The sequence below is a fragment of the Streptomyces mesophilus genome, assembly GCF_040300965.1.
Lineage (GTDB): Bacteria > Actinomycetota > Actinomycetes > Streptomycetales > Streptomycetaceae > Streptomyces > Streptomyces mesophilus_A.
Genome location: NZ_JBEPEW010000044.1, coordinates 1 through 55,831, shown reverse-complemented (window position 1 = coordinate 55,831; position 55,831 = coordinate 1). Strand labels below are relative to the sequence as shown.

Genomic DNA, 55,831 nt, shown 5'->3' with positions numbered 1-55,831 from the left:
ACGTCGCCCCCCGCCCCCGACCGCTCCCGCTCCGCCCGAGCCTCCCGCTCCGCCCGCGCCGCCCGAAGTGCCTCGCGTGCCCGGTCCGCCGGGCTGCCCTTGGGTGACCCGCTCACGACGACCTCCGCAGCGACACCAGGTCGGCCAGGTCGCGGTCCGTGAGCTCGGTCAGGGCGGACTCACCCGAACCCAGGATCGCCTCGGCCAACTCCCGCTTCGCGGCGAGCATCTCCGCGATACGGTCCTCCACCGTGCCCTCGGTGATCAGCCGGTGGACCTGGACCGGCTGGGTCTGGCCGATGCGGTACGCGCGGTCGGTGGCCTGCTCCTCCACCGCCGGATTCCACCAGCGGTCGAAGTGCACGACATGGCCGGCCCTGGTCAGGTTCAGACCCGTGCCCGCGGCCTTCAACGACAGCACGAGCACCGGAGTCGCACCGGCCTGGAAGCGGTCGACGAGCCTCTCGCGCTCCGCGATCGGCGTCCCCCCGTGCAGCACCTCGACCGGCACCGCCCGGGTGGCCAGATGGGCGGCGATGAGGCGGGCCATCCCCACGTACTGCGTGAAGACGAGCACCGAGCCGTCCTCCGACAGGATCGTGTTCACCAGCTCGTCGAGCAGGGCGAGTTTGCCGGAGCGCCCTTCAAGGCGCACCCCGCCGAGCTCCGGGCCGTTCCCCGCCGTGCCGCCCTCCTTGAGGTACTGCGCCGGATGGTTGCAGATCTGCTTCAGCGCGCCGAGCAGCTTGAGGACCAGGCCGCGGCGGGCGATCCCCTCGGCCGCCTCGATCACCGCCATCGACTCTCGGACCACCGCCTCGTACAGCGCGGCCTGTTCACGGGTCAGCGGCACCGGATGGTCCGTCTCGGTCTTCGGCGGCAGCTCGGGCACGATGCCCGGGTCGGACTTCTTGCGGCGCAGCAGGAACGGTCTGACCAGACGCGCCAACCGCTCGGCCCCATCCGGGTGTTCACCGCCCTCGACCGCGCGTGCGTGCCGGGACCTGAAGGCCTTGAGCGGGCCGAGCAGCCCAGGGGTCGTCCAGTCCAGGAGGGCCCACAGTTCGGAGAGGTTGTTCTCCACGGGGGTGCCGGTGAGGGCCACGCGCGCGGGCGCAGGAATGGTGCGCAGCGCCTTGGCGGTCGCGGACCTCGGGTTCTTGACGCGCTGCGCCTCGTCGGCGACGACCATGCCCCAGGACTGCTGAGCGAGCCGCGGCGCCGCGGAGCGCATCGTGCCGTACGTGGTCAGGACGAAGCCGCCGTCGAGGTCGTCGAGCGTGCGCTCCGTGCCGTGGAAGCGGCGGACCGGGACGCCGGGGGCGAACTTCTCGATCTCGCGCTGCCAGTTGCCGAGCAGGGACGCCGGGCAGACGACCAGGGTCGGCTCGCTGCGGGCGCGCTTGAGGTGCAGCGCGATGAGGGTGACTGTCTTGCCGAGGCCCATGTCGTCGGCCAGGCAGCCGCCGAGGCCGAGCGAGGTCATCTGGTCGAGCCAGGCGAGACCGCGGAGTTGGTAGTCGCGCAGGGTCGCCCGCAGTCCCGGCGGCGGTGCGGCCGGAACCAGCGCGCCGGTCAGCCGTTCCCGCAGGGCCGCCAGCGCGCCGACGGGCACCGCCTCGACCGGCTCGCCGTCGACCTCCGCCTCTCCCGTGAGCGCCACCGACAGGGCGTCCACAGGGTCGAGCAGCCCCAACTCACGCTTGCGCGCCTTGCGTACGAGCGCGGGATCGACAAGGACCCACTGGTCGCGCAGCCGGACGACCGGCCGGTGCGATTCGGCGAGGACATCCATCTCGGCCTCGCTGAGCGCATCGCCGCCGAGCGCCAACTGCCAGCGGAATTCCAGGAGTTGCTCGGCCTCGAAGAACCCGGTGCCGTCCGTGGCCGACCCCGGGGCCGGGCGGACGACCGCCGCGGCGGACAGGTCCTGGGCGAGGTCGCGCGGCCAGTGCACACCCACCCCGGCGGCGGTCAGCCGGGCGGCCGCGACGCCGAGCAGGTCGTACAACTCCTCCTCCGTCAGGGACAGTACGTCAGGGGTGTCCCGTTCGGTGAGCCGCTCGAGGGGCGGCCAGACGCGGGCGGCACGCCGCAGCGCGAGTGCCGCGTCGACGCGCGCCCGCGGCCCGAACACCGCGTCGCCCTCCCCCGCCCACAGGGCCGCCGCGTCGATCACCAGGGTGGGGTCGGCGAGGCTGTGCACCTGGACGATCGCGGCGGCACCCGGGCTGCGCTCGTCCTCGGCACGGTCGAACAGGTGGTATCCGCTGAGGTCGAGCCGGAGCGAGATCCGCACTCCGGTGTCCATCCCGGCGGCGGCCTCCGCGGCCCAGTCCCGTGCCTGCGGCAGCCGCTGCGGAGCACGCGCGGCGAACGGCGCCCCGACCGCGTGCGCGGCGGCAGGGGTACGGGGCAGGGTGTCGGCGACCGCGTCCAGGAAGGAGCGGATCAAGGCTTCGGGGGCCGGGAGTTGGAGCGGTTTGCTGTCGGGCAGCGGGCTCGCGTGGCCTTCGTACGGCAACGCCTCGGCTACCGCGCGCAGATAGCGGATGTCATCCGCTTCGAGCGGTCCCGCACGCCAGGCGTCGAGATCCTCACCGGTGAGTCCGGGGAGCAGCCGGCCGCGCGCGACGAGGTGCAGGGCGAAGTGCGCGGCGGCGCCCCAGCAGGCGGCCGCCGGATGGGCTCGGGGCGCGCCGCGGGCGTGCAGCAGCGCCGGCAGAGCCTGCTCGATCTCGAGCGTGACCGCCGGCACCGCGACGGTGCGGACCACGGCACCTCGTCTGCGGACGACGTCGAGCTCCGTGATCCGTCCGATGCCGGCGGGCAGGGGTGTGTCGTCCGGGGACCAGAACGCGAGGCGGCCGTCACGGGGCAGGGGTGCGGAAAGGAAGACGGGCGCGAGGCGGGCGAGCTCGGCATGGCTCATGGCGGGTCGCACCTCCTGTCCTGTCCTGTCCCTTGCGGTCGCGCCGACGTGGTCCGGTCGGCTGCGGTCGCGCCGACCGCGGTCCGGTCAGCTGCCGACGACTTTACGGAGCGGGACTGACAATCGGGCATCTGCGCAGGTCGGAGGCGTTTCAAGCGGCCCGCCGGCCGGTCGGCGGCGGCGATTTCAACCGGCCCGTCGGCCGGTCGCCCGCCCAACGGAGCAGCGGTCCTACGGGTTCGCCCTCGCCAGCCGGCCGCCCGCCGGAGCAGCGACCCTACGGAGTCACCCTCGACGGCCGCCCGCCCAACGGAGCAGCGACCCTACGGAGTCGCCCGCGACACCACGTACACCATCGGCCGCTTCGGATCGGCGGTGTTCACCGTGACGTCCTGGGTCGGCCGGGGATTGCTCTGCTTGTGGGTCAGTCCCGACCACGGTCCCGCGCCGGTGAACTCCCAGCCCACGACGCGCTGGTCCCGGGCATTGATGGTGATCTTGCCCGGTTCGAGGTCGTCGGTGGACTCGCCGATGCCCTTCAGGAAGCCCGCCAGCCCGGCCTCGGTCGTCTGGAACTGGACGTAGAGCCGGCTGGTGCGCCAGTTGTTGGTCTCGTAGTACGCGACCTTCCCGGACTTCGGCGGGATCGGAACCTCGTAGATCCGCCGCTGCACCCGCGAGGGCCAGCCCGCCGTCAGTCCGGTCGCGGAGTACTTCGCCTCCTTGTCACGACCGCTGTCCCGGCTCTGGCCCGCGGAGATCGCGAGATACACGGCCGGCACACCGATCAGGAGCACGATGATGATCGCGGTGATCCAGCGGCGCCGGATCATATGCCGGCGGTCCTCCTCGGGCCGGCGCGGCGGCTCGTCCGGCGGCGGGGACTGGCGGGGCACGGACGGCATCTACGGGTTTCCTTGCGTGGTGCTGGAGCCGCCGGGGCTGGAGTCGCCGGCGCCGGCGGTTCCGGGCCCGGCGACCTGGGTGTCCGCCGAGCCCCCCGCCTTGGTGTCGAGTTTGGTGTCGAGCGGCGGGATACGTCCGTTGCGGATCGCCTGGGCGTACCGCTCGTAGCGTTCGTGGCGCTCGACGCGGCGGCGCTTGGCGCGGCGGAAGCGACGGGCGACCAGACGGGCCAGATCGGCCGCGCCGACCATGCCGGCCTCGGGTCCGAGCTGCGCTTTGGCGATACGGGCCTCCGGACGGTAGCCGCGGCCGGTGAGCTGGCGGCGGAACGCGTCGCGGGCGGGCACGATCAGGAGGTCGTCGGCCGCGCTGACGCCGCCGCCGATGACGAAGCAGGAGGGATCGAGGGCGGCGGCGAGGTTGGCGATGCCGACACCGAGCCACTGGCCGATGTCCTGGAGGAGCTCCACGCACATCGCGTCGCCCTCGCGGGCGAGCTGGGTGATCAGGGGCCCGGTGATGTCGGAGACCTGACCCTGCACGCGTTCGATGATGTTGTACGCGACGGGGGAATCGGCCGCGGCCAGCTCGCGGGCCTCGCGGACCAGCGCGTTGCCCGAGCTGTACTGCTCCCAGCAGCCGCGGTTGCCGCAGGGGCAGCGGTGACCGCCGGGGACGACCTGCATATGGCCGAACTCGCCGGCGACGCCGAACTTGCCGCGCTTGACCTGCCCGCCCTCCAGCATGGCGCCGCCGATGCCGGTGCCGAGCGTGATCATGACGAGGTTGTCCTCGCCCTGGCCCGCGCCGAAGCGCCACTCGGCCCAGGCGGCGGTGTTGGCGTCGTTGTCGACGAGGACCGGGACGGCGAGCCGGGATTCGAGGGCTTCGCGCAGGGGCTCGTTGCGCCAGGCGAGGTGCGGGGCGAACAGGACGCGATTGCGGTCCGCGTCGACCCAGCCGGCGGCGCCGATGCCGACGGCGTGCACGTCGTGCCGGTCGGAGAGATCGAGCACCAGCTCGCAGATGGTGTCCTCGACGACCTTGGGGCTCTTGGACTTGTCCGGGGTCTCCGTGCGGAGCTTCTCCAGGATGACTCCGTCCGCGTCCACGACGCCGGCCATCACCTTCGTACCGCCGATGTCGATGCCGACGGTCGGCACACGGGGTGCGGTCAGATGTGAGCGGCGTTCGCGCGTGCCGACGGTGCGGAGGGTTGCTCGCGCGGAGCCTCGGTGCGTCAAGTCGCGGTAGGTGCTCATCGCTGGCGATTCTATGGGGCTCGACGTCGGCGGGACGGTTCGGCCCGTGCGATGGAGTGCTGCGCGGGCCTTGCCATGGGCCGGGTGTCGCCCCAGGGGTGGCTAAGCCACTTGAGCTGGGGCTTGGCCGATCCGGTGGTGTCGCGGACGGTGCCGGCGCCGGGCCGAGGAGCGCACGAGCCCGCCGACGACCGGGCCGTGGGCTGCCGTCGATCTGACGACGAGGTATTGCATACAGTATTCAGTCTGGCTAGCTTCTGCGTATGCCAGCAGACGCGACAGTCCCCCTGTACGGCGATGACGCCACCATCGAGCGGATCCTCACCGGCGCCGGAGACACATGGGCCGTGGTGGGCCTGTCCGACAACCCCGAACGGGCCGCCTACCGCGTGGCCGCGAAGCTGCGGCGCCTCGGCAAGAGGGTGGTGCCCGTGCACCCCAAGGCGGAGACGGTGGACGGCGAGCAGGGCTACGCCTCCCTCGCGGAGATCCCCTTCCCCGTCGATGTCGTCGACGTGTTCGTCAACTCCGCGCTCGCCGGCGACATCGCGGACCAGGCGGTGGCGATCGGCGCGAAGGCGGTCTGGTTCCAGCTCGACGTCATCGACGAGGCCGCCTACGACAGGACTCGTGAAGCCGGCCTCCTGATGGTGATGGACCGCTCCCCCGGGCGCGAGATCCCCCGACTGGGGTTGGGCTGACGGGCCGCAGGCTCCCGGCCTCGGCCCGACCTACGCCGCTGCGCGGCAAGGTTCAGCCGAGGCCGGGGCCTGCCCTCACGACGCCTTGTCCGTCGGCTCCCCGCCCAGATGCAGCGGCTCCGGTGCCCGCTCCAGCTCGTGACTGAGCTCCTCCAGCTCCGAGCCGCCCGCCATCTGGCGCGTCAGCTCGTCGAGCTCGATGTCCGCCTTCAGGAAGCTGCCCGCCATCGTGCCGCGCTTGAGCAGTACGAACCGGTCGCCGACCAGGTACGCGTGGTGCGGGTTGTGCGTGATGAGGACCACGCCGAGGCCCGCGTCACGTGCGGCCGCCACGTACTTGAGGACGACGCCGGACTGCTTGACGCCGAGCGCCGCCGTCGGCTCGTCGAGGACCAGGACCTTGGCGCCGAAGTACACGGCGCGCGCGATGGCCACGCACTGGCGCTCACCGCCGGAGAGCGTGCCGATGGGCTGGTCGACGTCGCGCAGGTCGATGCCCATGCGCAGCAGTTCCTCGCGGGTCGTACGGCGCATGAGTTCGACGTCCATGCGCTTGAACGGACCCGCCCCCTTGGTCGGCTCCGAGCCGAGGAAGAAGTTCCGCCAGACCGGCATCAGCGGGACGACCGCCAGGTCCTGGTAGACCGTGGCGATCCCGCGGTCCAGGGCCTCGCGGGGCTTGGTGAGGCGGACTTCCTCGCCCTCGATGCGGAAGGTGCCCGCGTCGTGCTGGTGCAGACCCGCGATGATCTTGATCAGCGTGGACTTGCCTGCACCGTTGTCACCGAGCACACAGGTGACCTCACCGGCGTGCGCCTCCAGCGAGACGCCTTCGAGCGCGCGGATGTTGCCGTAGTACTTGCTGACGTCCTCGAGCGAGACCAGCGCCTCGCCCGGCACAGGAGCCTTTGCGGACGTCGGGGAAGCGTCGGTCATTTCGTGGCCTCCGCACGCTTGCGTACCCAGTGGTTGAGCAGGGTGGCGAGCAGGAGCATCGCGCCGAGGAAGAACTTGTACCAGTCGGCGTTCCACTCGGCGAACACGATGCCCTTGCTGACCATGCCGAAGATCAGCGCGCCGAACGCCGACCCGATCGCGGACCCGTATCCGCCGGTGATCAGACAGCCGCCGATGACGGCCGCGACGATGTAGATCAGCTCGTTGCCGACGCCTTCGCCGGACTGCACCCGGGAGAAGGAGAAGAGCAGATGCTGTCCGGAGATCCAGGCGCCGAACGCGACGGCCATATAGAGGCCGATACGGGTCTTGGTGACCGGGACGCCGACGGCGCGGGCCGCATCCCCGTTGCCGCCGACCGCGAAGATCCAGTTGCCCCAGCGGGTGCGCAGCAGGATCCACGTGGCGAGCGCGACCAGCGCGAGCCACCACAGGATTGTGATCTTGAAGTTCACGCCGCCGAGGGAGATCTCGGAGGCGAAGACCTTGCGCGCGGAGGAGAAGCCCTCCATGTCGGCGATCGACTTGGTCTGCACGGTGCCGCTGATGGCCTTGGTCAGGCCGAGGTTCAGGCCCGTGAGCATCAGGAACGTGCCGAGCGTGACGATGAAGCTCGGCAGTTTCGTGCGGGTCAGCATGAAGCCGTTGAAGATGCCGATGGCGAGCGTGACCAGGAGCGAGACGAAGACGCCGACCCAGACGTTGGCCGTCAGCTGGTAGCTGATCATCGAGGACGCCAGCGCCGACGAGGTGACGAGGACGCCGGCGGAGAGGTCGAACTCGCCGCCGATCATCAGCAGCGCCACCGGCACCGCCATGATGCCGAGCGTGGAGGCCGCGTACAGCACGGTGCTCAGCGAGGACATCCGCAGGAAGCTGTCCGCCGCGAACGAGAAGAAGATGAAGACGGCGACGGCGCCCATGACCGCGCCCAGCTCGGGCCGGGCGAGCAGTTTGCGCCACAGGGAGGTCCGCAGGAGCCGTTCGTCCACGGTCGCTGTGGTCATCGGGTCCCCCGCTCCACGTGACCGGAAGTCATCCGGTCCACCCGCTCCACGTAACCGATGCTCATCGAGTCCCCCGCTCCGTGTATTCGAGCAGCGCGCCCGCGTCCTTGTCGGTGATGATCTGCGGCCCGGTCAGGACGGGCCGGCCACCGCCGAGGACGTTGAGGTTGTAGCGGTAGAGCCAGAGCAGATCGACGGCCTCGTAGCCCTGCAGATACGGCTGCTGGTCGACCGCGAAGCCGTACGTCTTCTCCTGCAGGCCGCGGGCGACGTCCTCGTTGAGGTCGAAGGTGTCCACCTCGGCGTCGCTGCCGGCGTCCGCCTTGGCCTTGACGGCGGCGTCGGCGAAGGGCGCGCCCAGTGTGACGACGGTGTCGATGTCCGTGTCGGCCTGGAGCTTGGCGCCGATGCCGGACTGGACGTCGGGCATGTTGGTGCCGTCGACGTAGAGGTTCTCGAGCTTGCCCTTGAAGGTCTTCTTGACGCCGGCGCAGCGCTGCTCGTGGCCCACGTTGCCCTGCTCGTGCAGCACGCACAGGGCCTGCTTCCTGCCGCGCGCGTTGAGCTCCTCGCCGACGGCCTCGCCGGCGATCTCCTCGTCCTGGCCGATGTGGCTCAGCGCGCCGAACTCCTTGGACTCGGCGGAGCCGGAGTTGACCGTGATCACGGGGATGCCGGCCTTCTTCGCGTTGGCCATGACGCCCTTCATGGCGTCCGGCTTGGCGAGCGTGACGATCAGCCCGTCGACCTTCTTGTCGATATACGACTGGACGAGCTGGGCCTGGTCCTGTGCCTGGTCGTTGTGGGCGTACAGGAAGTTGATGTTGTCCTTGACGGCGGCCTGCCGGGCGCCGCTCTGCACGATGTCCCAGAAGCTGTCGCCGTCGCCCGAGTGGGTGACCATGGCGAAGGTCCACTTGGGCGTGTTCACGGCGGCCTTGCCCTGTGCCTCGGCCGAGGCCTTGCGGGCGTCCTCGGCGCGCTTGCCGCCCGTGCTGCTGCACCCGGTGATCGTTGCTCCGAGCACCGCCGCCATCGCGATGCCCACCCAGGTCCGAACGCTTGCCACGAAGCCGTGCCCTTCTTGCTGCCTTGCCAGGTACGCCGCAGCCGCGTATGCGACCGCGAACGCCCCAGTATTACTGACCGGTGATCTAGGTCGCCGGTCAGGTACCGGGCAGCCGCTCGGCCATACGGTCGAGCGGCTGCCCGGACCGGACGCCGAGCGGCTGGGCACGGCGGGTACGGACCATGCGTCCGCAGCGGTCATCGCGTGCCGTTCTTGGCCAGCTTCTCAAGCTGCGGGACATCCTTCTCGGTGACGATGGCCGGACCGGTGAGCACCTGCTGTCCGCCGCCGATCACGTTGAGGTTGTTCCGGTAGAGCCACAGCCCGTCCACCGCGAGGTATCCCTGCAGGTAGGGCTGCTGGTCGACGGCGAAGGTGATCTCCTTGGCCTTCATCTGCTGGGTGACGGCCTCGTTCAGGTCGAAGGTGGAGACCTGGGCCTCGCTGCCGGCGTCGCCCTTGGCCTTGATCGCGGCCTCGGCGATCCCCGCGTTCAGGGTGACGATCGCGTCGATGCCCTCGGTGGCCTGCAGCTTGGCGGCGATCTGCGACTGCGTCTGGGGCATGTCGGTGCCGGGAACGTTGATGTTCTCGGTGTCGCCGCCGAAGGCCTTCTTGACGCCCGCGCAGCGCTCTTCGAGGGAGACGTTGCCCTGCTCATGGATCACGCAGAGGGCCTTCTTGCGGCCTCCCTCGTCCAGCTCGGCGCCGACCGCCTCACCGGCCACGGACTCGTCCTGGCCGATGTGGTTGAGCGCCCCGTACTCCTTCGAGAACTGGCCGCCGGAGTTGATGGTGATCACCGGGATGCCGGCGGCCTTCGCCTTGCCGAGCACGTCCTTCATCGCATCGGGCTTGGCCAGCGTGACGATGATGCCGTCGACCTTCTTGTCGATGTACGACTGGACGTGCTGGGCCTGGCCCTGCGCCTGGTCGTCGCTGGCGTACAGGAACTCGACGTTGTCCTTGTCCGCGGCCGCCTGGGCGCCCTTTTGGACGATGTCCCAGAAGGCGTCGCCCTTGCCGGAGTGCGTGACCATGCCGATCGTCAGCTTCGGCCCGGAGACCTTGCCCCCGCCGCCCTCTTCCGGCTTGTCCTCGGAGTCCTTGCCTCCGGAGCTGCTGCACCCGGCCACGAGGACGGCGGCCGCCGCGAAGGCGGCTATGCCTGCTGCTGTGCGGCGTGTACGCATGGTGGGCCCACCTCTTCTCACGGCCGCCGGGATGCGGCTGGACGTGTTTTAGTCGCGGCACTGAGCCCCGTCAATGCGTTTGTCAGAACATTCGGACTTCGTTACGCAGTCGGTTCGGGGCACCGGGCAGGAGGCGTATCAGCTGTGCACGAGGAGTTGGCGGCGTATCAGCTGTGCACGAGGAGTCGGCGGCGTATCAGCCGCGCACGAGTAGCCGGCGGCGTATCAGCCGCGCACGAGGAGCTGGAACTCGAAGGAGTAGCGCGAGGCCCGGTAGATGTGCGAGCCGTACTCGACCGCGCGGCCCATGTCGTCGAAGGTGGTCCGGGCCATGGTGAGCACCGGCGCGCCCTCGGACTCGGAGAGCCGCGCGGCCTCTTGGGCGGTGGCCGCCCGGGCGCCGATGGACTGGCGGGCGCTGTGCAGGGTGACGCTCGCGTTGCGCATCAGCTTGTACAGGCCGGTGGCCTCCAGGTCCGCGGTCTCCAACGGCAGCAGCCCGACGGGCAGGTGATTGCGCAGATACGCCATGGGCTCGTCGTGCGCGAGCCGCAGCCGCTCGATGCGGTGGACGTCCGCGCCTTCGGCGAGCCCGAGCATGGCGGCGACCTCGGCGGAGGCGGGTTCGACGGTGTTGTGCAGGACCTGGGTGGCGGGGCGCTGGCCCGCGGTCTCCAAGTCGTCGTACAGACTGGAGAGTTCGAGCGGGCGTTTCACCTGGCTGTGCACGACCTGGGTGCCGACGCCGCGGCGCCGTACGAGGAGTCCTTTGTCCACGAGGGACTGGATGGCCTGCCGCACGGTGGGGCGGGACAGGCCGAGGCGCCCCGCGAGGTCGATCTCGTTGCCGAGCAGGCTGCCGGGGGCGAGCTTGCCCTGTTCGATGGCCTCCTCCAGCTGCCGGGACAGCTGGTAGTACAGCGGGACGGGGCTGCTGCGGTCGACTCCGAGCTGCAGCGAGGCGTTGCCCGCCGGTCTCCCCTCGACTTGCCCTGCTGGCTTGGACACGGGGCGAGCGTAGTCCCGTGGCCGGTTGGCAGGAAGTGGTGAGGTTCGATTGTCCTGACAAACAATGGACAGGGCTTTGCGGGCCTGCCACGTTAGGGCCATGCGTATCGGACTCATCGGAGCCGGCCGGATCGGCTCTTTCCATGCCGCCGCGCTCAGCCGCCACCGCGATGTGGGCTCGCTGCTGATCGCGGACGCGGACCCCGCGCGGGCCGCCGAACTCGCCCAGCGTCTCGGTCAGACGGCGGCTCCAGGCGTACGTGAGGTCTTCACGTGGGGCGTCGACGCACTGGTGATCACGGCGGCCACCTCGGCCCACGCCACGCTGATCGAACAGGCCGCGCGGGCCGGCCTGCCGGTGTTCTGCGAGAAGCCCATAGCGCTCGACCTGCCGGGCACGCTGGCGGCGCTCGCGGAGGTGGAGGAGGCGGGCACGGTGCTGCAGATCGGCTTCCAGCGCCGCTTCGACGCCGGGTACACGGCCGCGCGTGAGGCCGTGGCGTCCGGTCGCCTCGGCCGGCTGCACACGGTGCGGGTGATCACCTCGGACCCCGCTCCCCCGCCGCCCGAGTACCTGCCCCTCTCCGGCGGCCTGTACCGCGACTGTCTGATCCACGACTTCGACATGCTCCGCTGGGTGACGGGCCGCGAGGTCGAGACGGTGTACGCGACGGGGTCGGACGCGGGCCCGCCCATGTTCCGCGAGGCGGGCGACGTGTCCACGGCGGCGGCCGTGCTGACCCTGTCGGACGGCGTGGTGGCGACGGCCACGGCGACGCGCCTGAACGGCGCGGGCTATGACGTCCGTATGGAACTGGCCGGCGAACTCGACCAGATCGCGGCCGGTCTGGACGACCGCACGCCCATCGCCTCGACGGAACCCCAGGGCCCGCCCGCCGCCACCAAGCCCTGGCCGGGCTTCCTGGAACGCTTCGCCCCCGCGTACGAGGCCGAACTGGCCGCGTTCGTCTCGGTGCTGCTCGGCGAACGCGAGAACCCCTGCGACGGCCACGAGGCCCTGGCCGCACTCCGGGTGGCGGAGGCCTGCGAGGTGTCCCGACGGCAGGGGCGGGCGGTGCGGGTGGCGGAGGTCCGCTGAGGGGGCGGGCCGGTGGCAGAGGGCCGCTGGTGCGGGCGTCCGCATCGCCGCGGGTGCGTCGTCACCCTGCCGCTTCGGGGCCTTCCTGTCCGAACGCGATGCGGCAGCGCTCCACCTGGTCGGCAACCTGCTCCATGAACCAGCACATGATCTCGTACGGGATGACGTGCTCGTCGTGGCTGTGGATGTGCAGGGACGGTTCCTGGTGCGGATCTTCATCGGGCACGAATGCCACGAGGAACGCGGAACCGGGCAAGTAGCGCTGTCCGCTGAGGCCTTCAGCCCCCTCGACCGGGGCGGGCACAGCCTCGCTGAGCTCCACGGCCCACGCGTCGTCGGGCAACGCGTAGGTGAACCGGACGGCGTAGTGACGGCCGGCGTGCTCGCGCAGTTCGGGCATGGCGGCAGGCTGACACAGCCAGCAGACCGCACGCACTGCAATACCTGCGGCCTTCAGTCCATCAACCGGATGGTAGGCGCCCGTGTGCTCGTGGCGACCGGGCGGGTGCAGTGGGTGCAGGATTCGCTCGTGGGCCGGATCGCGTTGGTCTGGGTGGTGAAGGGGTGGGGGTCCTTGGCTTCCTCGTCGGGGCAGTTGTACGCGAGGTGGAGGCGGACCCAGGGCTGGAGGGTGGGGGCCGCGCCGCGCAGGCCCGTACGGGCGTCGGTGAACGGGGCCCACCAGAAGCTGACCACGGCGCGCAGCGCGAGGCGGTCGTCGCCCGAGGTGACGTCGAAGGCCGCGATGCGGGCCGCCGTGTAGTGGCTGGGGAATCCGCTGCTGGTGCTGCCCGAGCACAGGGCCCGTTCCGCGCCGAGTTCGAGGACGGTCGTGCGGCCGGTGCGTTCGCAGACGAAGCAGTCGAGGGCGAGTTCGAGCTGGGAGCGCCAGTGGACGTGGTGGAAGCCCTCGCCGCCGCCGAGGCGTGCGGTGAGTTCGGCCGCTATTTCCAGTTGGCGCTGCACGTCAGCTGCCCGAGGTGTTGAGGACCGTTCCCTGGGCGACCGCGACCAGCGTCTCCTTGCCGTCGTCGTCGACACACACCAGGTCGCAGCGGGCCACCGCCTGACGGCGGCCCGCGTGCACCACCGCAGCACGCGCGAGCAGGCAGCGGCCGCGGGCCGGGCGCATGTACTGGATGGAGAAACCCGCGGTGAGCACGGAGGGCCCGAGGGCCGAACCGGCCGCGAAGGTGAGGGAGTTGTCGGCCGCGTAGGCGAGCACGCCGCCGTGCAGGAACCCGTTCTGCTGTTCGAGCTCCTCGCGGATGTCCAGTTCGAGCACGGCCGCACCGTCGCCGAAGGCGGTGATGCGCGTCTTGAGGAGGCGGCTGAACGGCTGGGCGTCCAGGACCTGTTCGGCGACGGCGAGGTCGAACTCCGGCATCGAGTCCGGCTTCGAGTCCGGCGTCGGGTCCGGCGTCGTGCTCATCGGGCTTCCTCCCGGGGCTGCGGTGCTAGGGGCTGCGGCGCTAGGGGCTGCGGCCCGCATTTCACCACTTCACCGGGAGTTTTCGCACCCCCCGGACCAGCATCCCCGGCAGCCAGGGCCCTGGTGTCCCGTCGAGCGAGAGGTCCGGGCAGCGCTCCAGGAGGCTGCGCAGCGCGATCCGGGCTTCGAGCCGGGCGAGCGGTGCGCCCATGCAGAAGTGGATGCCGTGGCCGAACGCCAGATGCCCCTGCGTGGAGCGGTCCGGGTCGAAGCGGTCGGGTTCGGGGAAGCGTGCGGGATCGTGCCCGGCCGCCGCGAGCGAGACCAGGACCGCGTGGCCCTGCGGGATGGTGACCTCGCCGATCGTGACGGGTTCGGCGGTGAAGCGGAACGTGGCGTTCTCCACCGGCCCCTCGTACCGCAGGGTCTCCTCGATCACCGCGTCGAGGCGGCCGGAGTCGGCCCGTACGGCGTCGAGTTCCTCGGGCCGGGTGAGCAGCGCGTGCACCGCGTTGCCGATCAGATTGACCGTGGTCTCATGGCCGGCGATCAGCAGCAGGAAGGCCATCGCGCGCAGCTCGTCCGCGGAGAGCTGGTCGCCGTCCTCGGCCGTGGTGCGGATCAGGGCGCTGAGCAGGTCGTCGGCGGGGGCGCTGGAGCGCTTGTCCTCGATCAACTCATTGAGGTAGGAGGCGAGTTGCGCGACCGCGGCCGCTTCCGCCTCGACCCCGGTGGGTGCGACCACCTCGTTGGACATCGCGCGGAAGGCCTCGCGGTCCATGGCGGGTACGCCGAGGAGTTCGCAGATCACGGTGAGGGGCAGCGGGAAGGCGAAGGCGTCGATCAGGTTCGCCCGCCCCCGCGAGCCCATCGCGTCGAGGAGCTGATCGGTGATCGCCTGGACGCGCGGGGCGAGCGCCTCGACCCTGCGGGCGGTGAACTCCCGCGCCACCAGCTTGCGCAGCCGGGTGTGCTGGGGCGGATCGGCGAGGAGCAGGTGGGTGCCGATCAGGTCGCCGTCGAGTCCCGCGCCACCGATCACCGAGGGGTTCTTGGCCAGGCGGGGGTCGTTGAGCGCGGCGCGCGCCTCCTCGTAGCCGACGATCAGCCAGACGTACGCCTCCTGGTACGGCGGGGCGAGCCGGACGAAATGAGCGGGGCCGCGGCTGCGGAGCTCCGCGTAGACGGGATACGGGTCCTTGGTGAACTGATCGCCATGGGCGCCCAGATCGACGATCTCCGCCATGAAACGGTTCTCCCTGCGGTCGGCCCCGAGGTCCTTGCCACACGAGGCTAAACGGGCAGCGGCCCGGACCGGTTCCCTGAGCGATCATCCGCCGTGTCGTCGGCGCCACCTCGTACGGCCAGGTCATGCAGCCACGCCAAACGGGCACCCCGCGCGGCCACATCGCCGGAAACACCCCGGCCGGCCGCACACCGCCCCACTCACCCCGCCCCCGACGCCACCTTCCCCCGCACCGAACCCCCCGTCTCCAGGAACCGGGCCAGCGGCAGCGTCGCCGCCCCCACCGTCACCGCGTCCGGCCCCAGTTGGCCGAGCACGAGCGATGTCCCCGCGAAGGGATGCCGCAGCGCGTACGAGGCCGCCGCCGCGCGGACCGCAGGCAGCAGCCGGGGGCCGAGCAGCAGGCCCGCCCAGCCGCCGACCACGATGCGTTCCGGGTTGAAGAGGTTCACCAGGTCGGCGATGCCCGCTCCCAGGTACTCGGCCGTCTCGTCGAGAAGCGGGCCCGTATCGGCGGCACCCAACAGCTCGGCAAGGGCTCCCTCTTCGTCCGGAGCCGACCAGGTGCCGCCCCGCTCGCACCACCGCTCCAGGAGCGCTTCGGCACCCACGTACGCCTCGAGACAGCCGCGGGAGCCGCACCGGCAGGCGCGCCCGTCCCTCACCTGCAGAACCGTGTGCCCCCACTCCCCCGCACTGCTGCTCGCCCCTTGGTACGGGACGCCGTCGGCGATCACGCACGCGCCGACGCCCGAACCGATCAGGGTGACCACGGCGTTGCGCGCGCCGCGGCCCGCGCCGAACCACATCTCGGCGCGGCCCAGGGTCTTGGCACCGTTGTCGATGAACAGCGGGATGTCCGGCGGGAGTTGGCCGGCGGCGCGCAGCAGCGAACCGAGCGGCACCGCGTCCCAGCCGATCGTCTGACCGTGCACGACCGCACCGGAGTCCACGATGCCGGGGACGCCCACACCGATGCCGAGCAGAAGAGTCGAAGGCGGCACCTGCTCCATCACCTGCCGCAGCCCTTCGCCGATGAGCCGCACCACGCGCTCGACGTCATGTCCGTCCGGCGGCAACGGCAGGTCTGCGCGGGCGAGTTCGGTCAGCGTCAGGTCGAAGAGTTCCACGCGTACCCGCGTCTCGCCGACGTCCACACCCACGAGATGCCCGCTGCCGGGCGCGACCCGCAGGAGCGTGCGCGGCCGGCCGCCGTCCGAGTCCACGGAGCCGGCATCCTCGACCAGGCCGTCCGCGATCAGTTCGCCCGCGACATTGCTGATCGAGCCCGAGCTGAGGCCGGTGAGGGGACCCAGCTCCTGGCGGCTGAGCGGGCCTTCGAAATACAGCTTGGCCAGCACGGTCGAGCGGTTGCTGCGCCGCAGGTCACGCACCGTGCGCCGGTGTGGTTGTGCCATCGTCGCTCCCCTCGCCACCACGGACAGGGGCTCAACTCCCCTACGACCGTGACCATAACGTGCTGGTCAACTCGTGCGCGAGCTCTTGACGCCCCCTTCTCTTACTACTTAACTCACGCCTTGAATTTAGCCGTGACGCCCGTTCATGAGTTGAACGGGGCCACCCCCTGGAGAGGGGCCCTCATGCGCACAATGCGAGCCGCCGCAGCCACCGCCCTCGTCATCGCCCTGACCGCGACCGCCGCTGCGTGCGGCGGCGGTACGGCGACCAACGACGAAGGCAGCAACAAAGCCCCGAAGAAGCTCACGTACTGGGCCTCGAACCAGGGGCCGAGCATCGAGGCCGACAAGAAGATCCTCACCAAGGAGATCGCGAAGTTCGAGAAGCAGACCGGGATCGACGTCGAGCTCGAGGTCATCCCGTGGTCCGATCTCCTCAACCGCATCCTGGCGGCGACCAGTTCGGGCCAGGGGCCGGACGTCCTGAACATCGGCAACACCTGGTCGGCCTCACTGCAGGCGACCGGTGCGCTGCTGCCGTGGGACGCGAAGAGCTTCGACAAGATCGGCGGCCGGGACCGCTTCACCGAGTCGGCGGTCGCGGCGGCCGGTGCGCAGGGCAAGGACCCGGCGGCGGTGCCGCTGTACTCCCTGTCGTACGCGCTCTACTACAACAAAAAGATCTTCAAGGACGCGGGCATAGAGAAGCCCCCGGCCACCTGGGACGAGCTGGTCGAGGCCGGCAAGAAGGTCACCAAGGGCGACACCTACGGTCTCGCTCTTGAAGGCAGCAATCTCTCCAACCACATCCACCAGGCCTTCGTCCTGGCCAAGCAGCACGGCGCCGACTTCTTCACCGCCGACGGCAAGCCCGACTTCACCTCGGACGGCGCGGTCGCGGGCGTGAAGCAGTGGGTGGACTTCATGGCCAAAGACAAGATCACCACCAAGAGCGCCGCCGAGTACGCCCAGAACCAGTCGCTGAGCGACTTCTCCAAGGGCAAGGCGGCGATGGTCCTCTGGCAGGCCGCCGCGTCCACCTTCAAGTCGCAGGGCATGGACGAGAGCGAGTACGGCGTCGCTCCCGTGCCGGTGCAGTCGGGCACGCCCGGCCAGGGCGAGCAGATCAACTCGATGGTGGCCGGGATCAACATCTCGGTCTTCAAGAACACCGACAACCTCGACGGCGCCCTGGACTTCGTGAAGTTCATGACCTCGGACGAGGAGCAGAAGATCCTCAACTCCACATACGGCTCGATCCCGCCGGTGAAGACGGCTCAGCAGGACGCGGCCTTCGACAAGCCGGACACGTCGGTCCTGCGCGATGTGCTCGGCACGAGCGCCGCGCCGCTGCCGCAGGTCCCCGAGGAGTCGCAGTTCGAGACCGTCGTCGGGACGGCCATCAAGGACCTGTTCGCCGACGCGGCGGCGGGCCGGCCGGTGACCACGGAGTCCGTGAAGGCCGCGCTCGGCAAGGCCGAGCAGCAGATGACGAAGAGCTGAGGCCGACGTCGTGACCTCGCTCGACATCAAGGCGCCCGCGGCGGGGGAAGCTCCGAGCTCCCCCGCCGGGGGTCCGCCCCGGCGCCGCCGGCTGCGGATACCCGACCGGATACGGCGCGGTGGACTGCCGTATCTGCTGCTGCTCCCGGCCCTCGTCCTCGAACTGGTCATCCACCTGGTGCCGATGGTCGTCGGCATCGTGATGGCCTTCAAGGAACTCACGCAGTTCTACATCCGCGACTGGGGCAACGCCCCCTGGGCGGGCCTGGAGAACTTCCGTCTCGCGGTGGACTTCGACGCACCCGTCGGTGCGGATCTCCTCCACTCCTTCTGGGTGACCTGCACCTTCACGGTCCTCGCGGTCGGCTTCTCCTGGCTGTTCGGGGTGAGCGCCGCGATCCTGATGCAGGAGAACTTCCGCGGCCGCGGTGTGCTGCGCGCGGTCTTCCTGACGCCGTACGCCCTGCCGGCGTACGCGGCCGTGATCACCTGGGCGTTCATGTTCCAGCGGGACAACGGCCTGGTGAACTCGGTGCTCGGCGGCGACAGTTTCTGGCTCATCGGCGACAACAGCTTCTGGGCGCTGACGATCGTGGCGGTCTGGAAGACCTGGCCGTTCGCCTTCCTGATGCTGATGGCCGGTCTGCAGAACATCCCCAAGGAGCTGTACGAGGCCGCCGCGATCGACGGCGCCGGCATCTGGCAGCAGATCCGCCGGATCACGCTGCCCTCGCTCGCGCCCGTCAACCAGGTCCTCGTCCTGGTGCTGTTCCTGTGGACCTTCAACGACTTCAACACCCCGTTCCTGCTCTTCGGCAAGGGCGCTCCGGAGGCCGCCGACCTGGTCTCGATCCATATCTACGACTCGTCGTTCATCACCTGGAACTTCGGCTCAGGATCGGCCATGTCCGTGCTCCTGCTGCTGTTCCTGCTCCTCGTGACGGCCGTCTATCTGCTGTTCACCTCGCGCGGAAGGAGGGGCGCCGATGCCTAGGCCGACGGCAAGGACGCATGTCAGCCCCATGGCACCCCCGCGGTCCTTCGTCTGGACCCGGCGGATCGTCCTGACGCTGCTCACCGTGTTCGCGCTGCTTCCGGTGTACGTGATGCTGTCCGGCTCGGTGAAGCCGCTCGAGGACACGCTCGGCGAGTGGACCTGGATCCCGGACAGCTTCACGCTGCGGCCGTACGTCGACATCTGGGAGACGGTGCCGCTGGCCCGCTACTTCATGAACTCCCTGATCGTGGCGGGCGCGGCCACCGTCTGCTCGGTGGTGATCGCGGTGTTCGCCGCGTACGCGGTGAGCCGCTACCGGTTCCGCGGCAAGCGGGTCTTCACGGTCACCATCCTGTCCACGCAGATGTTCCCGGGGATCCTCTTCCTGCTCCCGCTGTTCCTGATCTTCGTGAACATCGGCAACCAGACCGGGATCGCGCTGTACGGCTCGCGCGGCGGCCTGATCCTCACGTATCTGACGTTCTCGCTGCCGTTCTCGATCTGGATGCTGATCGGGTACTTCTCGTCCATCCCGCGCGACCTGGACGAGGCCGCCATGGTGGACGGCTGCGGTCCGCTCGGCGCACTGTTCCGTGTCGTCGTACCGGCCGCCGTCCCGGGGATCGTCGCGGTCGCCGTGTACGCCTTCATGACCGCGTGGGGCGAGGTGCTCTTCGCCTCGGTGATGACCAACGAGACCACCCGCACCCTCTCGGTCGGCCTCAAGGCGTACGCCACCGAGAACAACGTCTACTGGAACCAGGTCATGGCCGCCTCGCTGGTCGTCAGCGTGCCGGTGGTCGCCGGGTTCCTGCTGCTCCAGCGCTATCTCGTCGCCGGTCTCACGGCAGGGGCCGTGAAGTGACGATCCTGCGTCTGCTGTCAACTCTCCTTACGCGAAAGGCACTTCGTGACTTCGGCTGACGACCTTCGCCCCCTGCCCGCGGACTTCGTCTGGGGGACGGCCACCTCGGCGTACCAGATCGAGGGCGCCGTCGCCGAGGACGGCCGCTCCCCTTCGATCTGGGACACCTTCTCCCATACGCCGGGCAAGATCGACGGGAACGACCACGGTGACGTCGCCTGCGACCACTACCACCGCTGGCCCGAGGACCTCGCCCTGATGCGTGAACTCGGCACGGACGCCTACCGCTTCTCGGTCGCCTGGCCGCGCGTCGTACCGGGCGCCGACGGCGTGGTGAACGCCGAGGGCCTCGCCTTCTACGACCGGCTGGTCGACGGCCTGTGCGAGGCGGGCATCACCCCTCATCTCACCCTGTACCACTGGGACTTGCCGCAGTGGCAGCAGGACCGCGGCGGCTGGCCCGAGCGCGGTACGGCCGAGCGGTTCGCCGAGTACGCGGCGGTGCTCGGCGAGAAACTGGGCGACCGGGTCAAGGACTGGTGCACGCTCAACGAGCCGCTCTGCTCGGCGTGGATCGGCCACCTGGAGGGCCGGATGGCCCCCGGCGTGAGGGATCTCGAACAGGCCGTCCGCGCCTCGTACCATCTGCACCTCGGCCACGGCCTCGCGACGCAGGCGCTGCGTGCGACAGTCCCCGGCGCACGGGTGGGCATCGTGAACAACCTCAGCCCGATCGTCCCGGCCTCCGACCGCCCCGAGGACGTCGAGGCGGCACGGCGCGCGGACGGCCACACCAACCGCTGGTGGCTCGACCCGGTCTTCGGGCGCGGCTACCCGCAGGACATGCTGGATGTGTACGGCGTCGAACTTCCGGTCAAGGAGGGCGACTTGGAGCTGATCGCCGCGCCACTCGACTGGCTCGGCGTGAACTTCTACTTCCGCCAGGTCGTCGAGGACGACCCCACCGGACCCGCCCCCTTCGCGCGGCAGGTGCCGGTCGAGGGTGCGCCCACCACGTACATGGACTGGGAGGTGCACGCCCAGAGCCTGGAGGACATCCTGCTGCGGGTCACCCGCGAGTACGCACCGCGCAGGCTGTACGTCACGGAGAACGGCTCCGCGTACGTGGACACCCCGGGCCCCGACGGCAGCGTGCTCGACCCCGAGCGCACCCGGTACCTGGAGGAGCACCTCGCGGCCTGCGCCCGCGCGGTCGCGGGCGGCGCACCGCTGGCCGGGTACTTCGCGTGGTCGCTGCTCGACAACTTCGAGTGGGCGTACGGCTACGACAAGCGCTTCGGACTCGTCCACGTCGACTACGCGACGCAGCGGCGCACCGTCAAGGGCAGCGGCCGGCGGTACGCGGAGCTGATCGCGGGGCACCGGGCACGTGGGCGCAAGGCGGCGTGAGCCGAGCGGATGGGCCGCCGCCGTACGGGTGGCGGCCCATCCTTGCCGTGCTGCTCCCGCCTTCCGGAGCCACGCCAGGCCCGTGATAGACATCCCGGCATGGCCGAATTCAAGGACTTCAACTTCAAGTTGGTCGTCATAGACGAGCTCATGTACGGGCAGCGGGTCCTCACCCCCGCGTACGACCTCGGTTCCCGCATGCAGGAGCAGGGGATCGGCGACCCCGCGTCCTATGTGCTCCGCAACGAGCTCGACCTCGAGGTCCTCGACGTGTCCCGCCGGTACTTCGAGGCCCTGGAGATCGGCGAAGAGTTGCTCGCGGGCGTCGAGGAACTCTGCTTCGACGCGGGCCTGGACATCTACTGGCACTGCGCGCCGGCCTGGGGCGGCGAGGACGAGCTCTTCGACATCCGCTCACTGGACGACCTCGCCCTGCTCCCCAACCTCAAGCGGGTCACGTTCGTGGACGACGGCACGCTCCGCGCACCGGACAAGCGGGAGCGGCTCGCCGCGCGTGGCATCGAGACCGACTGAGGTGCGGGCCATGGGACCGGAACACCTGGCCAGGGTCGGCATCGCGTTTCTCGGCGCACCCACGCAGGGCGCGGAACCGAACGTCATCGAGCTGGCGGACGGCGCGGGGGTGTGCGTCGTCCAGCGCGGACGCGGTGGGGGCAAGGTCTACGTCGCCCCGGACGAGACACTGCTGTTCGTGCCCTCCGCCATGGACTTCGACACGGGTCTCGCCGTCTTCCTCGACGGTGCGCGCACCCCCGTGACGCCCTGACGGCACCGCGATGACCTAATGGCCTGACCGCACCGCGGTGACCTGGTCATCCGCGAGCCGGAACGAGAGCTCTATCTCCCACTTCTCCAGGTCCGGCTCCAGACGCGGATCGGTGTGATAGCTCTCCAGCCGGCAGCCCCACACCTCACCCTCGTCGGTACGGGCCATGTCCCACCTCATGCCCTTGGCGTGTCCCCACTTGAGCAGGGAGGCGGCGACGCCGAGCAGTTTGTCGGGGTGGCCGATGTGGTGGACCGTCGCATACCGCCCCGCGGGCAGGGTGCCCGCGAACACATCGGCGGACGGGATGCGTACACGCTCGTGGACCGGTACCCCGGCCACCACCTCGAGCTCCCGCTCCAGGTCCGAGGGGTCGATCAGCTCGTACTTGAAGAACGGTCCGTCGACCGGTGCGACGCCCCGCTCGGCGAGCAGGCCGACGATCTCGGGCAGCCGGTCGGCGATCAGACCGAAGGTCGACCAGGTCACGCGGCCCCGGACGCCGACGAACGGCTGCGCGGACCGCTCCACGATGCGCGGTTGTGTCCCCATGCGCCGATACTGCCGGGCGGTCCGGCACCGCGCACCCCGGCGGACGCGCCTAGTCCTCCAGAAGCCCCGCGTCGTGGGCGAGCAGGGCGATCTGGACGCGGTTGTTCAGGTCCAGTTTGGTGAGGATGCGGCTGACGTGGGCTTTCACGGTGGCGACGCTCATGAAGAGCTCCTGTGCGATCTCCGCGTTGGACTTCCCCCGGCCGACCGCGACGGCGACATCCCGCTCCCGTTCGGCGAGCGCGGTGATCCGCTCACGGGCCGTCTGCCGCCGTCCGCCGTACGCGTCCGGGCTCGCCGCCTGCGTGATCAGCTGGCGCGTGACCGCGGGCGAGAGCACCGGTTCCCCGGCCGCGACCCGGCGTACCGCCGCGATGATCTCGGCGGGCGGAGTGTCCTTCAGCACGAAGCCGGCCGCGCCCGCGCGCAGCGCCCGCAGCACCTGATCATCGGCGTGGAACGTGGTGAGCACGACGACCTCCGGGGCGTCCTTGCGGGCCCGCAGCTCCTCCGTGGCGGCAAGGCCGTCGACCTCGGGCATCCGGATGTCCATCAGGACCACATCGGGCCGGGTGCGGTCCACGAGCGCGGCCACCTCGCTGCCGTCCGCCGCCTCACCGACGATCTCGATGTCCTCGCTGCCGCCGAGCATGAAGGAGAGCCCGGCCCGGACCAGGGGGTCGTCGTCGACGAGAAGCAGACGGATCACGTTCATGGCGACCACGGTATCCCCTCGTGAACGGACCACTCTGTCCGCGCGAGGTCGCTACTCTGACCGTCGACCAGAACGAACTTCTGGAAATTACTTCCAGAAACGGGGAGTTGACCACGTGGGGGATCCATCGATGAGCCAGCCGCCGCCACCGCCGGAGCGCGGTCCTGACGCACAGCCACTGTCCCAGTTCTCGCACAGCAACAGCCGGCCAAGGCGCAGCCTGGCCTCGCGGATGCCGCGCTGGGAGCGCCGGACGGTGCTCGTGGCCGGTGCGGCCGTCGCGGCACTGCTGCTCGTCGGCTCCGGGGTGTACGCGCTCGGCGGCGACGGGGACGGGAAGAAGCCGCGGCCCGGTGTGGCCGACGGGGACGCGAAGAAGCCGTCCGAGTCGGCCACGCCGGGCAAGCCGAAGCCGACGGGGCCCGCGCTGCCCGAGGACATCAACGCGGGCCTGGCGAAGGGCGAGGCGAAGGCCTGGTACGCGAAGAACGAGCAGGATCTGCCGGGCGGCAACTCCCTGGCCCATGATCTGTGGTTCACCGACGGACTCGTGGTCCAGGCCCTGTACCGGGAGGTGACCGCGTACAAGGTCGCCGACGGCACCAAGGCCTGGAGCATTCCACTGCCCGCCGAGGTCTGCGACACCCCGGTGAATCCCACGACGGACGGCAAGGTGGTCGTCGCGTACCGCGATCCCGGCAAATCGAAGGGCACCTGCAACCACCTGCAGATGATCGATCTGAAGAAGGGGGCCGGCGGCTGGCGCAAGAAGCTCGAGGAGAAGGGCTCCGAGGACAGCACGATCATCATCCACCTGGCCATCACCGGGAACACGGTGACGGTGGGCCGCAACATGATGGCCGACGCCTACCAAGTCTCCGACGGCAAGCCGCTGTTCAGGCTCGGCAAGGAGAAGACGGGCGGCTGCTACCCGAATGACGTCGCGGGCGGCCCCAAGCTCCTGGTCCTCGACTGGTGCATGGGCAAGAAGGACGTGATCGGGCAGATCAAGGAGGTCGACCCCAAGTCCGGCAAGATCAGGTGGCGTTACCAGCTCAAGGACAAGAAGACCAAGAAGGTCATGCCCTGGAAGTTCGGCAAGGTCTACTCAGTGAACCCGCTGGTCGTGTCCGTCCATGAGTCCGCCGACCAGTTCAACTGGTCGTTGATCGCCCTGACGGGCAAGGGCAAACTGCGGTCGTCGCTCAACGGCGGCAAGTTCAAGTTCGATGTCTGTGCGGGCGCCGGGGACTCGGGGCGCGGCACGCAGAACTGCATCGGCGGCGTCGCCGGAAAGGACACCTTCTACCTGGCGACCAAGTCGGCCGACCCGGAGGCTCTCGGCCCGACACGGATCGTCGCCTTCGATCTCGGCACCGGCAAGGTCAAGTGGGCCTCGGTGCCCGAAGGAAAGCGGGAGTACCTGCCGGTCGTGGCCTCGGGATCCTCGCTGATCGCGTACGTGAAGGGCAGGCCGGACATGCCCGGCCGGATCGTACGCATCGGGCCGAAGGGCGGCACACCCAAGACGGTGCTGAAGTTCGGAAAGACGGCAATGCCGCTCGAGTACGAGGCGATGGCGGGCGTGTACGCCTACCACGGCGGCCGGTTCTTCCTGTCGAACTCCCTGCTCTCCGGCGACGACGCGGGTGAACAGGCACGGCTGCTTTCCTACGGGAGTGCCTCATGAGCCAGCCGCCTCCGCCGCCCGGTTTCGGCCCCCCGGTGACGCCCCCGCCCTTCCTGGCGGCCCCACCTCCTGGGCCGCCCGCCCCGGACCGCCGCCCCGCGCACAGCCGCCTGCGGTGGATCGTCGCCGCCGCCGTCGCCCTCGCACTGCTCGTGGGCGGCGGGGTCTGGCTCGGTCTGGGCGGTGACGACGAAGCTCCTGCCGACGACAAGCAGCAGGAGGCCAGGTTCGACGGGCCCGGCACGGAGAAGAAGCCGGCCGACACCAAGGCCGGGCTGCTGTTCGAGGTGCCCGATCCCCCGGTCGGCAAGGGCGACTTCTTCGTGGCGCCCGGCTCCTGGGTCACCGAGGACACGTATGTGAAGACCGGCATCGGGAAGGTCGTCGGCTTCGATGTGAAGAGCGGCCGGCAGGTCTGGGAGATCGCGCTCGGGGGCCAGGTCTGCGGCTATACGCAGCAGTTGGACGAGGGGCGCACCGGGATTCTGTTCCAGGACGGGATGCCGGGCGAGGACGGCAAGTACAAGCCGTGCACGGAGGTCGCCGCGCTCGATCTGAACGCCGGGATGCTGCTGTGGCGCGACAGCGTCAAGATCTCCGGCGGCAAGCAGGTCTTCCATCAGATCGCGGTCGGCGCCGGCAAGGTGGCCGTCGCCGGAGACGACGGCGGTGCCGCCTTCGATCTCGCGACCGGCAAGCTGCGCTGGCAGCCCCAGCCCGGAAAACCCTGCTACGACATGGCGTACGGAGGCGGCGAGGATCTCGTCGCTCTGCAGGTCTGCGGCCAGGAAGGCGACCAGCGCGCACAGGTGCAGCTCCTGTCCGACGGCGGCCGGCCCCGCTTCACGTACAAGATGCCGCCCGATCTCGGTTTCGCGAAGATCGCTTCCTCCGATCCGCTGGTCGTCGCGGCCTTCTCGGACAAGATGAAGCTCACGGACTTCTTCTCGATCGACCGGCGCAAGGGGACCCTGCGCAGCAAGATCGCGGTGGATCCGGGACGCACCATGAAGACCTGCACGATCGAGGCGCAGTCCGAGTGCCCGGCGCTGGCGGTGGGCAACGACCGGCTGTATCTGACGACCGCGCCACGCTCCGAGTCCGGCAAGGTCGGTGCGGTGAACGAGATTGTCTCGTACGACCTGGCGACCGGGAAGGCCACGGGGCAGCGTGCGGACTCCGGCGGCAAGACACCTTTGCTGCTCCTCCGCATGGACGGACGTGATCTGCTCGCGTACAGGATGGGGTCGACCAGCACTCCTGGGCAGGTGGTCAGGATCGATGGGCGGACCTTCAAGCAGTCGGTCTACCTCAGCGTGTCCCCGGATGACGAAGGCGCCTCGGTCCTGCGGCACTTCTCACCGGGAACGGTCGAATTCCGTTACGCGAACGGCCGGTTGTTCACGGCCGAGCTGTACATCAGACCGCCCTACTCGAAGTTCGAACCGCCCTACCTGGCCGCCGCGTTCGGCGCAGCGCCGGCCGGCTGAGGAGGCCGATGTCCCCCAAACAGCAGCGTGGCGCGGCCACCGTGGACCATCTCCTGACCTGTGCACTGCGGGTGTACGCCGAGCACGGTCATGAGGGGTTCACGGTGGGCGCGGTCACGTCGGCGAGCGGGGTGAGCCTCGGCAGTCTCTACCACCACTTCGGCAGTTTCGGCGGGCTCGCGGCCGCGCTGTACTGCCGCTGCATGGCGCAGGTCTGCGACGAGATGATCGACGCGCTGTACCGCACGCGCACCACGAGGACCGGGATCCAGGCGCTGGTGCGGACGTATCTGCGGTTCATCCAGGAGCACCGGGACGCCGCGCTGTTCCTGCACGCCTCCTCGTACTCGGGTCATCTGGCCACGCACGCCGAGGAGATCCGGGCGCTGAAGGACGAGAAGTTCGGGCGGATCGCCGCGTGGATGGCGCCGCGGATCGAGGCCGGGGAGATCGCGCCGCTGCCGGAGCCGCTGCTCGAGATCCTGGTGCTCGGGCCGGTCATCGAGACGGCTCGGCGGTCCCTGACGCACACCTTCGCGGAGCTCGATCTCGACGAGGCGGTACGGGAGTTGCCGGACCGGATCTGGCGGTCGGTGCGGCCGTAGCGCACGGTGGTGAGGTCAGCGCTCCAGCCACGGGAGCCATGCGTGGACCCGGAAGCCGCCGTCCGCCTCCTCGCCGTGGTCGAGGCGCCCGCCGGCGAGGGTGGCCCGTTCGGTGAGACCGATCAGCCCCTGGCCCGAACCGGGGACGTGCGGCACCTCACCGGGCGGCGGTGGGTTGCGGATGTCGAGAGTGAGGCCCTGGCCCGGGGCGCCGGTCACGCTGATGGCGACCTCGGCGCCGGGCGCGTGCTTGCGGGCGTTGGTCAGGGCCTCCTGCGCGATGCGGTACGCGTTGCGGCCGGTGGCGGCGGGGACGGTCTTGGGGTCCTCGACGCCGCTGTCGAGGCGGACCTCCATGCCGGCCTCACGGGATTCGGCGACGAGCTGGTCGAGCTCGGTGAGGGTGGGCTGGGGCCGCCCCGACTCCTCGGCCGGCTCGTTGGCCCGCAGCACGCCGATGATCTCGCGCAGATCCTGTAGCGCCTCGTGTGCGCTGTCGCGGATGACCCCTGCGGCCCGGGCGACCTCGGCCTGCGGGGCGTCGGGGCGGAACTCGAGGGCGCCGGCGTGCACGCTCAGGAGGGTGAGCCGGTGTGCGAGCACATCGTGCATCTCGCGGGCGATCGCCTCGCGGGCCAGGCGCTGGGCCTGTTCCGCCCGCAGCTCGGCCTCCGTCTCGGCCCGCAGCGCACGGTCGCGCAGCGACAGCAGGAGCTGGCGACGGGAGCGTACGAACATGCCCCAGGCGACCACGGTCAGGCTGAGCATCACGGCCAGCGCGACGGCCACCCCGTAGGGGATGTCCGCGTCGGGGCGCAGCACGTAGATGAACGGGACCAGCGCGGTCATGATGCCGCCGATCCATGCGACGTACCGGAAGGGGCGGTGCACCGCGAGCGTGAACAGGGCGACCGCCGAGGCGCCGCCCGCCGTGTCCGAGAGGACGCTCACCGGGATCATCGCGATCGCGAGGCCCACCGGCCAGCGGCGGCGGAGCCAGACCGCGGCGCAGGCGACGGCGCCGATCAGCTGGTCGAGGTGGGCGATGTTCTCGGAGACGTTCGGGTTCTTGCTGATGGCGTCCGCGCCGATCATGCCGATGAAGACGGCGACGAGGAAGCAGAGGAAGTCGACGATCCAGTCCCGGGCGGTACGCCGGGGCCTGCCGCCGTTGCGCGCGGCCCGGTCCGGGTCGAACTCGTCGGCGACCGCCGAGGGCAGCAGGCTGGGCCAGCGGTAGTCGCGCGGCGAGGGTGCGTCCGCGGACGGCGACCTGCTCTTGCTCCAGCTCATAGTCGATAAATTTACGCAGGTATCGGCGCCTGCGGGGTCTCCCGAGGCCTGCCGTAGACCAAAGTCTCGACCGCACCGACCTTCGGCCATGGCGCTCTCGCCCGTCGGCCGATGCCCGCTCCCTACTCGCGCGTGCAGGCTCGTCCCCATGAAAGGTCTTCTGCAGTTTCTCGGCGCGATCCTGCTCTTCCAGGGCGTGGGCGCAGTGGTCTACGAGCTCTTCCACTGGGTGCGGTGGGGCTTCATCCAGCGGCTGAGCTTCTTCGACGGATGGGAGCTCTACGCCGGCATCTCGGCCATCGCGCTCTCCGTGGCGCTGTTCGCGGCGGCCGAGAGCGCGAAGTCCTGAACCGCGCCCCCGGCCGCCGCACCGGCGGGGTCAGCAGGCGTAGTCGACCAGGTCGAACGACGCGTAGTGGTCGGCGGTGTAGTAGTCCTCCTGCTGCTCCTCACCGGTGACGATGCGGCGCGCGCCGCGGTCGGGGGAGCCGGGGGTCTCCACCGTGTACTCGTGGTAGTAGCCGGAGGACTGGCCGGGCAGCAGGCCCTCCCGGTTCTGGAACACGGTGCCGTCCTGCGGATACGGGAAGGGCCCGCCGGCCTCGATCAGGTCCAGGGTGTCGTGGGCCTGGCTCGGCAGCGCCGAGTAGCAGATGTCGCCGACGGCGGCGGCGGTGAAGGCGCCGGCGACCGGGGCGGGCGTGGGCGCCGCTGTGGCCGCGGTGGCCATCGGGGCCGCTCCACCGAGGAGCAGCGCGGCGGACAGGGTCAGGGCTGCGGTGATACGTGGGGGGATTCGCATGCCCCTCAGGATGACGCGCGTAGACCCTGAGGTGTCAACGCCAAGGCGGTGAACTCCTGTGAATTCTCCGGGAGTTCACCCTCACCGCGTTGGCACATCGCGCCACCGCGGCGCCGGCTGTTACGCTGACGGGGACGTTGATCGCGCAACAAGGAGTGGCAGACGTGGCGGGTGACGACGACATCTCCGGGTGAGATCCGGAGCTGACGGCCCCCGGCCGGCGCACAGGAGCGCCGCCGACGCGGGTCCGTCCCGTCGTACCCCTTTCCCCCATCTGCCCAGGGCAGTGGTCTGCCTGCTGCCCGTACGCCGCATGAGGTCACCTCTCCATGTTCGACGCCTCCGTCGTCTGCTCCTCCCTCTCCTTCTCCTGGCCCGACGACACCCCGGTCTTCCAGGATCTGTCGTTCACCGTCACGCCCGGCCGCACCGGCCTGGTCGCCCCCAACGGCGCGGGCAAGTCCACCCTGCTCAAGCTGATCGCCGGTGAACTCAGGCCCGCCTCCGGGTCGGTGTCGGTCGGCGGCACCCTCGGCTATCTCCCGCAGAGCCTTCCTCTCACCGGCAGTCTCACGGTCGCCGAGGTGCTCGGCATCGCCGAAGTGATCCGCGCCCTGGACGCCGTCGAGTCCGGGGATGTCGACGAGGAGCACTTCACCACCATCGGCGACGACTGGGACATCGAGGAGCGCACCCGCGCGCAGCTCGACCGCCTGGGCCTGGTCTCACTCGCCCTCGACCGCCGCCTCGGCACCCTCAGCGGCGGCCAGGTCGTCTCGCTCGGACTCGCCGCCCAGCTCCTGAAGCGGCCCGACGTCCTGCTGCTCGACGAGCCCACCAACAACCTCGACACCGAGGCCAGGCACCACCTCCACCACGCCCTCGAGGATTTCTCCGGCACCCTGCTCCTGGTCAGCCACGACCGTGCGCTGCTCGACCGCATGGAGCGCATCGCCGAACTCGGCAGCGGTGAACTACGCCTGTACGGGGGTGACTTCACCGCGTACGAGGAAGCGGTACGGGCCGAGCAGGAGGTCGCCGAGAAGAACGTGCGCAGCGCCGAGCAGGAGCTGAAGCGCGAGAAGCGGGAGCTTCAGCAGGCCCGTGAGCGCGCCGAGCGGCGGGCGAGCAATGCCGCGAAGAACCTCAAGAGCGCCGGGCTGCCCCGGATCTTCGCCGGGAACATGAAGCGCGGCGCACAGGAGTCCGCGGGCCGGGCCGGGCAGATGCACGCCTCGCGGGTCGGCGAGGCCAAGGCGCGGCTCGACGAGGCGGGGCGTGCGTTGCGGGACGAGCAGCGTCTGGTCCTGGACCTGCCCGATACGCAGGTGCCCGCCGGACGCACGCTCCTGCTCGGTGAACAGATGCAGGTCCGGCTGGGGGACGAGGCCGTGTTCGCTCCCGGGGGTGTGGATCTGACCGTCCGCGGGCCGGAGCGCATCGCGCTGAGCGGACCCAACGGCGCCGGCAAGACCACCCTGTTGCGGCTGATCACCGGTGAACTCGCCCCGGACAGCGGGGAGATCAAGCGGGCCGACGGCCGGATCGCCTATCTCTCACAGCGCCTCGATCTGCTGGATCCGGACCGTACGGTGGCGGAGAACTTCGCCGCGTTCGCACCGGAGCGGCCCGCCGCGGAGCGGATGAACCTCCTCGCGCGCTTCCTGTTCCGTGGTGCGGGGGCCCATCTGCCGGTCGGAGTGCTCTCCGGCGGCGAGCGGCTGCGCGCCACCCTGGCCTGTGTGCTGTGCGCCGAACCCGCACCTCAGTTGCTGCTGCTCGACGAGCCCACCAACAACCTGGACCTGGTCGGCGCGGGCCAGTTGGAGAGCGCGCTCACCTCGTATCAGGGCGCGTTCATGGTGATCAGCCATGACGAGCGCTTCCTCGCCGAGATCGGCGTGGACCGCTGGCTGCGGCTGGCCGACGGGACCCTCACCGAAACGGGAGCTCCCGCTGTGTGAGCCGTCGGCGTGTGCAGTGGCCCGCGCCCGAGGCCGCTTTGCCCGGCGGGCCGTACGGCTCCCACCTTGGATGGTGTCCGATGCCCAAGACCGCTCTGATCGCCCACGAACTCGTCCGCAACCTCGCCGGGAGGCGCATCCTCGACGGCATCTCACTGACCGCTTCGCCCGGCCACCGCATCGGCCTGATCGGTGAGAACGGCGTCGGCAAGTCCACGCTCCTCCGCCTGCTCGCGGGCGTGGACGAACCCGATTCCGGCAGTGTCACACGCCCCGCCGACCTGGGCTTTCTGCACCAGGAACTGCCGTACGACAGTGAGTCGACCATCGCCACCGTGCTTGACGAGGCGTTGCGCGAGGCCCGCGAGGATCTCGCCGAACTCGAACGGCTCGGCGAGGAACTTGCCCGGCTCCCGGAGGAGGATCCCGAACATCCGCTGCTGCTCGACGCGTACGGCAAAAGGCTCGAGCAGGCCCAGGACCGTGAGTCCTGGGACGCCGACCGCCGTGCGGATCTCGTGCTCGACGGTCTCGGGCTCGGCGGGTTCGGCCGCGACCGTACGCTCGGTTCGCTCTCCGGCGGGCAGCGCGGCCGCCTCGCGCTGGCCGCGCTGCTCGTACGGCGGCCCTCGGCGCTGCTGCTCGACGAGCCGACGAACCATCTGGACGACGGCGCGGCCGCATTCCTGGAGGAGCAACTGCGCTCGCTGCCCGGCACGGTGCTTGCCGCCGGCCATGACCGTGCGTTCCTTGACGCGGTCTGCACCGATCTGATCGACCTCGATCCGGCGGTGGACGGGCCGGTCAGGTTCGGCGGCGGCTACAGCGCGTATCTCGCCGAGAAGCGGGCCGAACGGGAGCGCTGGGAGCGGCGGTTCGCCGAGGAACAGGAACTCCTGGGCGAGCTGCGGCACTCGGCGGGCGTGACCGCGCACCGGGTCGCACCGAACCGCTGGCGCACCGACAACGAGAAGATGGGGTACGGGCGCCGGGCGGGCCGGGTACAGCACCAGATCTCGCGCCGGGTCCGCAATGCGGCCCGCAGGCTGGAGGAGTTGGAGCGCACCCGGGTCGCCGAGCCGCCGCGCCCGCTGCGGTTCTCGGGCGGGGAACTGGCGACCTGCGGCGCGGTGGAGGGGGTGGGGGTTTCGGCGGATTCGCCGGCCCCCGAGACCTCGGCGACCCCGGCCGCTCCGGCCGCTCCGGCGGAGGACCGTCCGCTCGTGTCCCTGCGTCAAGTGCGGGTGCCCGGGCGGCTCGCGGCGGTGGACCTGGACCTGCGGGAGACGGACCGGCTGCTGGTCACGGGAGGCAACGGTGCGGGCAAGTCCACGCTGCTCGCCGTGCTCGCGGGACGGCTCCCTGCCGAGGGTGAGCTGTACCGGCAGCCGGACCTCACGGTCGGGATGCTCGCCCAGGACACCGTGTTCGCGCGCCCCGACCGCACCGCCCGGGCCGTCTACGAGCGGGAGTTGGGCCCGGCGCGCGCCGAAAAGGTACCGCTCGGCTCCCTGGGCCTGCTGGCCGAGGCGGATCTGGACAAGCCCGCCGGGCAGCTGTCCGTGGGCCAGCGCCGCCGCCTGGCCCTGGCGCTGCTGGTGGCCCGTCCACCGCGGCTGCTGCTGCTCGACGAGCCGACCAACCACCTCTCCCCCGTCCTGTGCGATGAACTGGAGGATGCGCTGGGCTCCGGCCCCGGCGTGATCGTCGTGGCGAGCCACGACCGCTGGCTGCGGCGGCGGTGGGAGGGGCGGCGGATGCACCTGGAGCGGTGATCCGCCTGGCTCCCGGGCGCCGCGAGGCACGACGCCTGAACTTCCGGGCGCCGCGAGGCACGACGCCTGAACTTCCGGGCGCCGCGAGGGCGAGGCCTGCGCCTCGGCTCCCGGCCGCCGCGGGCGGCGCGTCAACTTCCGGACACTGCCGGGGAGTTCACGCGCCGCCCGCCCTCACACATCCCGCCGCCGTACGGCCTCGACCGCCACGAGCAGCGCACAGGCCGCCCACGCCGTGTAGACCACCCACGCCTCCGCCACGGTCACCGGATACCTGCCCCCGCCCCAGTGGTTTCCGGTGAGCGCCTCCCATGCGCTCAGCGGCATCGCGTTGCCGATCTCCGCGACCCAGCGGTAGGTCTCGCCCTGGAACAGCGCCGGCAGGAGCAGCAGCGTCAGGATCGCCCCGACGATCGCGCCCGCGGCATGCCGTACGAGAGCGCCGATCGCCATGCCGACCAGCGCGCACAGCGGGGCGAGCAGCGCGGAGCCGGCGACGGCCCGCAGGGCGTCGGGGTCGGCGAGGGAGACACCGCCGTGGTCGCGCAGCAGGAACTGCGTCAGGAGGAGGCCGGCGCACGCGACCACCGCGCCGAGCACCGTCATCACCCCTGTCACCACGGCGGCCTTGGCGAGGATGACGGCGCGCCGGTCGGGCACGGCGGTCAGCGTCGTACGGATGACGCCGCTGGTGTACTCGCCGAACACCGCGATCGCGCCGACGCTGCAGGCCACGACCATGAAGATCTGCCAGGCGGGGTCGAGGAAGGCGGTGTGCAGGGCGTCGAAGGCCATCAACGGCTTCTCGGGCATGCCCGGCGGCGGGGCGGACGGCTCCGCGGGCATCCGCGAGAGGCGGTCGGCGTTGGAGTACGCGGAGTTCGCGTTGATCCCGACGACGGTCAGTGCTCCGGCACCGAGCACCCAGTAGGTGGAGCGCAGCGACCAGAGCTTGATCCACTCGGCGGTGAGGAGATGACGGAACCGCGCCGGGGCGGCGGCCTGCGGTACGGCGGTGGTCATCGGGGCTCTCCCGCGAGGTAGTCGACGCTGTCGGCGGTCAGTTCCATGAAGGCCTGCTCCAACGAGGCTTTCTGCGGCGCGAGTTCACTGAGCACCACGCCCTCGCGCAGCGCGAGCTCCCCGATGCGCTCGGCCGCGGCGCCGGTGACGGTCAGCTCCCGCTCCCCGGACACCACCTCGGCGCCGTCCGCGCGCAGCGCTGCCGCCAGCCGTCCGGGATCGCGCGTCCGTACCCGTACACCCTGACGCGTGGCGCGGGCCGCGAAGGCGGCGAGGCTCTCCGCGGCGATCAGCTCACCGCGGCCGATCACGACCAACTGCTCGGCGCAGAGCTCCATTTCGGACATCTGATGGCTGGAGACGAAGACCGTACGGCCTTCGGCGGCGAGGCGGCGCAGGAGGGCGCGCAGCCACTGCACCCCTTCCGGGTCGAGCCCGTTGAGGGGTTCGTCGAAGACGAGCACGGACGGGTCGCCGAGCAGCGCGGCGGCGATCCCGAGGCGCTGCTTCATGCCGAGCGAGAACCCGCCGATCCGGCGGGCCGCGACCTCCCCGAGACCCACTTCGCCGAGGACCTCGCCGACCCGGCGGCGCGCGATGCCGTTGCTCGCGGCGAGGGCCTTGAGGTGGGCGCGCGCGGTGCGGCCGCCGTGCACGTCCTGGGCGTCGAGGAGGGCGCCGACGTGACGCAGGCCGCGGCGTGCGGCGCCGAACTCCCGGCCGCCGATGGTGGCCGTGCCGGAGGTGGGGGTGTTGAGGCCGAGGAGCAGGCGCAGGGTGGTGGTCTTGCCGGCGCCGTTCGGGCCCAGGAAGCCGGTGACATGGCCCGGGCGGACGGTGAAGGAGAGGGCGCGGACGGCGGTGGTGTCCCCGTAGCGCTTGGTGAGTTCGCTGACTTCGATCATGTGCTCCAAGGTCGCCGAGCGGGGCCCTGCCGGGCATCGGGCCGCCGGACACATTCGCCGTGTCCGGGTAGCCCCGGGGCGTACACCCGGGGGCCGACGGCCAGGGGTCGCGGCGTGTGGCCGGAACGGCGCGCCAGGGGTCGCGGCGTGTGGCCGGAACGGCACGCCCGGTGTGACAACGGAGGCGGTCGGGGCGCAGGACGGAGAGAAGCGTGCGAAAGCGCTTGCTAACTCGCTTTCCTGCCACGGCAGTTGAGGTCCGGCTGCCCACACGACGACACCGCGGAGGCCCCACCATGAACGCGCCTCACCCTCGCCCGACCACCGACTCGCCCCTCTTCCTCCCCTCCCGACGCTCCGTGCTCGGCGGCGCCGCCGCGGCCGCCCTGGCCGTGACGGCCGGCGCCGGTACGGCGCAGGCGGCCCCGAAGAGCACCTGGCCGACGGAGTTCCCGCTCCCGAACGGCTGGCTGCCCGAAGGCATCGCCATCGGCCGCGGCCCGTACGCCTATACGGGCTCGCGCGCCAACGGCGCGATCCACCGCACCGACCTGCGCACGGGCAAGGGGAAGATCCTCTTCCCCGGAGGCACCGGCCTGATCTCCGTCGGCCTGAAGGTGAGCGGGGACGGACTCCTGTACGTGGCCGGGAACACCGGTGTCGCGCGCGTGCACCACGCCCGCACCGGCGAGCTCCTGGTCACCCACCGACTGTCCGAAGCGAGCGGCCACTTCATCAACGACGTGACGCTCCTCGGCGACCGCGCCTGGTTCACCGACTCGCGCGCTGCGTTCCTGTACGGCGTACCGCAAGGCGGGCGCACCGGCGGGATCCGCACCCTGCCGCTGACCGGCGACTGGGTGCAGCTGCCCGACGTCAACAACGCCAACGGGATCGTCGGCACACCCGACGGCCGCGGACTGATCGTGGTGAAGAGCACGCCGGGCGAGCTGTACCGCGTCGACCCCGGGACGGGGCACGCCACGAAGATCGCACTGGTCGGCCAGGACACGGTGCTCAACGGCGACGGCCTGTGGCGCATCGGCCGCACCTTGTACGTGGTGCAGAACCGGCTCAACCTGATCAGCGTCTGGGACCTCGACGAGCGGGTCACCACGGCCACCCTGCGCAGGACGATCACGGACCCGCGCTTCGACGTGCCCACGACCGCCGCCCGCTTCGGCGAGCGGCTCTACCTGGTCAACGCGCGCTTCACGACACCGCCGACGCCCGAGACCACGTACAACGCGGTCGCGGTCTCCCTCTGACATCGGGGCACGGGCGGCACACAGGCGGCACCCGGGAGTCACGTCCGCGCACCGGCGTGACGCCCTCGCGACAGCCGCCCCCTGGTTCAGATCCTGGGGGCGGCCACAGCGGCCACACAGGCCCCCGGCGACCTTCCGGCAACCGATCCCGGTAGCCCACAGGCGTACGCCGCCGGGCCGATGCCCGGCCGCCCGACGCCTGCCTATGATCACGCCATGAGAGCCACCCCGCCGGACGGCCCCGCGTGAGCGGCACCCCGTCGCCGCCCCCTGCCGTACGGTCCCGGCGCGAGGTGGCCGTCGGGGCGCTCGCCTGGGGCGCAGGGGTCGCCTACCCCGTACTCCTCTACATCGCCGCGCTCAACGAACCCGAGCTGACCGGCGCACGCCTGCTCCCCTCCGCACTGCTCGCGGTCCTTGTCGTACCGCTGCTGCGGCGCCGGCCGGAGCCCGCGCTCCTGCTGCTCGTCGTCGGCTCGTTCGCGGCGACGGTGTTCGCGCAGGCACATGCCGGATCGCCGTTCCGCGACCAGCAGCAGGGCTGGCAGATCGCCTATCTGCAAGCCCTGTTCACCGATCTGGCGGTGGGCTTCATCGCCGCGACCCGTCCGCGGCGGTCGGCTGTAGTGGCGGGTGTGCTCGCGCTGGCCGCCCAGATCGCGGCGGTCCCGTACTACCGCTCGGGCGCGGACATCACGGTGAGCACCGTGCTCACCCTCACGCTCGCACTGGCCACGGCCTGGCTGATCGGCTACTCGGTCGCCGAGCGCGGCGAGCACGCCCGTGCCCTGCGCGAGCAGGCCGCGGCGCAGGCGGTCACCGCCGAACGGCTGCGGATCGCACGGGAGTTGCACGACATGGTGGCGCACAGCATCGGCATCATCGCGATCCAGGCGGGGGTGGGCCGCCGGGTCATCGACACCCAGCCGGCCGAGGCCCGCAACGCCCTGGGGGCGATCGAGTCCACCAGCCGCGAGACGCTCTCGGGCCTGCGCCGGATGCTGGGCGCCCTGCGCCGGTCGGAGGGCGCCCCGCTGGATCCGGCTCCCGCGCTCGCCGATCTGGACCGGCTCGTCACGGCCGCGCAGGACGCGGGCGTGCGGGTGGATCTGCGGCGCGTCGGCGAACAGCGGGTGCTGGCGCCGGAGTTGGAGCTCTCGGCGTACCGGATCGTCCAGGAGGCCGTCACCAATGTCGTACGGCATGCGGAAGTGTCCGCCTGCGAGGTGACCGTCGACTTCGCCGCCGAGGCCCTCACCGTGACCGTCACCGACGAGGGGCGGGGCGCGAAGCTCGGCGGCGACGGGTACGGGCTCGTGGGGATGCGGGAGCGGGTCACACTCCTGCACGGCACGTTCGAGGCGGGGCCACGCGCCGAGGGCGGATTCCGGGTGCTGGCCCGGCTGCCGATTCCGGCGGAGGAACGATGAACACGTACGCGTGGATCGCCCGCCGGAGGAACGAGGACAGACGTGGCAGCCGTACGCGTGGATCTCATCGCGGAGGACCGATGACAGCCGCGCGTGTCCATCTCCCCGCGGAGGACCGATGACAGCCGCATACGTCCATCTCCCCCTGGAGTACCGATGACAGCCGTACGCGTGCTCCTCGCCGACGACCAGCCGCTGGTCCGCAGCGGGTTGCGGGTCCTGATCGCCGACGCCCCGGACATCGAGGTGGTCGGCGAGGCGGGCACGGGCGCGGAGGCGGTTCGGCTGGCCGGGGAGCTGCGGCCCGACGTCGTCGTCATGGACATCCGGATGCCGGGCATGGACGGGATCGAGGCGACGGGCCGTATCACCGCCGCGCACCCGGCCACGCGCGTCCTGATGCTCACGACGTTCGACGAGGACGAGTACGTCTACGGTTCGCTGCGGGCGGGCGCGTCCGGCTTCCTGGTCAAGGACATGGCGCTCGACGACATCCTCAGCGCGGTCCGTGTGGTCGCGGGCGGTGACGGGCTGATCGCACCGAGCGTCACGGGGCGGCTGATCGCGGAGTTCGCCGCGCGGCCGGAACAGGCCCGACCGCAGCGCGAGTTGGCGGGCGTCACCGGGCGGGAGCGCGAGGTGCTCGTCCTGGTCGGGCGCGGCCTGTCCAACGCCGAGATCGCCGCCGAGCTGTTCATCAGCGTGGCGACGGCCAAGGCCCATGTGGCCCGGCTCCTGGCGAAGCTGTCGGCACGCGACCGCGTCCAGCTGGTGATCATCGCGTACGAGACGGGTCTTGTGTCGCCGTCGGGGTGAGCGGGCGGAGGGCGTCGGGGCCGCGCGGGTTCGAGGGCAAGCTCAGGAGCCGCACTCGGGCCGCGCGGGTTCGACGGCAGGCTCAAGAGCCGCTCTCGGGCCGCTCGGCGTCCCCGCTCGAGCCCGCATGCCGTTGCCGCGCGGCCAGTTCCTGCATGGCGGCGAGGTGCTCGCTCATGTCCAGGCGGGTGGTGGCCGCCGCGTACAGCGCGGCGCCGATCACCGCGAGCGGCAGGGCGAGGGCGATGAGGAGCACGGGCAGACCGAGCGCGGCACCGTAGTCGCAGAGCTCGCTCGCGCTGTCGCGGTCGGCGAAGCCCGGCGCGTCGCACCGGGAGTACCCGGAATCCGTCGGCAGAACGAGCAGGGCGCCCGCCCAGATCCACAGCGCCGCCGCCACGAGCAGCACGCCGAGCCCACGACCCCGGTGCTTTTGGGCCTTGGTGCGGAACTTCAGGTCGTACGCGACATCGGCATCCATCATGATCTCTCCCGTGAACGGCTACCCAGCACGATGCCCGGGGCGGGTGCTTCGGTTCCCGAGCACCTCACGCCGCCCGACGGCCCCAGGCGGTGCCCGCAAGAACCAGTGCCGCGCCCACGAACCCGAGCGCACCCAGCCGTTCACCGCCAAGCGCGATGCCCACCGCCGCGGCCCACAGGGGCTCGGTGCCGAGGAGGAGGCTGACGCGGGACGGGGAGGTCTTGCGGACGGCCCACATCTGGACGAAGAACGCGAAGAGCGTGCAGAAGACCGAGAGGAAGACCAGGCCGGCCCATTCGGCCGGTCCGAAGTCCGCTGCCGCGGACCAGGGCGAGTCGCCCGTTCCGGCGGCGGCGAGCAGGGCGAAAAGCAGCACCGCCGTGCCGAGCTGGACGGTCGTCAGGGAAAGGGAATCGGCATCCTGGACCGCTCGGATCCGGGCCATCGCCAGGACATGGACGGTGCGGGCGAGGGCCGCGAGCAGGATCAGGAAGTCGCCGAGCGAGGGCGAGGTGAAACCGCCGCCCTGCGTGAGCAGGACGACGCCGAGGACGGAGAGCCCCGCGGCGGCGAGGAACGAGCGGGACGGGGTCCGCCGGTTGAGGGCCGCTTCGGCGAGCGGCGTGAAGATCATGGTGAGGCTGATGATCAGGCCCGCGTTCGTCGCCGACGTATGGACGACGCCGTACGTCTCCAGGAGGAAGATCCCGCCGAGGATCAGCCCGAGGACACCGGCTCCTTGCACCTGAGCCGGCCGCAGCGCGCGCAGCCGGCGCCATCCGGCCACGACGAGCACCGGCAGGACGAGCGCGAAGCGCAGGACCAGGACCGCGATGACGGTGTGGCTCGTCGTGATGCCCTTGGCCGCGAGATAGCTGGCGCCCCAGACGACGGCGACGAGCAGCACGGGCAGATCGGTGAGCCAGGCGCGGCGGGGCGCGCGGACGGCGGGCGCGGTGAGCGTCGACAAGAGCGGGTCTCCAACGATCCGGAGGGTGTGGAGACTTCGGCGGCTCTCACCTGGGCGCGCCCACGGTAGCCGTGCGTGATCGTCCCCGGTAGAGGGGTCTCACAGGGCGGTCGGTCAGAGGGGCGGCGGACCGTCGCGGCCCTCGGACTAGGTGTCCGATCCCCGCCAGCGTCCAAGCCGTCCGCGAGATGAACTTGAACACGTAACCACTTCGGAAGACGTGTGAAGGAGAAGGCTCATGGACGGCAAGGTGGCTCTGGTGACCGGTGGCAGCCGCGGGATCGGCGCGGCGATCGCGCTGGCCCTCGCGCAGGAAGGCGCCGATGTCGCGATCACCTATGTGCACGGTGAGGAGGCCGCCCGCGAGGTGGTCGCCAAGATCGAGGCGACCGGGCGGCGCGGGGTCACGCTGCGGGCCGACGCGGCGGATCCGGCGGCGGCGGTCGGCGCCGTCGAGCGGACGGTCGCCGCGCTCGGACGCCTGGATGTCCTCGTCAACAACGTGGGCATCGGTGCGCTCGGCCCGCTGGCGGACTTCTCGGCCGAGACGGTGGACCAGGTGATGGACGTCAACGTCCGCTCGGTGTTCCTCACGTCGCAGGCCGCCGCCGTACGGCTCGGCCACGGCGGCCGGATCATCACCATCGGCAGCTGCATGGCCCAGCGGGTGCCGGGGCCCGGCGGGACGCTCTACGCGATGAGCAAGGCCGCGCTGACCGGGCTCACCAAGGCCTTGGCGAGGGAGTTGGGCGGGCGCGGGATCACCGCGAACATCGTGCACCCGGGTCCGATCGACACGGACATGAACCCGGCCGCCGGGCCGTACGCGCAGCCGCAGGCCGCGATGACGGCGCTCGGGCGGTTCGGGACGTCGGGTGAAGTCGCCGCCATGGTGCGGTACTTGGCGAGCGAGGAGGCGTCCTACGTGACCGGCACCGAACTGTCCGTGGACGGCGGACACGCGGCCTGACGGCCGAGTGGGCTCTGCTCGGCGTGACGACTGTCCGGGCCGTTCCGCCCGGCCTGGAGTCGCCGCTGCTCGGCGTCGTCGGCCCGCGTCGCGGTCCTGTGGACCTCGACGAACCGGCCGACGACGTCGAGCAGTTCGTCCCGGGCGGCCAGGCCCTCCGCCCCGGGCCGGTCGAGGGCCTGGCGGAGGGCGGCCTGGAGCGCCTCGCGCGGGGCGGGCCAAGGGCCGTTGCTCAGGCGCGCCCCCGCACCGGCGAGCTCGAGGAGGTGCTGGATCGGGTCCCGTCGGGCTGCGTCCGCGCTGTGTGCGCCGGCCCTCTCCAAAGCGCCGAGGGCCCGTTCGTACAGGGAGGCGGGGAGCACCATCTCCACCGTGGCCGCGTCGACTCGGTCGGCCACGAACCGCAGGGAGCCGTTGGACGAGGACCCTTGCCTGTTCCTGCGCCCGAGCACCTCGGCCAGGGTCTCGCGCACCCGGTCCGCTTCACAGGCCGGGATGCTCACGATGACCGCCCTGGTGCCGCGGGCCAACGCCAGTTCCGCGGCGGCCTGTTCGGCGGACGGGCCGTCCGGATCGGCGTCCTGCGGACAGAAGTCGATCACCTCGAACCCGAGGCCGTCCACGAGGGCCCCGGGCTCGACGAATCCCGCTCGTACGAAGCCCAAGTCCCCGAGCGCCAGGTCGATGTCGGCGAGGATCAGGGCGTCCCCCTCGGCCAGTACGTTGCAGCTCAGCGGCCGGTCACCGCCGGGGACCGCGATGTCGACCGCCCAGGGCCGGCCGGCGCGCAACCGGGCGCCATAGCGCTGCAGTGCCATACCTGTCCGCCTCCTGAGGTGTCACGCGAGTGTGCCGCGTACGCGATGCAGATAGCTGAAGTCGTGCTCCTGGCGCCGGGACCGCACCGGACGGATCTCACGGGTGGCGACATTGAGGGCGAAACCGCCGACGGTGCCGAGGAGCCAACCGAGGTCGGGCAGGAGCAGCGCGCCGCCGGCCGCGGCGGCCAGGGCGACCGTGGCCGTGACCGAGCGGTGGACCCAGACGGTGCGGCCGGCGCGTACCGCCGACTGGTAGTCCGCGGTGGCCTGTTCGAGTTCCACCCGCAGTTGGGCGAAGACGTCCGCGGGGTGTTCGTAGTCGCGCCGCAGTTCGCCCAGCATCCGGTGCACGGCCCGCATGAGCCGCAGACGTTCGTCCCGGTACTTCTCGCGGAAGGCGAGGACCTCGGTGGTGGGGGTGCCGGGCGCGGGCACCGGCAGAAGTCCGCCGAGTTCCATCTCCCAGGCCAGGGTCCGCGCACGGGCCACGGGACGCAGAGCCATCCGCTGAGCGGTACGGCTGTCGGTGTACGGGAAGAAGGCGCGGTCGCCACGGCGTGCGGAGATCTCGCGTGCGGTGATCGAGAGGATCAGCTCCTGCACCTCCCTGGCCACGGCGAACCGCCGGTCGTCGCCCGGGATCGGGACGGCGAGGCCGTGCCCCGTCAGGTACCGCTCGACCCAGCCACTTGCCTTCGTCCGGTAGAGGATGCCGTCGGGCGGATCGGTGGGGACCGGGGTCCGTGGGCGGGCGGCCATGGCCGCCAGTTCCTGGCGGAGGACGGACGCGTGGTCGCCGCCGGATGAGGTGACGCGGCCGTCGTACGGCGAGGTCAGGTCGCTCAACAGCCGACGCTCGACGACGGTGAGCGGGGTGTAGAGCCCTCGCTCCTCCAGCTCCCGCAGCTCCGGGCCCACCGCCGCCGCACGGATCTCCGGATCCGCCGGCACCACCGAGGCGATCCCGTCCCAGTACAGCAGCGACTGGTGGACGACCTCCGTCGGCGGGTTGACCAACGGGTAGTAGAGCAGGACGGCCACCGCGGTCCCCCAAGTGCGCACCGACAACCGGCGATCAACGCTAGCGGGGAAGGAACGCGGCGTGTCCCCGTATCCCCAAATGGGTTACGGAGGCACGCAGATGACGCCGCTGGAGCAGCGGCGGAAAAGATGAGGCGCACCGGGGCTGTCCTCCCGGTGCGCCTCAAGTGTCACGAGGCGGGGATCAGCCGCCCAGCTCCTGGTGGCGGGCCGCCAGCTTCGCCGTGCCGTCCTCGGTCAGGGAGCCGAAGAGGCGCAGGCGCGAGAAGCCGCCGTCGGGGTAGATGTCGATGCGGACCTGCGAGCCGACCACCGGGGTGTCGAGGAAGAACCGGTGGCAGGTGTCGGGCTGCAGGCGGGTGCGCGGCAGGAACTCCTGCCACTCGGCGTCCGCGGAGGAGCGCACCGAAAGCGCGGCCCAGCCGGCCGAGTTGCCCTTGAGGTACGCGGTGTCGATCTCGACCGCGCGGATCGAGGACTCGGCGACGAGCTGGTAGTTGATCCAGTCGTTGCCGTTGTCGCGGCGGCGGGCGGTCTCCCAGCCGTCGTCCATCTTGCGGGAGCGGCCCGGGTTGATGGTGTTGACGGGCGAGGAGTAGAAGCGGTTGGAGGCGTCGAGGACCTGGCCGCCGTTCTCCAGGGCGACCACGTCGAACGAACCGAGCGAGCCGAGCCAGCGGGGGTCCGGCACGACCTCGCCGTGCACGCGCAGGCGGGCGATGCCGCCGTCGGGATGCTGGTTGACGCGCAGGTGCGTGAAGCGCTGCTCGGTGGTGACCTCGAAGCCGTTGGCCGCGTGGCCGCCGACGGCCGTACGGGGAACGATGGTCGTCCACTTGACGTCGTCGGCGAGGAGCTCCGCCGGCGTGGGAGCGAGCGCGCCCTGCCAGTTGGCGGCCTCGACGGAGACGGCCTGCGGCATGTTGCCGCGGAAGTGGGCGGTGTCCACGACGATGCCGCGGATCACGCCGGGGGCGCCCAGGCGCACGAGCGCCCAGTCGTGGTCCTCGGCGGTCGGCCAGGGCTGCTCGGCCGAGACGCCGCGGCGGCGGCGGGTCTCCCAGCCGTCCATGACCTTGCCCTTGTGGCCGAAGTGCTCGGGGTCGAACTCGGCGGCCTCGGGCACGAGCAGGTTCTCGCGCATCGCGAAGAACTCGTCGTTGGCGGCGATGACACCGGCGCCGAGGGTGCGGTCGGCGAGGTTGGCGTACTGCGTGAACGGGAAGTCCGCGGTGCGGTAGTCGGCCCAGGGGTCGCCGCCGCCGTACGGGTTCGCGTTACCGGTGAACGAAGGTATGCCAGTCTTTTCAGACGCCACGGTGTCAGTTGTTCCTTTCGAGAAGGCGGCCGGCGGGCTCGGTGAACTCGCCGTCCGCGTAGATGCGTGTCCCGCGCAGCCAGGTCGACTTCACGACACCGCTGAGGGTCTTGCCCGCGTACGCGGTGACCTTGTTGCGGTGCTGCAGCTCGGCCGCGTCGACCGTGAAGGTCTCCTCCGGCGCGAGGATCGCGAAGTCCGCGTCGCGGCCCGCCTCGATGGCGCCCTTCTGGTCGAGACCGACCAGGGCGGAGGTGCGCGCGGACATCCAGCGCACCACGTCGTCGAGGGTGTGACCGCGCTTCTTGGCCTCGGTCCAGATGGCCGCGAGGCTCAGCTGGAGACCGGAGATCCCGCCCCAGGCGGTGGCGAAGTCATCGGTCTTGAGGTCGGCGGTGGACGGCGAGTGGTCGGTGACGATGCAGTCGATGGTGCCGTCGGCGAGCGCCTGCCACAGGAGGTCCTGGTTGGCGCCTTCGCGGATCGGCGGGCAGCACTTGAACTCGCTGGCGCCGTCGGGGACTTCCTCGGCGGTCAGCGTGAGGTAGTGCGGGCAGGTCTCGACGGTCAGCTGCACACCCTCGGCCTTGGCGGCGGCGATGAGCGGCAGGGCGTCGGACGAGGAGAGGTGCAGGATGTGGACACGGGCGTTCAGGCGCTTCGCCGTGTCGATCAGACCCTTGATGGCCACGTCCTCGGAGATTCGGGGCCGGGTCTGCAGGTAGTCGTGGTACTTCGGGCCGCTCAGGTGCGGCGCCGAGTCCAGCTCTCCCGGGTCCTCGGCGTGCACGATGAGCAGGCCGCCGAACCCGGCGATCTCGCCCATGGAGGCGGCGAGCTGCTCACCGTCGAGGTGCGGGAACTCGTCGACGCCGGACGGGGACAGGAAGCACTTGAAGCCGTAGACCCCGGCGTCGTGCAGCGGCTTGAGGTCCTGGACGTTGTCCGGGAGAGCGCCGCCCCAGAAGCCGACGTCGATATGCGCCTTGGCGCGGGCGACGTCCTGCTTCGTACGGAGGTTGTCCGTCGTGGTCGTCGGCGGAAGGGAGTTGAGCGGCATGTCCACGAGCGTGGTGATGCCGCCGGCCGCGGCCGCGCGGGTGGCCGTGTAGAAGCCCTCCCACTCGGTACGGCCCGGGTCGTTCACGTGGACATGGGTGTCGACGATGCCGGGGAGGACGACATGGTCCCCGAAGTCCTCGAGCCGGGCGCCGGCCGGCACCTCGGCGTCATGGGCAGCGACAGCGACGATCTTCCCGCCGGAGACGGAGACCGAAGCGGCCCTCGTCCCTTCCGGGGTGACCACTCTGGTCGAGCGCACCACCAGTTCCACGTCGGACACCCTCACCCTCACTTCCGTAGACGCTTCCGTAGTCGCTTCCGCAGAGCGGAATTCAACGGTCTGTTGAACGGAGTCTCGCCCCGGGACTGCGACCCGTCAACCCCCTCCCCGCAGGGCGGAAGAGGAGCCGCAGGCCAATTGGATGTTTCCATAGAGCGGAAACTGAATTTCAGACTACAGAATGGATCATGGCACAATCAAGAGAGGCCAAGGTCGTAGGAAGGCATCGCCCGCAGCCGGACAAACAGGTGCTGACCGGCCCGGACAGCACCCCATGCGCTACCCGTCGGCCGCAGCCCGGGCGATAGGCTTCTCTTTCCTGCCTGTACGAAAGGACCGCGCTGTGCCGACGTCCAACGCCAGCACCACCGACTCCAAGGCCACCGCAGCAACCGGCGGTGTCCAGTCCCTCGAGCGCGCCTTCGATCTGCTCGAGCGGATGGCGGACGCGGGCGGAGAAGTCGGCCTCAGCGAACTCTCCGCCACCAGCGGACTGCCGCTGCCGACCATCCACCGCCTGATGCGCACCCTGGTGGCCTGCGGCTACGTCCGCCAGCAGACCAACCGCCGCTACTCGCTCGGCCCCCGCCTGATCCGCCTCGGCGAATCGGCCTCCCGCCTGCTCGGCACCTGGGCGCGCCCGTATCTCGCGCGCCTGGTCGAGGAGACCGGCGAGACCGCGAACATGGCACTGCTCGACGGCGACGAGATCGTGTACGTGGCGCAGGTGCCGTCCAAGCACTCGATGCGCATGTTCACCGAGGTCGGCCGGCGGGTCCTGCCGCACTCGACCGGTGTGGGCAAGGCGCTGCTCGCGCACACGCCCGCCGAAGAGGTACGGGCCCTGCTCGCGCGCACCGGCATGCCGGCCGCGACCGAGAAGACGCTCACCACCCCGGACGCCTTCCTCGACGCGCTCGAAGAGGTGCGCCGTACGGGATACGCGGTGGACGACAACGAGCAGGAGATCGGGGTCCGCTGCCTGGCGGTCTCGGTGCCCAACTCCCCCACCGCGGCGGCCATTTCCATCTCCGGACCCGCGGGCCGCGTGACCGAGGCCGCGACCGACCGGATCGTGCCGATCCTGCAGCAGGTGGCGGCGGAGCTCTCCGTGGCGCTGGCCAACACCAACGGTTCCTGAACCGCACTTTCCCTGAGGGGGTACGCCGACTCGGCGTACCCCCTCAGGCATGCCTGGGGCCGCACGCACCCCACGCCCCCGACTTGATAGGCAAGCAACGACTTGCCTATGGTGGCGGTCATGTCGGAGGATGTTTTCAAGGCCCTGGCCGACCCCACGCGTCGGACCATCCTTGACGAGCTGGCGGAACGGGACGGCCAGAGCCTGTTCGAGATCTGTTCGCGCCTGGCCATGAAGCACGAGCTCGCGCTCACCCGCCAGGCGGTCAGCCAGCACCTGGCCGTACTGGAAACGGCGGGTCTGGTCGTCTCACGACGCGAAGGCCGCTACAAGTTCCACGACCTCAACACACAGCCCCTCGAGCAGATCGTCACGCGATGGCTCAGGCCCCACCCCCCGGAGAGCACCCCATGAAGATCCACATCACCAGCGTCTTCGTCGACGACCAGGCCAAGGCCGAGCGCTTCTACGTCGACAAGCTGGGCTTCGTGAAGAAGCACGACATCCCGCTGGGCGAGGACCGCTGGCTCACCCTGGTCTCCCCGGAGGCGCCCGAGGGCACCGAGCTGCTGCTCGAGCCGGGCAAGCACCCCGCCGTGCCGCCGTACAAGACCGCCCTGGTCGCGGACGGGATCCCGGTCGCGCAGTTCCTGGTCGACGACGTGCACGCCGAGTACAAGCGGCTGCGCGACCTGGGTGTGACGTTCACGCAGGAGCCGGCCGAGATGGGCACGGTCACCACCGCGGTCCTGGACGACACCTGCGGCAACCTGATCCAGATCATCCAGATGAACTGAGCCGGTCCACCGCGTCCCGTACCGACGCGAGCGCGGCGGCAAGGGCGCTCACCGAACCGATCGCCCCGGCGACCAGGAGCAGCGAGCGGCGCAGCCGGGCGGGCTCGGGTGCGCCGCCGAGCGCCATCGCGTGCAACGCCGCGAGTTCGTCCTCGGCGATGCCCCGGTCGGGGAACTCCGCCGGATGTCCAGCCAGTTCACGGCGCAGCCTGGACACGGCACCGAGCAGCTCGCTCACCCGTGGATCCTCGCCGCTGTCCGTCACCGGCCGCCTCTGCCCCACGCTTTGCAACACAGTTGATCCCCCGTCGCACGTCATTGTGCGGTTTCGTACGTTCTTGTCTTATCCGGCGTCCGGGTGGTGGTCAGCCACTCGGGACGCCGGACAGTAAACGCCACTTGGTGCACCGGGCGCCACCGCGGTGACGTGATTCAGTTCGTGGGCTGGGCGTCGAGTGCGTTGCGCCACAGGGTGACGTCCAGGGTGACGTAGTCACTCGGGTCGGACTGCGGCGAGCTCCCCTTGTACGTGACGAGCCCGATGTGTCCGGACGAGGTCCGCACGCAGATACGGGAGCCCTTGGAGAGGCGGTCGAAGGTGACCACCTCCGCGTAGCGCGTCTCCTCACGGCAGGTCTCCAGCGTTCCGTCCTGCGCGTTGTTGAGCAGGATCAGCTTGTTGCCCGAGTACTCGCCGATCTCCAGGGCCCTCTTGCTGTCCTCCTCGTCGTACTCGAGGTCGGCTTCGCCGTCGTCGAGCTTGACGGGCTTCAGATCGTCGTCGGAGAAGTACAGCTCATAGCCGAACGGGACCTCGATGTCCTTGTAGGGCACGGGCTGCGGGTCCGGGACGGCCTTGCCGCCGCCGTCGGAGCTCTCCTGCGCCGAGGGCGTGCCCGAGGCCGACGGCTCGTCGCTCGTCGGGGCGGCCGAGGGCGTCGACTGCTTGTCGCCGTCCGACGCCTGCTGCTTCTTGCCGTCGTCATCCTTGTTCAGCGCGAGGTAGGCACCCCCCGCACCGCCGAGCACCGCGACGAGAACGGCGGCGATCGCGAGGGGCAGGATCCGGCGCTTCTTCTTCGGCGGAGCCTGGGAGGCAGCCGCACCCGGCCCCTGGTACGTCACCGGCGGGGGCGTCGAGTGATACGCCGCCGGGCCCGGCTCGCGCAGCGCCGCCGTGTCGTACGCGTTGGGCCCGAACCCCGGCGGCGGGGTGGCCGGTGCGGCCCCCTGGGTCGGCGGCGGCGTCGGGGCCTGGGCGGCCGGCGGCTGCTGATGCTGGGCGATCGGCTGCTGCGCGGCCGGCTGGTGAGGCGGGGCCGCAGGCGCGGCGGCCGGCGGCTGGGCCGGGGTGTTCGGCTGGTATGCGGGCGGCTGGGCCGGAGCCTGGGCCGGCGGGGCGGGAGCGACCGCGGGCGGCGGCGTCTGCACCGGGGCCGGTGCCGCCGCGCGCTGGGTGATGTCCGCCGCGACCGCCGTCGGCAGCCAGTCCTCCGGGCGCCGCAGGACCGTCTCCGCGTTGGCCGCCTGGCACAGCGCGATGACCTCCATCACGGAGGGCCGGGCCGCCGGGTCCTTGGCCAGGCAGCGCGTCACCAGCTCCCGCAGGTCCTCGGGGAGTTCGGCCAGGTCCGGCTCCTCGTGCACGATGCGGTACAGCACACCGTGCGAGGTGCCCTCACCGAAGGCGGGCTTCCCGATCGCGGCGTACGCGGCGACCTGGCCGAGCGCGAACACATCGGTCGCCGGCGTGCACGGCCGCCCCGCCGCCTGCTCGGGCGCCATGAACGAAGGCGTGCCGATGGTGACCCCGCTGCCCGTGAGCGAGGTGGCGTCCGCGGCGCGCGCGATCCCGAAGTCGATGACGCGGGGCCCGTCGGCGGCGAGCAGCACATTGGACGGCTTGAGGTCCCGGTGCACGATCCCGGCGCCGTGGATCACATGGAGCGCCTCCGCGATCCCCGCCACGAGCAGCAGCACCGTCTCCACGGGCAGCTTCCCGTGCTCCACGACCGCCGCGGACAGGGCGGGCCCGGGCACGTACGCCGTGGCGAGCCAGGGATGGTTGCCCTCGGCGTCGCTGTCGATGACCGGTGCGGTGTAGAGGCCCTGCACGCGCTGGGCCGACTGCACCTCCTGGCGGAAGCGGCGGCGGAACTCGGCGTCCTCGCTCAGCTCCGGCCTGATCACCTTGATGGCGACCGGCCGGCCGCCCGGCGTATAGGAGAGGTAGACCTTGCCCATGCCGCCCGCGCCGAGCTTCGCACTGATCCGGTAGCCGGCGACGGCCTGCGGGTCGTCGCCCTCCAGCGGCTTGAACACGCCATTGGTGTTGTGACTGCTCATCAACTCTGGTTCCCCACCGTGCACTTGCTCCCACCCGAGACGTCCGGAACCCTATCGGAACCGGGCGGCCCGCAGACCATGCTGTATGTCTTCGGTATGGCACATACACGTAACAACGACCCGGTCGTCGGGCTGCTCCTCGCCGCGGGCGGAGGACGCAGGCTCGGCGGGCGGCCCAAGGCCCTGCTCACGCATCGCGGGCGGCCGCTGGTGGAGCACGCGGTCGGGGTGCTGCGGGGCGGCGGCGTCGAGCGGGTGCACGTGGTGCTCGGGGCACAGGCCGACGCCGTACGGGAGCGGGCCGAGCTGTCCGGCTGCGTCCTGGTCGACAACCCCGAGTGGGCCGGCGGCATGGGCTCCTCGCTGCGGGCCGGCCTTGCCTCGCTCGCGGGTACGGACGCGCGGGCCGTCCTCGTATCGCTGGTGGATCAGCCCGGGATCGGGGCACAGGCGGTGGCGAGGGTCGTGGCCGCGTACGAGGATGAAGGTTCGCTGGTGACTGCGGCCTACGACGGGGTACGCGGACATCCCACGCTCTTCGGGCGCTCGCACTGGACGGACATCGCGGCCGGTGCGACCGGCGACCAGGGAGCGCGGGCGTATCTGAAGGCCCATGCGGGCGAGATCACCACGGTCGAGTGCGGCGATGTGGCGCAGCCGTACGACATCGACACCGAGGCGGATCTGGAGCGCCTCGAACCGTAGGCGACAGCGGGTGATCGCGGGAAGTGACCGCGGTGGCACTCAGCGCCATGGTCGCTCGACCCGGAGAATCTCGATATCAACAAACCATTGAACTTCCACCATGAGGAAACTACTATCCACTGGTCAGAAGCGCCCCGCCCCGTACATCCGGCGGCCGGCGGCCCCAGGACCCGATACAGGACCTGACGGCACTCAGTGCCGTGCACGGCTCCCCCGCTGAAGGAAGTGACAGCTCATGTCCGCACCAGCGCCGTCCCCGCTGGCCATCGTCGACGCCGAGCCCCTGCCCCGGCAGGAAGAGGTCCTCACGGATGCGGCCCTCGCCTTTGTGGCCGAGCTGCACCGCCTGTTCACGCCCCGGCGTGACGAGCTCCTCGCCCGCCGCGGAGAGCGCCGCGCCGAGATCGCCCGCACCTCCACCCTCGACTTCCTGCCCGAGACCGCGCACATCCGCGCCGACGACTCGTGGAAGGTCGCCCCCGCTCCGGCCGCCCTGAACGACCGCCGTGTCGAGATCACCGGTCCGACCGACCGCAAGATGACCATCAACGCCCTGAACTCGGGCGCCAAGGTCTGGCTCGCGGACTTCGAGGACGCCTCGGCGCCGACCTGGGAGAACGTGGTCCTGGGCCAGGTCAACCTGATGGACGCGTACAACCGCAGCATCGACTTCACCGACGCGAAGTCCGGCAAGTCGTACGCGCTCAAGGACGCCGACCAGCTCGCCACCGTCGTGATGCGTCCGCGTGGCTGGCACCTCGACGAGCGCCACCTGGTGGACGAGGCGGGCAAGCCCGTCCCCGGCGCCTTCGTCGACTTCGGCCTGTACTTCTTCCACAACGCCAAGCGCCTCATCGAGCTCGGCAAGGGCCCGTACTTCTACCTGCCGAAGACCGAGTCGCACCTCGAAGCGCGCCTGTGGAACGAGATCTTCGTCTTCGCCCAGGACTACGTCGGCATCCCGCAGGGCACCGTCCGCGCCACCGTCCTCATCGAGACGATCACGGCCGCGTACGAGATGGAGGAGATCCTCTACGAGCTGCGCGATCACGCCTCGGGTCTGAACGCGGGACGCTGGGACTACCTGTTCTCGATCGTCAAGAACTTCCGTGACGGCGGCGAGAAGTTCGTGCTGCCGGACCGCAACCTGGTCACGATGACGGCGCCGTTCATGCGCGCGTACACCGAGCTGCTCGTGCGCACCTGCCACAAGCGCGGTGCGCACGCCATCGGCGGCATGGCCGCGTTCATCCCCTCGCGCCGTGACGCCGAGGTCAACAAGGTCGCGTTCGAGAAGGTCCGCGCCGACAAGGACCGCGAGGCCGGCGACGGCTTCGACGGCTCGTGGGTCGCGCACCCCGACCTGGTGCCGATCGCCATGGAGTCCTTCGACAAGGTCCTGGGCGACAAGCCCAACCAGAAGGACCGCCTTCGCGAGGACGTCGCGGTGGCGCCCGGCGACCTGATCGCCATCGACTCGCTCGACGCGAAGCCCACGTTCGGCGGTCTGCAGAACGCCGTCCAGGTCGGCATCCGCTACATCGAGGCCTGGCTGCGCGGCCTCGGCGCCGTCGCGATCTTCAACCTCATGGAGGACGCGGCCACCGCCGAGATCTCCCGCTCGCAGATCTGGCAGTGGATCAACGCCGGGGTCGTCTTCGAGGACGGCAGGACCGCCACGGCCGAGCTGGCCCGTGAGGTCGCCGCCGAGGAGCTGGCGAACATCAAGGCCGAGATCGGCGAGGAGGCCTTCGCGGCCGGCCACTGGCAGCAGGCCCACGATCTGCTGCTCCAGGTCTCCCTGGACGCCGACTACGCGGACTTCCTGACGCTGCCGGCGTACGAGCAGCTCAAGGGCTGAGCTGACCGAGTTCCCTGTCCGAGTGGCCCCGGGGTTCCCCGGGGCCACTCGGCGTTCTCCCGGGCCGTTCGGCGTCCTCCCCGGGCCCGTTCTCCCCGGCTACTCCACGTGCGCGGACCAGTCCCGTTCCGCCGCCGGCTTCCCGTGCAGGTTCGGGACCTGCTTCAGCCAGTCCGGGCGGCCCTGCTGAGTCCGGGCCGCGCGGCGCTCGTCCGCCACCGCCAGCTCGTCGCGCGAGGGAAAGTCCGTCGGGAGCCATGACGCTGAACTCCTGGCCCGCGCAAGGAGATACGTGACGTACGCATCCCGTACGTCGGACGGGCCGGTGAACCCGGGCTCCTCGGCCAGCCACGCGTCAGGGACGAGCGCGACCACCTCACGAAGGAGCTCCTCGGTCACACGCGGCGCGAGCTCCGCATCCGCCGCCCGCATGTCCGGCCCGTAGCCGCCCAGCGCATGGTGCTTGAAGTCGTACGCCTTGTCGGGCGCCGCCCCGTCCCACCGGTGGTGGAAGACCAGGGCCGCGCCGTGGTCGATCAGCCACAGCTTCGCCGGTGCGGTCCCGGACGTCGGCCAGACCATCAGATTCGAACTGTGCACCGTCCGGTCTACGTTGACGGTGAGCGCGTCCAGCCAGACGATCCGGCCGGCCTCCACCGGGTCGACCGGGAAGTCCGCGGCCACCTCGGGCGTGAAGTCGGCCGCGCCCGGCAGGAAGTCCATGCCCAGGTTGAGTCCGGGGCTGGCCCGCAGCAGGTCCTGTACCTCCTGGTGCGGCTCGTCCGCGGCGATCGCCGGGTCGAAGTGCGCCAGCACCAGCTCCGGGAACCGCAGACCGAGCCGCCGCGCCAGCTCCCCCACCACGATCTCGGCGACGAGCGCCTTGACGCCCTGCGCGGACCCGGTGAACTTCAGGACGTACGTCCCCAGATCGTCGGCCTCGACGACGCCGGGGACAGAGCCTCCGGTGTGCAGGGGGTTGAGGTAGCGGGTGGCGGTGACTTGTCGGAGCACAGCGGCAACTGTAGCCGCGCGCATCCTCAGCGGCCGAGCGCTTTTGCCAGCGCTCCGTCCCCGCTGACCTCGGCCTTCCCCGTCCGGACGGCCTCCAGGAGCGTGCTGCCGCGGCGGGCGAGGGCGTCGGCCACGTCCAGGCTCAGGACGAGCCGGGCGTCGGGCTCGCCCGGGTACGGCCCGTCCCCGTACACCGGCTCTCCCGCGTCCACCCGTACATGGAACCGGCCCTCGTCGAGCAGGACATCCACCACCCCGGCCTCGCCGAGGACCGAGAGCTCCCGCAGCAGCGGCAGGGCCAGCCAGTGCGCCCGCACCGCGTCGGTGGGCCGGCGCCCGGTCAGCTCGGGGGCGCCCCATTCGCCCAGGGCCTGGAGGACCGGGAGCAAGTCCTTTCCCCTGGGCGTCAGTTCATAGACGTACGAGGAGGAGGGGGCCGGCAGTTTGCGGCGCAGGGCGAGGCCGGTCTGCTCCATGTCCTTGAGGCGCGTGGCGAGCATGTCCGTGCTGACGCCGGGGAGGTCGGCGTGCAGATCGGTGTAGCGGCGCGGTCCCGCCAGGAGTTCGCGGACGATCAGGAGCGTCCAGCGGTCCCCGACCACGTCGAGGGCGCGGGCGGTGGCGCAGTACTGGTCGTAGCTTCGACGGCGTGACGTGGGCCTGCTCATGAGCCACAGCATACGTAAGTTGTTGGACTTTCCAAGCGGGAGCTTGGTAAAACCAAGTGACACGAGAGTCGCCTGGTGACGCAAGGGTCGCCCGGTCCGCTTGGAGGGCACGCGCATGGAGTTCCGGCAGTCGAGCAAGCTGAGCGAGGTCTGCTACGAGATCCGCGGCCCGGTCATCGAGCACGCCAACGCGCTCGAGGAGGCGGGCCACAGCGTGCTGCGCCTGAACACCGGCAACCCTGCCCTCTTCGGGTTCGAGGCCCCGGAGGAGATCGTCCAGGACATGATCCGGATGCTGCCGCAGGCCCATGGCTACACGGATTCCCGCGGCATCCTGTCCGCCCGGCGCGCGGTCGCCCAGCGCTATCAGACCCTGGGCCTGGAGGTCGACGTCGACGACGTGTTCCTCGGCAACGGTGTCTCCGAGCTGGTGTCCATGGCGGTCCAGGCGCTGATCGAGGACGGCGACGAAATCCTCATCCCCGCGCCCGACTTCCCGCTCTGGACCGCCGTCACCACCTTGTCCGGCGGCAAGGCGGTGCACTATCTGTGCGACGAGCAGTCGGACTGGTACCCGGACCTGGCCGACATGGAGTCGAAGATCACGGACCGCACCCGGGCCATGGTGATCATCAACCCCAACAACCCCACGGGCGCGGTCTATCCGAAGGAGATCGTCGAGGGCATGCTCGACCTCGCCCGCCGGCACAGCCTGATGGTCTTCGCCGACGAGATCTACGACCAGATCCTCTACGACGACGCCGTCCACCACTCGGCCGCCGCGCTCGCCCCCGATCTGGTCGTGCTGACCTTCTGCGGCCTCTCCAAGACGTACCGCGTGGCGGGCTTCCGCTCCGGCTGGCTGGTGATCACCGGTCCGAAGCAGCACGCCAAGGACTACCTGGAGGGCCTGACCATGCTGGCCTCCATGCGCCTGTGCCCCAACGCCCCTGCCCAGTACGCGATCCAGGCCGCGCTCGGCGGCAGGCAGTCGATCCATGAGCTGACCGCGCCCGGCGGCCGGCTTCACGAACAGCGCAATGTGGTCTGGGAGAAGCTCAACGAGATCCCGGGCGTGAGCTGTGTGAAGCCCAAGGGCGCCCTGTACGCGTTCCCGCGGATCGACCCCAAGGTGCATCCCATCGTGGACGACGAGAAGTTCGTGCTCGATCTGCTGCTCCGCGAGAAGATCCAGGTGGTCCAGGGCACGGGCTTCAACTGGCCGCGCCCCGACCACTTCCGCATCCTGACGCTCCCCTACGCTGATGATCTCGACGCCGCGATCAGCCGGATCGGGCGGTTCCTGAGCGGATACCGGCAGTAGTGAACTCCTGCACCACCTGCGGCTTTCCCAGTCATACGCAGTTCGCCTCGCCCGACTTGGTGCAGGCGATCGCGACCGGGGAGCTCCCCGCGGCCGAGGACCCCGCGTGGCGTGAGTCGGGGGCGGCAGACGTCGAGGACTATGCGCGGTGGTGCGGGCATCTGTGCGGGGCCACCTGTCTGCGGATGGCGCTGGGCGCCGGGGCACCGTCGCTGTTCGAACTGCGGGACGGCGCCGTCAAGTTCGGGGCGTACACCGTGGACGGCGAGGGCGGGATCCGCGGCATGATCTACGCCCCCGCGGTGGATTTCGTACGTGAGGTGTACGGCGTCGAGGCCGACGTGCACCGTTCGCTGACCGTCGAGGAGATCGGCGGGCTGCTCGACGCGGGCCGGGTGGTGATCGCCTCCGTGCACTATGCGATCCGCAGGCCCCACGAACCCTCCCCCGGCCGCGGCGGTCACCTGGTGCTGGTCACCGCGCGGACAGGGGACGGCCGAGGGTTCCACTTCCACAATCCGTCGGGGACGGATGCGGCCACGCGGATGGCGCAGCTGCCGGTGGAGCGGTTCGGGGACTACTTCGCCGGGCGCGGGATGTCCCTGAGGGCGCCTTCGGCTCCGGTCACGGGAGCTTGAGCTCCGCCGGTCACGGGAGTTTGAGCTCCTCCGGTCACGGGAGCTTGAGCTCCATCCCCGGCTGGATCATGTCGGGGTCGGCGCCGATCGTCTGCTTGTTGAGCTCGTAGAGCTCCCGCCAGCGGCCCATGTCGCCCAGCTCGTGCTCGGCGATGGCGGAGAGCGAGTCCCCCGACTTCACCGTGTACGTGCGGGTGCTCTGTCTTTGCGGCGCGTGCTCGCCGCCGGCGGGCCCGGCCGGTGCCGCGGCCTACGGTGCCGCCTGCGGGGC

The 55,831-nt window shown here is 70.7% G+C and carries 54 protein-coding genes and 1 pseudogene; 25 read left to right on the top strand and 30 right to left on the bottom strand.

The window, feature by feature from the left end; all coding sequences use genetic code 11:
* Positions 1-112: 112 nt before the first annotated feature.
* The 3 genes and pseudogenes from ABT367_RS17925 to ABT367_RS17915 form a co-directional block, all read right to left on the bottom strand.
* Positions 113-2,932 (bottom strand): DEAD/DEAH box helicase, encoded by a 2,820-nt coding sequence (locus ABT367_RS17925; protein WP_352254052.1) that lies wholly within the window; start codon positions 2,930-2,932, stop codon positions 113-115.
* 323 nt (positions 2,933-3,255) lie between these two features.
* Complete coding sequence (locus tag ABT367_RS17920; RefSeq protein ID WP_352254051.1) at positions 3,256-3,837, bottom strand: sugar kinase; 582 nt, start codon at positions 3,835-3,837, stop codon at positions 3,256-3,258.
* 135 nt (positions 3,838-3,972) lie between these two features.
* Positions 3,973-5,100: pseudogene (locus ABT367_RS17915) on the bottom strand (ROK family glucokinase); the annotation flags it as partial.
* Positions 5,101-5,387: 287 nt separating this feature from the next.
* Between ABT367_RS17915 and ABT367_RS17910 the strand changes: the two are divergent.
* Complete coding sequence (locus ABT367_RS17910) at positions 5,388-5,801, top strand: CoA-binding protein (RefSeq protein WP_352254055.1); 414 nt, start codon at positions 5,388-5,390, stop codon at positions 5,799-5,801.
* 75 nt (positions 5,802-5,876) lie between these two features.
* Here the strand turns inward: ABT367_RS17910 and ABT367_RS17905 are convergent, their stop codons facing one another.
* The 5 genes from ABT367_RS17905 to ABT367_RS17885 all read right to left on the bottom strand — a co-directional run bounded on the left by ABT367_RS17905 (position 5,877) and on the right by ABT367_RS17885 (position 11,035).
* Positions 5,877-6,737, bottom strand: a complete 861-nt coding sequence (locus ABT367_RS17905) for an ATP-binding cassette domain-containing protein (RefSeq protein WP_352254050.1) — start codon at positions 6,735-6,737, stop codon at positions 5,877-5,879.
* A complete protein-coding gene (locus tag ABT367_RS17900) occupies positions 6,734-7,765 on the bottom strand; it encodes an ABC transporter permease (RefSeq protein WP_352254049.1) in 1,032 nt (343 codons plus the stop codon). Before ABT367_RS17900 ends, ABT367_RS17905 begins: the two co-directional genes overlap by 4 nt.
* A gap of 61 nt (positions 7,766-7,826) precedes the next feature.
* Positions 7,827-8,834, bottom strand: coding sequence for a sugar ABC transporter substrate-binding protein (locus ABT367_RS17895; RefSeq protein ID WP_352254048.1), 1,008 nt, complete (start codon positions 8,832-8,834; stop codon positions 7,827-7,829).
* A 197-nt stretch (positions 8,835-9,031) separates the two neighbouring features.
* Positions 9,032-10,027 carry a substrate-binding domain-containing protein gene (locus ABT367_RS17890; RefSeq protein WP_352254047.1) on the bottom strand — a complete coding sequence of 332 codons (996 nt, stop codon included), beginning with the start codon at positions 10,025-10,027 and terminating at the stop codon, positions 9,032-9,034.
* A 225-nt stretch (positions 10,028-10,252) separates the two neighbouring features.
* Positions 10,253-11,035, bottom strand: coding sequence for a GntR family transcriptional regulator (locus ABT367_RS17885; RefSeq protein WP_352254046.1), 783 nt, complete (start codon positions 11,033-11,035; stop codon positions 10,253-10,255).
* Between the two features lie 100 nt (positions 11,036-11,135).
* Here ABT367_RS17885 and ABT367_RS17880 point away from each other — a divergent pair, with 100 nt between their 5' ends.
* Complete coding sequence (locus tag ABT367_RS17880) at positions 11,136-12,134, top strand: Gfo/Idh/MocA family protein (protein ID WP_352254045.1); 999 nt, start codon at positions 11,136-11,138, stop codon at positions 12,132-12,134.
* A 61-nt stretch (positions 12,135-12,195) separates the two neighbouring features.
* Here ABT367_RS17880 and ABT367_RS17875 read toward each other — a convergent pair whose 3' ends face one another.
* The 5 genes from ABT367_RS17875 to ABT367_RS17855 all read right to left on the bottom strand — a co-directional run bounded on the left by ABT367_RS17875 (position 12,196) and on the right by ABT367_RS17855 (position 16,230).
* Positions 12,196-12,534, bottom strand: coding sequence for a hypothetical protein (locus ABT367_RS17875; protein WP_352254044.1), 339 nt, complete (start codon positions 12,532-12,534; stop codon positions 12,196-12,198).
* A 53-nt stretch (positions 12,535-12,587) separates the two neighbouring features.
* Positions 12,588-13,100, bottom strand: coding sequence for a hypothetical protein (locus tag ABT367_RS17870; protein ID WP_352254043.1), 513 nt, complete (start codon positions 13,098-13,100; stop codon positions 12,588-12,590).
* Between the two features lies 1 nt (position 13,101).
* Positions 13,102-13,566 carry a PaaI family thioesterase gene (locus ABT367_RS17865; RefSeq protein ID WP_434975485.1) on the bottom strand — a complete coding sequence of 155 codons (465 nt, stop codon included), beginning with the start codon at positions 13,564-13,566 and terminating at the stop codon, positions 13,102-13,104.
* Positions 13,567-13,627: 61 nt separating this feature from the next.
* Positions 13,628-14,812, bottom strand: a complete 1,185-nt coding sequence (locus ABT367_RS17860) for a cytochrome P450 family protein (protein ID WP_352254042.1) — start codon at positions 14,810-14,812, stop codon at positions 13,628-13,630.
* A gap of 200 nt (positions 14,813-15,012) precedes the next feature.
* Positions 15,013-16,230 carry an ROK family transcriptional regulator gene (locus ABT367_RS17855; RefSeq protein WP_352254041.1) on the bottom strand — a complete coding sequence of 406 codons (1,218 nt, stop codon included), beginning with the start codon at positions 16,228-16,230 and terminating at the stop codon, positions 15,013-15,015.
* 183 nt (positions 16,231-16,413) lie between these two features.
* Between ABT367_RS17855 and ABT367_RS17850 the strand changes: the two genes are divergently transcribed.
* The 6 genes from ABT367_RS17850 (at position 16,414) to ABT367_RS17825 (ending at position 21,792) form a co-directional block, all read left to right on the top strand.
* Entirely contained in the window at positions 16,414-17,733 is a 1,320-nt protein-coding gene (locus tag ABT367_RS17850) for an ABC transporter substrate-binding protein (RefSeq protein WP_352254040.1), read from the top strand.
* A 25-nt stretch (positions 17,734-17,758) separates the two neighbouring features.
* Positions 17,759-18,727 carry a carbohydrate ABC transporter permease gene (locus tag ABT367_RS17845; protein WP_352254053.1) on the top strand — a complete coding sequence of 323 codons (969 nt, stop codon included), beginning with the start codon at positions 17,759-17,761 and terminating at the stop codon, positions 18,725-18,727.
* 28 nt (positions 18,728-18,755) lie between these two features.
* Complete coding sequence (locus tag ABT367_RS17840; RefSeq protein ID WP_352254039.1) at positions 18,756-19,595, top strand: carbohydrate ABC transporter permease; 840 nt, start codon at positions 18,756-18,758, stop codon at positions 19,593-19,595.
* Between the two features lie 45 nt (positions 19,596-19,640).
* Positions 19,641-21,005, top strand: coding sequence for a GH1 family beta-glucosidase (locus tag ABT367_RS17835; RefSeq protein WP_352254038.1), 1,365 nt, complete (start codon positions 19,641-19,643; stop codon positions 21,003-21,005).
* Positions 21,006-21,104: 99 nt separating this feature from the next.
* On the top strand, positions 21,105-21,539 hold the full coding sequence (locus tag ABT367_RS17830) for a DUF6892 domain-containing protein (protein ID WP_352254037.1): 435 nt from the start codon (positions 21,105-21,107) through the stop codon (positions 21,537-21,539).
* 10 nt (positions 21,540-21,549) lie between these two features.
* Entirely contained in the window at positions 21,550-21,792 is a 243-nt protein-coding gene (locus ABT367_RS17825; protein WP_352254036.1) for a hypothetical protein, read from the top strand.
* Between the two features lie 15 nt (positions 21,793-21,807).
* Here ABT367_RS17825 and ABT367_RS17820 read toward each other — a convergent pair whose 3' ends face one another.
* Both ABT367_RS17820 and ABT367_RS17815 read right to left on the bottom strand, forming a co-directional pair.
* Entirely contained in the window at positions 21,808-22,344 is a 537-nt protein-coding gene (locus ABT367_RS17820) for a GyrI-like domain-containing protein (protein ID WP_352254035.1), read from the bottom strand.
* 49 nt (positions 22,345-22,393) lie between these two features.
* Positions 22,394-23,059 (bottom strand): response regulator transcription factor, encoded by a 666-nt coding sequence (locus tag ABT367_RS17815; protein WP_352254034.1) that lies wholly within the window; start codon positions 23,057-23,059, stop codon positions 22,394-22,396.
* Between the two features lie 130 nt (positions 23,060-23,189).
* Between ABT367_RS17815 and ABT367_RS17810 the strand changes: the two genes are divergently transcribed.
* Genes ABT367_RS17810 through ABT367_RS17800 form a run of 3 tightly spaced genes read left to right on the top strand, consistent with a single transcriptional unit; the run spans position 23,190 to position 26,844 of the window.
* Complete coding sequence (locus ABT367_RS17810; RefSeq protein ID WP_352254033.1) at positions 23,190-24,749, top strand: PQQ-binding-like beta-propeller repeat protein; 1,560 nt, start codon at positions 23,190-23,192, stop codon at positions 24,747-24,749.
* Positions 24,746-26,239 (top strand): PQQ-binding-like beta-propeller repeat protein, encoded by a 1,494-nt coding sequence (locus tag ABT367_RS17805; protein WP_352254032.1) that lies wholly within the window; start codon positions 24,746-24,748, stop codon positions 26,237-26,239. The genes ABT367_RS17810 and ABT367_RS17805 overlap by 4 nt, the downstream gene beginning before the upstream one ends.
* A gap of 8 nt (positions 26,240-26,247) precedes the next feature.
* Positions 26,248-26,844: a TetR/AcrR family transcriptional regulator gene (locus tag ABT367_RS17800; RefSeq protein WP_352254031.1), complete on the top strand. Its 597-nt coding sequence runs from the start codon at positions 26,248-26,250 to the stop codon at positions 26,842-26,844.
* Between the two features lie 15 nt (positions 26,845-26,859).
* On the opposite strand, the gene ABT367_RS17795 is transcribed toward ABT367_RS17800, so the two are convergent.
* The gene (locus tag ABT367_RS17795; RefSeq protein WP_352254030.1) at positions 26,860-28,137 is read right to left on the bottom strand and encodes a sensor histidine kinase; all 1,278 of its coding nucleotides are present in this window, start codon (positions 28,135-28,137) and stop codon (positions 26,860-26,862) included.
* A gap of 148 nt (positions 28,138-28,285) precedes the next feature.
* Between ABT367_RS17795 and ABT367_RS17790 the strand changes: the two genes are divergently transcribed.
* Positions 28,286-28,486 carry a hypothetical protein gene (locus ABT367_RS17790; RefSeq protein ID WP_352254029.1) on the top strand — a complete coding sequence of 67 codons (201 nt, stop codon included), beginning with the start codon at positions 28,286-28,288 and terminating at the stop codon, positions 28,484-28,486.
* Between the two features lie 30 nt (positions 28,487-28,516).
* On the opposite strand, the gene ABT367_RS17785 is transcribed toward ABT367_RS17790, so the two are convergent.
* Positions 28,517-28,939 carry a ribonuclease domain-containing protein gene (locus ABT367_RS17785; RefSeq protein ID WP_352254028.1) on the bottom strand — a complete coding sequence of 141 codons (423 nt, stop codon included), beginning with the start codon at positions 28,937-28,939 and terminating at the stop codon, positions 28,517-28,519.
* 329 nt (positions 28,940-29,268) lie between these two features.
* On the opposite strand from ABT367_RS17785, the gene abc-f reads away from it, so the two are divergent.
* Entirely contained in the window at positions 29,269-30,903 is a 1,635-nt protein-coding gene (gene abc-f / locus ABT367_RS17780) for a ribosomal protection-like ABC-F family protein (protein WP_352254027.1), read from the top strand.
* 80 nt (positions 30,904-30,983) lie between these two features.
* Positions 30,984-32,678, top strand: a complete 1,695-nt coding sequence (locus tag ABT367_RS17775) for an ABC-F family ATP-binding cassette domain-containing protein (RefSeq protein ID WP_352254026.1) — start codon at positions 30,984-30,986, stop codon at positions 32,676-32,678.
* 174 nt (positions 32,679-32,852) lie between these two features.
* On the opposite strand, the gene ABT367_RS17770 is transcribed toward ABT367_RS17775, so the two are convergent.
* Complete coding sequence (locus ABT367_RS17770) at positions 32,853-33,701, bottom strand: ABC transporter permease subunit (protein WP_352254025.1); 849 nt, start codon at positions 33,699-33,701, stop codon at positions 32,853-32,855.
* Positions 33,698-34,606 (bottom strand): ATP-binding cassette domain-containing protein, encoded by a 909-nt coding sequence (locus ABT367_RS17765; protein WP_352254024.1) that lies wholly within the window; start codon positions 34,604-34,606, stop codon positions 33,698-33,700. Before ABT367_RS17765 ends, ABT367_RS17770 begins: the two co-directional genes overlap by 4 nt.
* Positions 34,607-34,902: 296 nt before the next feature.
* On the opposite strand from ABT367_RS17765, the gene ABT367_RS17760 reads away from it, so the two are divergent.
* From ABT367_RS17760 to ABT367_RS17750, 3 genes are all read left to right on the top strand, one after another.
* Positions 34,903-35,874 carry an SMP-30/gluconolactonase/LRE family protein gene (locus ABT367_RS17760; RefSeq protein WP_352254023.1) on the top strand — a complete coding sequence of 324 codons (972 nt, stop codon included), beginning with the start codon at positions 34,903-34,905 and terminating at the stop codon, positions 35,872-35,874.
* A 245-nt stretch (positions 35,875-36,119) separates the two neighbouring features.
* Entirely contained in the window at positions 36,120-37,304 is a 1,185-nt protein-coding gene (locus ABT367_RS17755; RefSeq protein WP_352254022.1) for a sensor histidine kinase, read from the top strand.
* A 156-nt stretch (positions 37,305-37,460) separates the two neighbouring features.
* Positions 37,461-38,120 carry a response regulator transcription factor gene (locus tag ABT367_RS17750; RefSeq protein WP_352254021.1) on the top strand — a complete coding sequence of 220 codons (660 nt, stop codon included), beginning with the start codon at positions 37,461-37,463 and terminating at the stop codon, positions 38,118-38,120.
* Positions 38,121-38,202: 82 nt separating this feature from the next.
* Here the strand turns inward: ABT367_RS17750 and ABT367_RS17745 are convergent, their stop codons facing one another.
* Positions 38,203-38,604 carry a hypothetical protein gene (locus ABT367_RS17745; RefSeq protein ID WP_352254020.1) on the bottom strand — a complete coding sequence of 134 codons (402 nt, stop codon included), beginning with the start codon at positions 38,602-38,604 and terminating at the stop codon, positions 38,203-38,205.
* A 64-nt stretch (positions 38,605-38,668) separates the two neighbouring features.
* Positions 38,669-39,574 (bottom strand): DMT family transporter, encoded by a 906-nt coding sequence (locus ABT367_RS17740; RefSeq protein WP_352254019.1) that lies wholly within the window; start codon positions 39,572-39,574, stop codon positions 38,669-38,671.
* 238 nt (positions 39,575-39,812) lie between these two features.
* Between ABT367_RS17740 and ABT367_RS17735 the strand changes: the two genes are divergently transcribed.
* On the top strand, positions 39,813-40,544 hold the full coding sequence (locus tag ABT367_RS17735; RefSeq protein ID WP_352254018.1) for an SDR family NAD(P)-dependent oxidoreductase: 732 nt from the start codon (positions 39,813-39,815) through the stop codon (positions 40,542-40,544).
* Here ABT367_RS17735 and ABT367_RS17730 read toward each other — a convergent pair.
* From ABT367_RS17730 to allB, 4 genes are all read right to left on the bottom strand, one after another.
* Entirely contained in the window at positions 40,496-41,362 is an 867-nt protein-coding gene (locus ABT367_RS17730; RefSeq protein ID WP_352254017.1) for a hypothetical protein, read from the bottom strand. The genes ABT367_RS17735 and ABT367_RS17730 overlap by 49 nt on opposite strands.
* 21 nt (positions 41,363-41,383) lie before the next feature.
* Positions 41,384-42,433: a hypothetical protein gene (locus tag ABT367_RS17725; protein WP_352254016.1), complete on the bottom strand. Its 1,050-nt coding sequence runs from the start codon at positions 42,431-42,433 to the stop codon at positions 41,384-41,386.
* A 157-nt stretch (positions 42,434-42,590) separates the two neighbouring features.
* A complete protein-coding gene (alc, locus tag ABT367_RS17720; RefSeq protein WP_352254015.1) occupies positions 42,591-43,724 on the bottom strand; it encodes an allantoicase in 1,134 nt (377 codons plus the stop codon).
* A 4-nt stretch (positions 43,725-43,728) separates the two neighbouring features.
* Complete coding sequence (gene allB, locus ABT367_RS17715) at positions 43,729-45,066, bottom strand: allantoinase AllB (protein ID WP_352254014.1); 1,338 nt, start codon at positions 45,064-45,066, stop codon at positions 43,729-43,731.
* A 343-nt stretch (positions 45,067-45,409) separates the two neighbouring features.
* Between allB and ABT367_RS17710 the strand changes: the two genes are divergently transcribed.
* The 3 genes from ABT367_RS17710 to ABT367_RS17700 all read left to right on the top strand — a co-directional run bounded on the left by ABT367_RS17710 (position 45,410) and on the right by ABT367_RS17700 (position 47,004).
* The gene (locus ABT367_RS17710; RefSeq protein ID WP_352254013.1) at positions 45,410-46,207 is read left to right on the top strand and encodes an IclR family transcriptional regulator; all 798 of its coding nucleotides are present in this window, start codon (positions 45,410-45,412) and stop codon (positions 46,205-46,207) included.
* A gap of 120 nt (positions 46,208-46,327) precedes the next feature.
* On the top strand, positions 46,328-46,621 hold the full coding sequence (locus tag ABT367_RS17705; RefSeq protein WP_352254012.1) for an ArsR/SmtB family transcription factor: 294 nt from the start codon (positions 46,328-46,330) through the stop codon (positions 46,619-46,621).
* Positions 46,618-47,004, top strand: a complete 387-nt coding sequence (locus ABT367_RS17700; protein WP_165333531.1) for a VOC family protein — start codon at positions 46,618-46,620, stop codon at positions 47,002-47,004. The genes ABT367_RS17705 and ABT367_RS17700 overlap by 4 nt, the downstream gene beginning before the upstream one ends.
* Here the strand turns inward: ABT367_RS17700 and ABT367_RS17695 are convergent.
* Both ABT367_RS17695 and ABT367_RS17690 read right to left on the bottom strand, forming a co-directional pair.
* Positions 46,988-47,299 carry a DUF5955 family protein gene (locus ABT367_RS17695; protein WP_352254011.1) on the bottom strand — a complete coding sequence of 104 codons (312 nt, stop codon included), beginning with the start codon at positions 47,297-47,299 and terminating at the stop codon, positions 46,988-46,990. The two genes, ABT367_RS17700 and ABT367_RS17695, sit on opposite strands and share 17 nt — an antisense overlap.
* A gap of 137 nt (positions 47,300-47,436) precedes the next feature.
* Entirely contained in the window at positions 47,437-49,350 is a 1,914-nt protein-coding gene (locus ABT367_RS17690; protein WP_352254010.1) for a protein kinase domain-containing protein, read from the bottom strand.
* A 96-nt stretch (positions 49,351-49,446) separates the two neighbouring features.
* Between ABT367_RS17690 and ABT367_RS17685 the strand changes: the two genes are divergently transcribed.
* On the top strand, positions 49,447-50,055 hold the full coding sequence (locus ABT367_RS17685) for a nucleotidyltransferase family protein (protein WP_352254009.1): 609 nt from the start codon (positions 49,447-49,449) through the stop codon (positions 50,053-50,055).
* A gap of 235 nt (positions 50,056-50,290) precedes the next feature.
* Entirely contained in the window at positions 50,291-51,916 is a 1,626-nt protein-coding gene (aceB, locus tag ABT367_RS17680) for a malate synthase A (RefSeq protein WP_352254008.1), read from the top strand.
* A gap of 99 nt (positions 51,917-52,015) precedes the next feature.
* Here aceB and ABT367_RS17675 read toward each other — a convergent pair whose 3' ends face one another.
* Positions 52,016-52,930, bottom strand: a complete 915-nt coding sequence (locus tag ABT367_RS17675) for a HipA family kinase (protein ID WP_352254007.1) — start codon at positions 52,928-52,930, stop codon at positions 52,016-52,018.
* Positions 52,931-52,956: 26 nt separating this feature from the next.
* Positions 52,957-53,598, bottom strand: a complete 642-nt coding sequence (locus tag ABT367_RS17670) for a winged helix-turn-helix transcriptional regulator (RefSeq protein ID WP_352254006.1) — start codon at positions 53,596-53,598, stop codon at positions 52,957-52,959.
* A 115-nt stretch (positions 53,599-53,713) separates the two neighbouring features.
* Here ABT367_RS17670 and ABT367_RS17665 point away from each other — a divergent pair, with 115 nt between their 5' ends.
* Complete coding sequence (locus ABT367_RS17665; RefSeq protein ID WP_352254005.1) at positions 53,714-54,922, top strand: pyridoxal phosphate-dependent aminotransferase; 1,209 nt, start codon at positions 53,714-53,716, stop codon at positions 54,920-54,922.
* Positions 54,922-55,560, top strand: a complete 639-nt coding sequence (locus ABT367_RS17660) for a peptidase (RefSeq protein WP_352254004.1) — start codon at positions 54,922-54,924, stop codon at positions 55,558-55,560. Before ABT367_RS17665 ends, ABT367_RS17660 begins: the two co-directional genes overlap by 1 nt.
* A 34-nt stretch (positions 55,561-55,594) precedes the next feature.
* On the opposite strand, the gene ABT367_RS17655 is transcribed toward ABT367_RS17660, so the two are convergent.
* Entirely contained in the window at positions 55,595-55,741 is a 147-nt protein-coding gene (locus ABT367_RS17655) for a LysM peptidoglycan-binding domain-containing protein (protein ID WP_352254003.1), read from the bottom strand.
* Positions 55,742-55,831 lie beyond the last annotated feature (90 nt).

Bases quoted from the DNA above. Each gene is read 5' to 3' on its own strand.
- ABT367_RS17925 (WP_352254052.1), bottom strand. From the start codon at position 2,932: ATGAGCCATGCCGAGCTCGCCCGCCTCGCGCCCGTCTTCCTTTCCGCA.
- ABT367_RS17920 (WP_352254051.1), bottom strand. From the start codon at position 3,837: ATGCCGTCCGTGCCCCGCCAGTCCCCGCCGCCGGACGAGCCGCCGCGC.
- ABT367_RS17905 (WP_352254050.1), bottom strand. From the start codon at position 6,737: ATGACCGACGCTTCCCCGACGTCCGCAAAGGCTCCTGTGCCGGGCGAG.
- ABT367_RS17900 (WP_352254049.1), bottom strand. From the start codon at position 7,765: ATGACCACAGCGACCGTGGACGAACGGCTCCTGCGGACCTCCCTGTGG.
- ABT367_RS17890 (WP_352254047.1), bottom strand. From the start codon at position 10,027: ATGCGTACACGCCGCACAGCAGCAGGCATAGCCGCCTTCGCGGCGGCC.
- ABT367_RS17880 (WP_352254045.1), top strand. From the start codon at position 11,136: ATGCGTATCGGACTCATCGGAGCCGGCCGGATCGGCTCTTTCCATGCC.
- ABT367_RS17875 (WP_352254044.1), bottom strand. From the start codon at position 12,534: ATGCCCGAACTGCGCGAGCACGCCGGCCGTCACTACGCCGTCCGGTTC.
- ABT367_RS17865 (WP_434975485.1), bottom strand. From the start codon at position 13,566: ATGAGCACGACGCCGGACCCGACGCCGGACTCGAAGCCGGACTCGATG.
- ABT367_RS17860 (WP_352254042.1), bottom strand. From the start codon at position 14,812: ATGGCGGAGATCGTCGATCTGGGCGCCCATGGCGATCAGTTCACCAAG.
- ABT367_RS17855 (WP_352254041.1), bottom strand. From the start codon at position 16,230: ATGGCACAACCACACCGGCGCACGGTGCGTGACCTGCGGCGCAGCAAC.
- ABT367_RS17850 (WP_352254040.1), top strand. From the start codon at position 16,414: ATGCGCACAATGCGAGCCGCCGCAGCCACCGCCCTCGTCATCGCCCTG.
- ABT367_RS17840 (WP_352254039.1), top strand. From the start codon at position 18,756: ATGGCACCCCCGCGGTCCTTCGTCTGGACCCGGCGGATCGTCCTGACG.
- ABT367_RS17830 (WP_352254037.1), top strand. From the start codon at position 21,105: ATGGCCGAATTCAAGGACTTCAACTTCAAGTTGGTCGTCATAGACGAG.
- ABT367_RS17825 (WP_352254036.1), top strand. From the start codon at position 21,550: ATGGGACCGGAACACCTGGCCAGGGTCGGCATCGCGTTTCTCGGCGCA.
- ABT367_RS17820 (WP_352254035.1), bottom strand. From the start codon at position 22,344: ATGGGGACACAACCGCGCATCGTGGAGCGGTCCGCGCAGCCGTTCGTC.
- ABT367_RS17815 (WP_352254034.1), bottom strand. From the start codon at position 23,059: ATGAACGTGATCCGTCTGCTTCTCGTCGACGACGACCCCCTGGTCCGG.
- ABT367_RS17810 (WP_352254033.1), top strand. From the start codon at position 23,190: ATGAGCCAGCCGCCGCCACCGCCGGAGCGCGGTCCTGACGCACAGCCA.
- ABT367_RS17805 (WP_352254032.1), top strand. From the start codon at position 24,746: ATGAGCCAGCCGCCTCCGCCGCCCGGTTTCGGCCCCCCGGTGACGCCC.
- ABT367_RS17800 (WP_352254031.1), top strand. From the start codon at position 26,248: ATGTCCCCCAAACAGCAGCGTGGCGCGGCCACCGTGGACCATCTCCTG.
- ABT367_RS17795 (WP_352254030.1), bottom strand. From the start codon at position 28,137: ATGAGCTGGAGCAAGAGCAGGTCGCCGTCCGCGGACGCACCCTCGCCG.
- ABT367_RS17790 (WP_352254029.1), top strand. From the start codon at position 28,286: ATGAAAGGTCTTCTGCAGTTTCTCGGCGCGATCCTGCTCTTCCAGGGC.
- ABT367_RS17785 (WP_352254028.1), bottom strand. From the start codon at position 28,939: ATGCGAATCCCCCCACGTATCACCGCAGCCCTGACCCTGTCCGCCGCG.
- abc-f (WP_352254027.1), top strand. From the start codon at position 29,269: ATGTTCGACGCCTCCGTCGTCTGCTCCTCCCTCTCCTTCTCCTGGCCC.
- ABT367_RS17775 (WP_352254026.1), top strand. From the start codon at position 30,984: ATGCCCAAGACCGCTCTGATCGCCCACGAACTCGTCCGCAACCTCGCC.
- ABT367_RS17770 (WP_352254025.1), bottom strand. From the start codon at position 33,701: ATGACCACCGCCGTACCGCAGGCCGCCGCCCCGGCGCGGTTCCGTCAT.
- ABT367_RS17765 (WP_352254024.1), bottom strand. From the start codon at position 34,606: ATGATCGAAGTCAGCGAACTCACCAAGCGCTACGGGGACACCACCGCC.
- ABT367_RS17760 (WP_352254023.1), top strand. From the start codon at position 34,903: ATGAACGCGCCTCACCCTCGCCCGACCACCGACTCGCCCCTCTTCCTC.
- ABT367_RS17750 (WP_352254021.1), top strand. From the start codon at position 37,461: ATGACAGCCGTACGCGTGCTCCTCGCCGACGACCAGCCGCTGGTCCGC.
- ABT367_RS17745 (WP_352254020.1), bottom strand. From the start codon at position 38,604: ATGATGGATGCCGATGTCGCGTACGACCTGAAGTTCCGCACCAAGGCC.
- ABT367_RS17735 (WP_352254018.1), top strand. From the start codon at position 39,813: ATGGACGGCAAGGTGGCTCTGGTGACCGGTGGCAGCCGCGGGATCGGC.
- ABT367_RS17730 (WP_352254017.1), bottom strand. From the start codon at position 41,362: ATGGCACTGCAGCGCTATGGCGCCCGGTTGCGCGCCGGCCGGCCCTGG.
- ABT367_RS17705 (WP_352254012.1), top strand. From the start codon at position 46,328: ATGTCGGAGGATGTTTTCAAGGCCCTGGCCGACCCCACGCGTCGGACC.
- ABT367_RS17700 (WP_165333531.1), top strand. From the start codon at position 46,618: ATGAAGATCCACATCACCAGCGTCTTCGTCGACGACCAGGCCAAGGCC.
- ABT367_RS17690 (WP_352254010.1), bottom strand. From the start codon at position 49,350: ATGAGCAGTCACAACACCAATGGCGTGTTCAAGCCGCTGGAGGGCGAC.
- ABT367_RS17685 (WP_352254009.1), top strand. From the start codon at position 49,447: ATGGCACATACACGTAACAACGACCCGGTCGTCGGGCTGCTCCTCGCC.
- aceB (WP_352254008.1), top strand. From the start codon at position 50,291: ATGTCCGCACCAGCGCCGTCCCCGCTGGCCATCGTCGACGCCGAGCCC.
- ABT367_RS17670 (WP_352254006.1), bottom strand. From the start codon at position 53,598: ATGAGCAGGCCCACGTCACGCCGTCGAAGCTACGACCAGTACTGCGCC.
- ABT367_RS17665 (WP_352254005.1), top strand. From the start codon at position 53,714: ATGGAGTTCCGGCAGTCGAGCAAGCTGAGCGAGGTCTGCTACGAGATC.